Annotated in this window: 46 protein-coding genes (2 of these 46 running past the window's edge); 29 read left to right on the plus strand and 17 right to left on the minus strand. The window is 67.1% G+C overall.

What is annotated here, in order from left to right; genetic code table 11:
* A protein-coding gene (locus ACCQ01_RS01195; protein WP_228434000.1) for a two-partner secretion domain-containing protein crosses the window boundary here: on the plus strand, window positions 1-1,241 show its final stretch. 7,336 nt of this gene lie to the left of the window's left edge; the window shows 1,241 of its 8,577 coding nt (coding positions 7,337-8,577); the start codon falls outside the window, past its left edge; it ends in the stop codon at window positions 1,239-1,241.
* A 48-nt stretch (window positions 1,242-1,289) separates the two neighbouring features.
* The gene (gene tssA, locus ACCQ01_RS01200) at window positions 1,290-2,330 is read left to right on the plus strand and encodes a type VI secretion system protein TssA (protein ID WP_228434001.1); all 1,041 of its coding nucleotides are present in this window, start codon (window positions 1,290-1,292) and stop codon (window positions 2,328-2,330) included.
* A gap of 258 nt (window positions 2,331-2,588) precedes the next feature.
* Here tssA and ACCQ01_RS01205 read toward each other — a convergent pair whose 3' ends face one another.
* Window positions 2,589-2,870: a DUF2782 domain-containing protein gene (locus tag ACCQ01_RS01205; RefSeq protein ID WP_011039092.1), complete on the minus strand. Its 282-nt coding sequence runs from the start codon at window positions 2,868-2,870 to the stop codon at window positions 2,589-2,591.
* Window positions 2,871-2,947: 77 nt separating this feature from the next.
* Here ACCQ01_RS01205 and polA point away from each other — a divergent pair, with 77 nt between their 5' ends.
* Window positions 2,948-5,731: a DNA polymerase I gene (gene polA / locus ACCQ01_RS01210; RefSeq protein ID WP_228434002.1), complete on the plus strand. Its 2,784-nt coding sequence runs from the start codon at window positions 2,948-2,950 to the stop codon at window positions 5,729-5,731.
* 551 nt (window positions 5,732-6,282) lie between these two features.
* Here the strand turns inward: polA and hemF are convergent.
* The 4 genes from hemF to ACCQ01_RS01230 all read right to left on the minus strand — a co-directional run bounded on the left by hemF (window position 6,283) and on the right by ACCQ01_RS01230 (window position 11,673).
* Entirely contained in the window at window positions 6,283-7,182 is a 900-nt protein-coding gene (hemF, locus tag ACCQ01_RS01215; protein WP_011039090.1) for an oxygen-dependent coproporphyrinogen oxidase, read from the minus strand.
* A 301-nt stretch (window positions 7,183-7,483) separates the two neighbouring features.
* Window positions 7,484-8,053: a hypothetical protein gene (locus ACCQ01_RS01220; RefSeq protein WP_228434003.1), complete on the minus strand. Its 570-nt coding sequence runs from the start codon at window positions 8,051-8,053 to the stop codon at window positions 7,484-7,486.
* Window positions 8,050-8,760: a hypothetical protein gene (locus ACCQ01_RS01225; protein WP_014506145.1), complete on the minus strand. Its 711-nt coding sequence runs from the start codon at window positions 8,758-8,760 to the stop codon at window positions 8,050-8,052. Before ACCQ01_RS01225 ends, ACCQ01_RS01220 begins: the two co-directional genes overlap by 4 nt.
* A 543-nt stretch (window positions 8,761-9,303) precedes the next feature.
* Entirely contained in the window at window positions 9,304-11,673 is a 2,370-nt protein-coding gene (locus ACCQ01_RS01230; protein ID WP_228434004.1) for a S9 family peptidase, read from the minus strand.
* A gap of 553 nt (window positions 11,674-12,226) precedes the next feature.
* Here ACCQ01_RS01230 and xanA2 point away from each other — a divergent pair.
* Window positions 12,227-13,567, plus strand: coding sequence for a xanthomonadin biosynthesis 3-hydroxybenozate--AMP ligase XanA2 (gene xanA2 / locus ACCQ01_RS01235; RefSeq protein ID WP_228419834.1), 1,341 nt, complete (start codon window positions 12,227-12,229; stop codon window positions 13,565-13,567).
* 57 nt (window positions 13,568-13,624) lie between these two features.
* Here the strand turns inward: xanA2 and ACCQ01_RS01240 are convergent, their stop codons facing one another.
* Together ACCQ01_RS01240 and ACCQ01_RS01245 are read right to left on the minus strand one after the other, a co-directional pair.
* On the minus strand, window positions 13,625-14,632 hold the full coding sequence (locus ACCQ01_RS01240; RefSeq protein WP_228434005.1) for a chorismate transformation FkbO/Hyg5 family protein: 1,008 nt from the start codon (window positions 14,630-14,632) through the stop codon (window positions 13,625-13,627).
* Window positions 14,629-15,996, minus strand: coding sequence for an NAD(P)/FAD-dependent oxidoreductase (locus ACCQ01_RS01245; protein WP_228434006.1), 1,368 nt, complete (start codon window positions 15,994-15,996; stop codon window positions 14,629-14,631). Before ACCQ01_RS01245 ends, ACCQ01_RS01240 begins: the two co-directional genes overlap by 4 nt.
* A gap of 129 nt (window positions 15,997-16,125) precedes the next feature.
* Here ACCQ01_RS01245 and xanC point away from each other — a divergent pair, with 129 nt between their 5' ends.
* The 10 genes from xanC to fabG all read left to right on the plus strand — a co-directional run bounded on the left by xanC (window position 16,126) and on the right by fabG (window position 23,760).
* A complete protein-coding gene (gene xanC / locus ACCQ01_RS01250) occupies window positions 16,126-16,395 on the plus strand; it encodes a xanthomonadin biosynthesis acyl carrier protein XanC (RefSeq protein ID WP_011039083.1) in 270 nt (89 codons plus the stop codon).
* A 37-nt stretch (window positions 16,396-16,432) separates the two neighbouring features.
* Entirely contained in the window at window positions 16,433-17,116 is a 684-nt protein-coding gene (locus ACCQ01_RS01255) for a ketosynthase (RefSeq protein WP_016944514.1), read from the plus strand.
* 53 nt (window positions 17,117-17,169) lie between these two features.
* Complete coding sequence (locus ACCQ01_RS01260; protein ID WP_228434007.1) at window positions 17,170-17,919, plus strand: lysophospholipid acyltransferase family protein; 750 nt, start codon at window positions 17,170-17,172, stop codon at window positions 17,917-17,919.
* An 11-nt stretch (window positions 17,920-17,930) separates the two neighbouring features.
* Window positions 17,931-18,218, plus strand: coding sequence for an ApeI family dehydratase (locus ACCQ01_RS01265; protein WP_011039080.1), 288 nt, complete (start codon window positions 17,931-17,933; stop codon window positions 18,216-18,218).
* The gene (locus ACCQ01_RS01270; protein ID WP_011270080.1) at window positions 18,215-19,189 is read left to right on the plus strand and encodes a lysophospholipid acyltransferase family protein; all 975 of its coding nucleotides are present in this window, start codon (window positions 18,215-18,217) and stop codon (window positions 19,187-19,189) included. The genes ACCQ01_RS01265 and ACCQ01_RS01270 overlap by 4 nt, the downstream gene beginning before the upstream one ends.
* Window positions 19,113-19,760 carry a LolA-related protein gene (locus tag ACCQ01_RS01275; protein ID WP_323370341.1) on the plus strand — a complete coding sequence of 216 codons (648 nt, stop codon included), beginning with the start codon at window positions 19,113-19,115 and terminating at the stop codon, window positions 19,758-19,760. The genes ACCQ01_RS01270 and ACCQ01_RS01275 overlap by 77 nt, the downstream gene beginning before the upstream one ends.
* Window positions 19,761-19,847: 87 nt before the next feature.
* A complete protein-coding gene (locus ACCQ01_RS01280; RefSeq protein WP_228434008.1) occupies window positions 19,848-20,072 on the plus strand; it encodes a hypothetical protein in 225 nt (74 codons plus the stop codon).
* Window positions 20,062-22,428, plus strand: coding sequence for an MMPL family transporter (locus ACCQ01_RS01285; RefSeq protein WP_228434009.1), 2,367 nt, complete (start codon window positions 20,062-20,064; stop codon window positions 22,426-22,428). Before ACCQ01_RS01280 ends, ACCQ01_RS01285 begins: the two co-directional genes overlap by 11 nt.
* Window positions 22,415-22,852, plus strand: coding sequence for a hotdog family protein (locus ACCQ01_RS01290; RefSeq protein ID WP_228434010.1), 438 nt, complete (start codon window positions 22,415-22,417; stop codon window positions 22,850-22,852). The genes ACCQ01_RS01285 and ACCQ01_RS01290 overlap by 14 nt, the downstream gene beginning before the upstream one ends.
* Window positions 22,853-23,022: 170 nt before the next feature.
* On the plus strand, window positions 23,023-23,760 hold the full coding sequence (gene fabG / locus ACCQ01_RS01295) for a 3-oxoacyl-ACP reductase FabG (RefSeq protein WP_116890275.1): 738 nt from the start codon (window positions 23,023-23,025) through the stop codon (window positions 23,758-23,760).
* A gap of 156 nt (window positions 23,761-23,916) precedes the next feature.
* On the opposite strand, the gene ACCQ01_RS01300 is transcribed toward fabG, so the two are convergent.
* The 4 genes from ACCQ01_RS01300 to ACCQ01_RS01315 are packed head-to-tail and all read right to left on the minus strand — an operon-like array spanning window position 23,917 to window position 28,326.
* On the minus strand, window positions 23,917-25,542 hold the full coding sequence (locus ACCQ01_RS01300; protein ID WP_228424327.1) for an NAD(P)/FAD-dependent oxidoreductase: 1,626 nt from the start codon (window positions 25,540-25,542) through the stop codon (window positions 23,917-23,919).
* Window positions 25,539-26,360 carry a glycosyltransferase family 2 protein gene (locus ACCQ01_RS01305; RefSeq protein ID WP_011270074.1) on the minus strand — a complete coding sequence of 274 codons (822 nt, stop codon included), beginning with the start codon at window positions 26,358-26,360 and terminating at the stop codon, window positions 25,539-25,541. The genes ACCQ01_RS01300 and ACCQ01_RS01305 overlap by 4 nt, the downstream gene beginning before the upstream one ends.
* Window positions 26,357-27,130: a beta-ketoacyl synthase chain length factor gene (locus ACCQ01_RS01310; RefSeq protein ID WP_228434011.1), complete on the minus strand. Its 774-nt coding sequence runs from the start codon at window positions 27,128-27,130 to the stop codon at window positions 26,357-26,359. The genes ACCQ01_RS01305 and ACCQ01_RS01310 overlap by 4 nt, the downstream gene beginning before the upstream one ends.
* A complete protein-coding gene (locus ACCQ01_RS01315; RefSeq protein WP_228434012.1) occupies window positions 27,130-28,326 on the minus strand; it encodes a beta-ketoacyl-[acyl-carrier-protein] synthase family protein in 1,197 nt (398 codons plus the stop codon). Before ACCQ01_RS01315 ends, ACCQ01_RS01310 begins: the two co-directional genes overlap by 1 nt.
* Window positions 28,327-28,543: 217 nt before the next feature.
* Between ACCQ01_RS01315 and ACCQ01_RS01320 the strand changes: the two genes are divergently transcribed.
* From ACCQ01_RS01320 to zwf, 5 genes are all read left to right on the plus strand, one after another.
* Complete coding sequence (locus tag ACCQ01_RS01320; protein ID WP_011270071.1) at window positions 28,544-28,804, plus strand: YcgL domain-containing protein; 261 nt, start codon at window positions 28,544-28,546, stop codon at window positions 28,802-28,804.
* The gene (locus ACCQ01_RS01325) at window positions 28,797-32,120 is read left to right on the plus strand and encodes an ankyrin repeat domain-containing protein (protein ID WP_228434013.1); all 3,324 of its coding nucleotides are present in this window, start codon (window positions 28,797-28,799) and stop codon (window positions 32,118-32,120) included. The genes ACCQ01_RS01320 and ACCQ01_RS01325 overlap by 8 nt, the downstream gene beginning before the upstream one ends.
* 26 nt (window positions 32,121-32,146) lie before the next feature.
* Complete coding sequence (locus ACCQ01_RS01330; RefSeq protein WP_076035777.1) at window positions 32,147-32,476, plus strand: low molecular weight protein tyrosine phosphatase family protein; 330 nt, start codon at window positions 32,147-32,149, stop codon at window positions 32,474-32,476.
* Between the two features lie 63 nt (window positions 32,477-32,539).
* Window positions 32,540-34,339 carry a glycoside hydrolase family 15 protein gene (locus ACCQ01_RS01335; RefSeq protein ID WP_228434014.1) on the plus strand — a complete coding sequence of 600 codons (1,800 nt, stop codon included), beginning with the start codon at window positions 32,540-32,542 and terminating at the stop codon, window positions 34,337-34,339.
* On the plus strand, window positions 34,336-36,111 hold the full coding sequence (gene zwf, locus ACCQ01_RS01340; RefSeq protein WP_228434015.1) for a glucose-6-phosphate dehydrogenase: 1,776 nt from the start codon (window positions 34,336-34,338) through the stop codon (window positions 36,109-36,111). The genes ACCQ01_RS01335 and zwf overlap by 4 nt, the downstream gene beginning before the upstream one ends.
* Before the next feature lie 285 nt (window positions 36,112-36,396).
* On the opposite strand, the gene ACCQ01_RS01345 is transcribed toward zwf, so the two are convergent.
* Both ACCQ01_RS01345 and ACCQ01_RS01350 read right to left on the minus strand, forming a co-directional pair.
* Entirely contained in the window at window positions 36,397-38,208 is a 1,812-nt protein-coding gene (locus tag ACCQ01_RS01345) for a monovalent cation:proton antiporter-2 (CPA2) family protein (RefSeq protein ID WP_228434016.1), read from the minus strand.
* A 374-nt stretch (window positions 38,209-38,582) separates the two neighbouring features.
* Window positions 38,583-39,410 (minus strand): carbonic anhydrase, encoded by an 828-nt coding sequence (locus ACCQ01_RS01350; RefSeq protein ID WP_228434017.1) that lies wholly within the window; start codon window positions 39,408-39,410, stop codon window positions 38,583-38,585.
* Between the two features lie 579 nt (window positions 39,411-39,989).
* Here ACCQ01_RS01350 and mgtE point away from each other — a divergent pair.
* The 10 genes from mgtE (at window position 39,990) to ACCQ01_RS01400 (ending at window position 53,695) form a co-directional block, all read left to right on the plus strand.
* The gene (gene mgtE, locus ACCQ01_RS01355; protein ID WP_228434018.1) at window positions 39,990-41,357 is read left to right on the plus strand and encodes a magnesium transporter; all 1,368 of its coding nucleotides are present in this window, start codon (window positions 39,990-39,992) and stop codon (window positions 41,355-41,357) included.
* Between the two features lie 71 nt (window positions 41,358-41,428).
* Window positions 41,429-42,043 (plus strand): hypothetical protein, encoded by a 615-nt coding sequence (locus ACCQ01_RS01360; RefSeq protein WP_228434019.1) that lies wholly within the window; start codon window positions 41,429-41,431, stop codon window positions 42,041-42,043.
* Between the two features lie 290 nt (window positions 42,044-42,333).
* Window positions 42,334-45,042, plus strand: coding sequence for a bifunctional acetate--CoA ligase family protein/GNAT family N-acetyltransferase (locus ACCQ01_RS01365; protein WP_228434020.1), 2,709 nt, complete (start codon window positions 42,334-42,336; stop codon window positions 45,040-45,042).
* A gap of 106 nt (window positions 45,043-45,148) precedes the next feature.
* Complete coding sequence (locus tag ACCQ01_RS01370; RefSeq protein WP_011039058.1) at window positions 45,149-46,192, plus strand: DUF475 domain-containing protein; 1,044 nt, start codon at window positions 45,149-45,151, stop codon at window positions 46,190-46,192.
* A gap of 1,287 nt (window positions 46,193-47,479) precedes the next feature.
* Window positions 47,480-49,963: a ribonucleoside-diphosphate reductase subunit alpha gene (locus tag ACCQ01_RS01375; RefSeq protein WP_011039057.1), complete on the plus strand. Its 2,484-nt coding sequence runs from the start codon at window positions 47,480-47,482 to the stop codon at window positions 49,961-49,963.
* Window positions 49,964-50,144: 181 nt separating this feature from the next.
* Entirely contained in the window at window positions 50,145-51,188 is a 1,044-nt protein-coding gene (locus ACCQ01_RS01380) for a ribonucleotide-diphosphate reductase subunit beta (protein ID WP_011270067.1), read from the plus strand.
* A gap of 98 nt (window positions 51,189-51,286) precedes the next feature.
* Window positions 51,287-51,772 carry a flavodoxin gene (locus ACCQ01_RS01385; RefSeq protein ID WP_011039055.1) on the plus strand — a complete coding sequence of 162 codons (486 nt, stop codon included), beginning with the start codon at window positions 51,287-51,289 and terminating at the stop codon, window positions 51,770-51,772.
* The gene (locus ACCQ01_RS01390) at window positions 51,744-52,070 is read left to right on the plus strand and encodes a thioredoxin family protein (RefSeq protein WP_228433184.1); all 327 of its coding nucleotides are present in this window, start codon (window positions 51,744-51,746) and stop codon (window positions 52,068-52,070) included. Before ACCQ01_RS01385 ends, ACCQ01_RS01390 begins: the two co-directional genes overlap by 29 nt.
* Window positions 52,071-52,513: 443 nt before the next feature.
* A complete protein-coding gene (locus ACCQ01_RS01395) occupies window positions 52,514-52,915 on the plus strand; it encodes an acyl-CoA thioesterase (protein WP_129589242.1) in 402 nt (133 codons plus the stop codon).
* Between the two features lie 69 nt (window positions 52,916-52,984).
* Entirely contained in the window at window positions 52,985-53,695 is a 711-nt protein-coding gene (locus tag ACCQ01_RS01400; protein ID WP_228433183.1) for a single stranded DNA-binding domain-containing protein, read from the plus strand.
* A gap of 176 nt (window positions 53,696-53,871) precedes the next feature.
* Here the strand turns inward: ACCQ01_RS01400 and ACCQ01_RS01405 are convergent, their stop codons facing one another.
* The 4 genes from ACCQ01_RS01405 to ACCQ01_RS01420 all read right to left on the minus strand — a co-directional run.
* Window positions 53,872-54,387: a hypothetical protein gene (locus ACCQ01_RS01405; RefSeq protein ID WP_014506181.1), complete on the minus strand. Its 516-nt coding sequence runs from the start codon at window positions 54,385-54,387 to the stop codon at window positions 53,872-53,874.
* A gap of 232 nt (window positions 54,388-54,619) precedes the next feature.
* Window positions 54,620-55,558: a 2-dehydropantoate 2-reductase gene (gene panE / locus ACCQ01_RS01410; protein WP_228433182.1), complete on the minus strand. Its 939-nt coding sequence runs from the start codon at window positions 55,556-55,558 to the stop codon at window positions 54,620-54,622.
* A gap of 115 nt (window positions 55,559-55,673) precedes the next feature.
* A complete protein-coding gene (locus ACCQ01_RS01415) occupies window positions 55,674-56,426 on the minus strand; it encodes a DUF3800 domain-containing protein (protein WP_019238092.1) in 753 nt (250 codons plus the stop codon).
* On the minus strand, window positions 56,426-57,202 hold the 3' portion of the coding sequence (locus tag ACCQ01_RS01420) for an ABC transporter permease (protein WP_170873844.1). 36 nt of this gene lie beyond the right edge of the window; only the last 777 of its 813 coding nucleotides appear in the window; its start codon lies beyond the right edge, outside the window; the stop codon is at window positions 56,426-56,428. Before ACCQ01_RS01420 ends, ACCQ01_RS01415 begins: the two co-directional genes overlap by 1 nt.

Below are 57,202 nucleotides of genomic sequence, written 5' to 3' on the forward strand. Positions count from 1 at the left end.
TCACGCCGTTGGCGACCGGTGGCGCCATCACCCAACAAGGCGCATTGACCGTAGCCGGCACCAGCGTGCTGGACGCCGGCAGCGGCGCCATCGTGCTGACCGACGCCAACAACGACTTCCAGGGCAACGTGCAGGCCACCGGCGGCAGCATCGCCATTGTTGATCGTGACGTGCTGGCGGTCAGCGCCCAGGCCACCGACGCACTGAACCTGCAGGCCGGTACCCAGCTCGCCAGCACCGGCACACTCAGCGGTGGGAGCATCGCCTTGAGCGGCGGCAGCGGCGTCGTGCTCGGGCACGACATCAACAGTGCCGGCAACGTCGCGTTGCGCAGCGGCGGGGCCATCATCCAGACCGGCGGTAGCCTCACGGCTGGCCGTCTGAGCGGTAGCGCTGCGGGGCCGGTCACGCTGACCGGCGCCAACAACGCCATCGCCGTGCTGGGTGACTTCAGCGCGCAGGGCCTGGATGTGGTCAGCAACCGCACGTTGCTGGTGAATGGCCGCGTCGATGGCGGTGCCTCGCTGCGCCTGCGCAGTGGCGGCGAACTGCTGCTGGAGGGGCAGCTCAGCGGCGCCAGCAGCTGGCTGCAGGCGGTGGCTGGCATCCGTCAGCGTGCCGGCAGCTGGATCGAGGCGGGCCTGCTCAGTGGCAGCGCCGGTGGCGCGGTGGTGCTGGGCGATGCCGCCAGCTTCATCGACAACCGCATCGGCCGCCTGGGCAACTTCACCGCCGGCAGCGGCTTCAGCCTGACCAACGCCGGCAACCTGCTGCTGGTGCTGGCGAACGGCAGCAGCTACAGCGTGGATGCCGGCAACAGCCCGTTGTTCCTGTCGGTACGCGGCGACCTGCTGCAGGACGGCCGCGCAACGCTCCGCAACGGCACCGGCACCTATGCGGCCACCGGCCGGATCGGCACCCAGGACAACCCGCTGTACGTGATCGGCAGCGGCACCCAGACCATCAGCGCGGTCGGCGCGCCGCCGGCCTACTTCAACGCCACCACCGCCGATGGCGGGCTGCTCGACCTGGCCGGTACCTCCGGCTTCAACGTGCCGACTTCGGCCTTCGCGGCGCGGGCACAGAGTTCGGCCAGCCGCGTGGTGGCCTTTGTCGATCTCTCCGCCAGCGGCACGCCATACCGCGCGTTCGGCCTGGTGCGCCCGGGCCTGCGTTTGCCCGACGACCAGCAACCGGCTTGCGATGCCGGCGACCCGGACGCGGTCTGCAGCCCCCCGTGATGTTCCGCCGCCGCCCGTGCGCGGCGGCTCTTCGATGGAGCCTGTGCCATGCAAGACGACAGTGCGCTGGACCCCCTGCTGGCACCGCTTGGCGATGACGCGCCAGCCGGCCCGGACCTGGAGTACGACCCGGATTTCCTGCGCCTGGAGCGCGAATCGGCCATCCGCCCGGAACGCACGCTCGGCGACAGCGTGATCGCCGCCGAGGAGCCGGATTGGGAAAAAGTGCAGACGCTGGCGCTGGAGTTGAGCCGGCGCAGCCGCGACCTTCGCATCGCCAGCAAGCTCGGCGCCGCCTGGCTGCGGCTGCGCGGTCTGCCCGGCTGGGCAGACGCCCTGGCGATGATCCACGGCCTGCTCGGCCAGCACTGGGACAGCGTGCACCCGCAACTGGATGCCGACGACGACAACGACCCCACCGCACGGGTCAACGCGCTGGTGGGCCTGAGCGACCCGATGGGCCTGCTTGGCGCATTGCGCACCACCGCGTTCGTGCAGTCGCCGCGGCTGGGCCGCTTCAGCCTGCGTGACCTGCGCGCCGCCAACGGCAGCCTCAAGCTGGCCGAAGGGCAGGCCGTGCCCAGCCTGGCCGAGATCGAAGCCTGCTGCCTGGATTGCCCGCTCGACACGCTGGCGGCCTCGGCCAAGGCGATCACCGACGCCGCTGCCACCGCACGGGCGATCGATGCCTTGCTCACCGAACAGCTCGGCACCGCCGCGCCGGACCTGCGTCCGCTGCTGGCCGACCTGCGCGATCTGGAGCGCTTCGTGCTGCCGCACTGGCAGGCACGCCAGGGCAGCCCGGAAGAGGCCGCCGGCGCCACCGAGCATTCAGGCGATGACACTGCCACCGCTGCGGGCAGCCCGACGCGTCGCACTGGGGAAATCGCCGGCCCGGACGATGTCATGCGGCGGCTGGAGGAGATCTGCGTCTATTACGCCCGCAACGAGCCGTCCAGCCCGGTGCCGATGTTGCTGCGGCGCGCGCAGCGACTGGTTGGCTGCGACTTCCTGGCACTGATGAAGGAACTGGCGCCAGGCGGTATCGATGAACTGCAACGCGTCACCGGCCCGCTGGAGAACAGCTGAGCAACGCGCCCACCACTGTCGGCTGCCGCAGGGCACAGCAGCGGCGCTACCAGCCGCTCGCCGGGCGCTGCAGGATTGTCGGATCCGCTCGCCCAACACGCCTTCCGTCGCACCGAAACCTGCGGGCCCATTTGGCCCGCAGCATCTACACCTCGCACGACGCCTTCAGGACGCACCAAACAAGCGCCGGGCGACGCAATCGCTAAGCGCTTCGCCTAGCGAATCCCCAATCCCGAATTCCCAATCACCGCTCCCCAATCACCAGCTATACAACTGCCAATACGTCTTGTTGACCTTGTCACGCTCGGCGTCGGTATGGCCGTCATGGTCACGGTCGTAGAGGAAGTACGGCGCGCCACGTGCGGGGGTCACGCGCACCATTTCCAGTTGCCCGTTGACGCGGTATTCGTCGACCTTGTCGCCGTTGCCCATGGTCTTGCTGGTGACATCCGCATTGGCCGGCACATCGCCGCCGCCACCGGTGGTGGCGCAGCCGCCGAGCAGCAGCAGCGGCAACAGCAAAAGACTTGCTCTCTTCATCGTGATGGTCCGTGTGAGGTCGTCGCCGAGTATGCGCTGGCCGGGTGTGGCGTGGGCGTGCAGCGTAGAATTACGGCATGAGCAGATTAGTCCTGATCGACGGGTCCAGTTACCTGTATCGCGCGTTCCACGCGCTTCCGCCGCTGACCAATGCCCAGGGCGAGCCCACCGGTGCGTTGTTCGGCGTGGTCAACATGCTGCGTGCGACCTTGAAGGAACGCCCGGCCTATGTGGCGTTCGTGGTGGATGCGCCCGGCAAGACATTTCGTGATGACTTGTATGCCGACTACAAGGCCAACCGCCCGTCGATGCCCGACGACTTGCGTGCGCAGGTGCAGCCGATGTGCGACATCGTGCATGCGCTGGGCATCGACATCCTGCGCATCGACGGCGTGGAAGCGGATGACGTGATCGGCACGCTCGCGCTGCAAGGCGCCAGCGACGGCCTGGCCGTCACCATCTCCACCGGCGACAAGGACTTCGCGCAGCTGGTGCGCCCGGGCGTGGAACTGGTCAACACCATGAGCGGCAGCCGCATGGATTCAGACGAAGCGGTGATCGCCAAATTCGGCGTGCGCCCGAACCAGATCGTCGACCTGCTGGCGCTGATGGGCGACACCGTCGACAACGTGCCCGGCGTGGAAAAGTGCGGCCCCAAGACCGCCGCCAAATGGCTGGCCGAATACGACTCGCTCGACGGCGTGATCGCCAATGCCGACAAGATCAAGGGCAAGATCGGCGAGAACCTGCGCGCCGCCTTGCCGCGGCTGCCGCTCAATCGCGAGCTGGTCACCATCAAGACCGACGTGGTGCTGGCCAGTGGCCCGCGCGCGCTGGACCTGCGCGAGCCCAACGCCGAAGCGCTGGCGGTGCTGTACGCGCGCTACGGCTTCACCCAGGCGCTGCGCGAACTCGGTGGCGCCGCCGCCGAGGCCGGCGCGCTGACCGCACCGATGGCGGTGGCGCGCACCGAGCCTGGCCGTGCACGCGGCACCGGCTTCGTGTCGGCGCCGGCTGCCGCTCCGGTGGAGCTGGACCCGGCGCTGTCGGCGCCCGGCCAGTACGAGACCATCCTCACCCAGGCGCAGCTCGACAGCTGGATCGCGCGGCTGCGCGCGGCCGGGCAGTTCGCCTTCGATACCGAAACCGACAGCCTGGACGCGCTGCAGGCCAACCTGATCGGCCTCAGCGTCGCCGCCGAGCCCGGCCAGGCCGCCTACCTGCCATTCGGCCATGACTTCCCCGGCGCACCAGCCCAGCTCGACCGCACGCAGGCGCTGGCGCAGCTGGCGCCGCTGCTGACCGACCCGGCGCTGCGCAAGCTCGGCCAGCACGGCAAGTACGACCTGCACGTCATGCGCCGCCACGGCATCGCCCTGGCCGGCTACGCCGACGACACCCTGCTGGAGAGCTTCGTGCTCAACTCCGGCAGTGCCCGCCACGACATGGACAGCCTGGCCAAGCGTTACCTGGGCTACGACACCGTCAAGTACGAAGACATCTGCGGCAAGGGCGCCAAGCAGATCAAGTTCGCCCAGGTCAGCCTGGAAGACGCCACCCGCTACGCCGCCGAAGACGCCGACATCACCCTGCGCCTGCACCAGGTGTTGGGCAAGCGCCTGGCCGCCGAGCCGGCGCTGGAGAGTGTCTACCGCGACATCGAAATGCCGCTGGTGGGCGTGCTGGAGCGCATCGAGGCCAACGGCGTGTGCGTGGACGCAGCCGAGCTGCGCCGCCAGAGCGCGGACCTGTCCAAGCGCATGCTCGCCGCCCAGCAGAAGGCCACCGAACTGGCCGGGCGCACCTTCAACCTGGACTCGCCCAAGCAGCTGCAGGCACTGCTGTTCGACGAGCTCAAGCTGCCCGCCGTGGTCAAGACGCCCAAGGGCCAGCCCTCGACCAACGAAGAGGCGCTGGAAGCCATCGCCGACCAGCACGAACTGCCGCGGGTGATCCTGGACTACCGCAGCCTGGCCAAACTGCGCAGCACCTACACCGACAAGCTGCCGGAGATGATCCACCCGCAGTCCGGGCGCGTGCACACCAGCTACCACCAGGCCGGCGCGGCCACCGGGCGGTTGTCTTCGTCCGACCCCAACCTGCAGAACATCCCGATCCGCACCGAAGACGGCCGCCGCATCCGCCGCGCCTTCGTCGCCCCGGCCGGACGCAAGCTGATCGCCTGCGACTACTCGCAGATCGAGCTGCGCATCATGGCCCACCTGTCCGGCGACCCCGGCCTGGTCGGCGCATTCGAATCCGGCGCCGACGTGCACCGTGCCACCGCCGCCGAAGTGTTCGGACGCACCATCGACACGGTCAGCGGGGATGAGCGCCGCGCCGCCAAGGCGATCAACTTCGGCCTGATGTATGGCATGAGTGCGTTCGGCCTGGCCCGCCAGCTCGGCATCGGCCGTGGCGAGGCGCAGGACTACATCGCGCTGTACTTCAGCCGTTACCCGGGCGTGCGCGACTTCATGGAAACCACCCGCCAGCAGGCCCGCGACAAGGGCTACGTGGAAACCGTGTTCGGCCGCCGGCTGTATCTGGACTTCATCAACGCCGGCAGCCAGGGCCAACGTGCCGGCGCCGAGCGCGCGGCCATCAACGCGCCGATGCAGGGCACCGCCGCCGACATCATCAAGCGCGCCATGGCCAGCGTGGATGGCTGGATCGCTGACCATGCCTCCCGTGCCCTGATGATCCTGCAGGTGCACGACGAACTGGTGTTCGAGGCCGACGCCGACTTCGTCGACACGCTGCTGGCCGAGGTCACCGCGCGCATGTCTGCGGCCGCCAGCCTGCGCGTGCCACTGGTGGTCGATTCGGGCGTGGGCGATAACTGGGACGAGGCGCATTGATGCTGCGGTGCATGCCTCGTATGCTGAATACGCAGATCAGAATATTCAGAAACTCGCACCGCGCCGCAGCACTGAATAACCGCTAAATTCTACAAATTCTTAACGGCGATCTTCACGATCCATCAATGTAGAAAATGGTGTTATATCCCTCGACGGGCGCAACGCCTGTTGGCAGATCTCTCCCATCCCCTGGAGCAGATCTCGGAGCGGAAACTCCTCCCCAAGTTTCCGTTCCCTGGCCCCGCCGACCTCCCCCTGGTCTGCGGGGCTTTTTATTGCCTGCGATTTCTCACGCAGGCCATGTATGCCGCAGTGCTACAGCGGTGAATCGGGCTCAGCGCCTACAGCGTAGCGGCAGTGGCGGACGGCACTCTTCGGCGCTTTTACTGAGCGTGCTGAGAGCCACAATGCACGCGGCACTGCGCGCAGCGCAACATAACCAGTTCATCGAATGACGGGGCGACGTGGTTTCGTCCGCAATCACAAATTTAAATAGGGACGATTTAATCGGTGAATCAACACTGTGTTTCATCGATGACGCGTTTGGACATTCAGCCGAGCCAGTCGCGTGGAATCAAATAATCGGCCAGACGTGCCTCGGCGCTTCCCGGTTGCGGCTGGAATCCATATTCCCAGCGCACCTGCGGCGGCAGGCTCATCAGGATGCTCTCGGCGCGGCCACCGCTCTGCAGCCCGAACAGGGTGCCGCGGTCGTAGACCAGGTTGAACTCCACGTAGCGGCCACGCCTGTACAGCTGGAAGGCGCGCTCAGCCTCGCCGTAGGGCGTGTCCTTGCGGCGTTCGACGATCGGCAGATAGGCGTCCAGGAAGCCGTCCCCGACCGCGCGCTGGTAGGCAAAGTCGCGTTCGAAGTCCTGGCCCAGGTCGTCGAAGAACAACCCGCCCACGCCACGGGTCTCGTTGCGGTGGCGCAGGAAGAAGTACTCGTCGCACCAGCGCTTGTGCGCGGCGTAACGCTCCTCGCCGAACGGCGCGCATAGCGCCTGTGCGGTGCGGTGCCAGTGCATGACGTCTTCGTCGACCGGGTAGAACGGGGTCAGGTCGAAGCCGCCGCCGAACCAGGCCGCCACCATCTCGCCATCGCGCTCGGCGCGGAAGTAGCGCACGTTGGCGTGCGTGGTCGGGATGTGCGGATTGTGTGGGTGGAACACCAGCGACACCCCGCAGGCACGCCAGGTGGCGCCCGCCAGCTCGGGCCGATGCGCGCTGGCCGAGGGCGGCAGCCGCGCGCCGGACACGTCGGAGAAGCCGATGCCGGCCTGTTCGAACACGGCACCGTCGCGCAGGATGCGGGTGCGCCCACCGCCGCCTTCCGCGCGCTGCCACAAGTCCTCGGCAAACCGCGCCTTGCCATCGATGGCTTCCACGGCGGCGCAGATGCGGTCCTGCAGATCGGTCAGATAGTCACGTACACGGTCGAATTCGTTCATGCTTCGATTCTAAGCGGTGCACCGCGCTGCGTGCATTTCGCACACGCGCCAAGGTGTCGCGGTGCGACGCGGTGGGTCGTCTGGTCGTTCGCATGCAGGGCAGCCAGGTCGTCGCCACAACGCCCGATCCACCGTGGAGGTGCAGTGCCAACTGCGCGCAGGGGCTTGGGCGGCAGGGCGGTCGCGAAAGGCTTTTTCCGGGCTGGATCGACAGCGTGCCTCGCAGGCGGCGCGGGCGCCACGCACGCGAGGTCTCTTCGATTGAAGACAACCGCTCCCAGCCGTGATTCCAGGCGAACGATCAGCCCCGTGGCGAGGCCGCAAACTCCGCGCGTACCGCAGGCGCGCACAGCCGCCACGCCAGGGCGCACTGAAACAGCGCGATCACCAGCGCACCGAGGCCGGTGAGCAGCAGCGCCATCAGCCGCGTGGTCTGCAGGCGCGCCTGCATCTGCGGCCACTCCGGGCTGTGCAGGATGTCTGCCGGCAGCATCGACTGCAGGCCATCGAACAACGGCCCGATCAGGGCCAAGCCCCCGAAATTGAGCAGCCCGGTGATCACCAGCACCAGCACGAAGCCGATCCGCGCCCACTCACGCCGCTGCAGCAAGGCCCAGCTCATCCAGGCGAAGGCCACCGACAGCACCACGCCCAGCACCGACAGGCTCATCGCATGGTCGATCAGCCATTGCCAGGAGGCGGGCATGCGCATTCCCGGCGGCAGTGGCAGCGCGGTGGAGCCGGGCACCAGCACGATCAGCAGGATTTGCAGCAGGTTGGTCAGCGCGCTGGCCACGCCCAGCAGCAGCGACACCCACGCCATTGGCGTGACGAACCCACCGCGCGTTGCCGGTGCCGGCGTGCGGTTCATTGCAGCGAGGCGACGTGCGCGGCCACTGCCGCCTGGCCCGGTGCATCCAGCGCCGGCTGCATCTGCAGATACCAGTCGGCCAGCGCATCGGCGGGCAGGCAGACGCGCAACAGTGGCGTGCTGCGCTCCAGAAACGTTTCGAAGAACGGCAGCCCGCGGACGAACAGGAAATGCCCATCGGTGATCGACATGCCGGCATAGGCTTCGCGCAGCCATTCCAGGTGCGGCAATGCATGCTCGCCGTGGCCGGCCTGGGTCAGCGCGCTGAGGAAATTGGTACGTGCGGTGGCCGGCGAGGTGGCGCGTTCCTGCTCGTTCAACTGGTCGAACTTCATCAGCCAGGCTTCGCCACGATCGATCTCGTTGCACATCACCGAGGTGGTGGCCAGTTGCAGCGCGTTGTGCGCGCTCTGCTCCACCTCGAACAACGCCAGCCAATGCGGAAACGCTTCGTGGTACCGGCCCAGGGCGCTCAGCGAGATCGCGCACAGGCGGTGCGCATCGGCACCGACGTCCAGATGCGCCACTGCGGCGTTGTACGCACCGACGTGATCGCCCTGCTGGAACAGCGCCAGCGCGGGCTGCAGCTGTGGATCGATGTCGGCAGCGGCGTCTACATCCGCGGCAGCGGCGGGCGCGGCTTGCGCTGCAGCGGGCGGCGGTGTCGCCGGGGTCTTGCGTCCAAACAAACGGTCCCACAGGCCCATCGCGATCCCTTCTACGCGCCGATTGAGGAGTGGATGGCGCCGCACGGCCGGTGGCGCACCGGTCAGGCAGCGGACCGGCGCACGAGGCGCATACACGCACGCCTGCTGCCGGTCCTGCACCAAGCTTAATGCGTGACACGTAGGGTGGGGTGAGTGCGTTGCAGCGTCACTGCCGTGCGCGCACGCGTGGTCTGCATACGCTGCTCCGATCATCGGTCGACGCAGCGCTGGCAGCCGATCTCGCGTGTTCCTCCTAGCCGCAGCATCCCATCGTAGGAGCGCACTTGGGCGCGATGAGGCATTACCGGGAAGTCCCATCGCGCCCAGGTGCGCTCCTACCTGCGATCGCGTCGCTCGGACACTCTGGCAAGCACGCTGATGCCCCCACGCACGCGGTTATCTGCGAATCAACGCACTGGCGATTGCACTGTGTAACCGCACCAGCGTAGAGGGCGGCAAACGCAATGCCGGCATTCGCATGTCGGCATTGCCGCCCCACCAGGAGGCGATACACGACGCATCGCCATGACAAGACCGCTGCCGTTACGGCTTCACCTGTTCGTTGAACAGCTTGAGGATGCGCTTGTACTCATCCAGCCACGAATCAGCCCGCGTGAAGCCATGGCGCTCCAGCGGATACGGCGCCACCTGCCAGTTGTCCTTGTGCAGCTCGACCAGCTTCTGGGTCATGTCGACCGAGTCCTTGAAGAACACGTTGTCGTCGATCATGCCGTGCGCAATCAACAGATGGTCGCGCAAGCCCTCGGCATAGTTGATCGGCGAGGAGGTCTTGTAGGCCTGCGGGTCGAGGTCGGGCGTGTTGAGGATGTTGGAGGTGTACTCGTGGTTGTACTGCATCCAGTCGCCGACCGGCCGTAGCGCGGCGCCGGCCTTGAACGTGCCCGGGCTACGGAACAGCGCCATGTAGGTCATGAAACCGCCGTAGGAGCCTCCGTAGATGCCGGCACGCGTGCGATCGCCCTGCTTGGTGTCGACCAGCCACTGCAGGCCGTCCAGATAGTCTTCCAGTTCCGGATGGCCCATGTTGCGGTAGATCGCGGTGCGCCAGTCGCGGCCGTAGCCTTCGGAGGCGCGGTAGTCCAGATCCAGCACGATGTAGCCCTGCTGCACCAGCAGGTTATGGAACATCTGCTCGCGGAAATACGGCGTGTAGCGCGCCGACACGTTCTGCAGGTAGCCGGCGCCGTGCACGAACATCACGATCGGGTACTGCTTGCCGGGCTCGGGATGCTGCGGGCCGTAGTACTTGCCCCACACCGTTCCGGCGCCGTGCGTTGAGGGCACCTGCACGTACTGCGGCGCAATCCACGGCTGCGCCTTGAAGGCAGGGGTCCGCGTGTCGGTGAGCACCGTGGCCTGGCCGCCAGCGGCCGGCACCACCGCCAACTGCGGGGGCAGGTAGCTGCCGGAATAACGCACCAGCACCTGCTGGCCGTTCGGCGACAGGCTGAAATCTTCCACGCCGTCGAGCGCGGTGACTTCGCTGAGCTGATCGGTGCGCAGATCCAGCTTGCACACCTCGTAATCGCCCGGCCATTTCCGGTTGCACAGGAAGAACATTCCGCTGCCATCGGCGCTGGGCACCGGTGCGGACACTTCGAACGTGCCGCGGGTGCGCTGGCGTGGCTTGCCGTTGCCTTCCACCGTGTACAGCTGCGAATAGCCGGATTCTTCCGACAGCAGCCAAAGCGTGCGGTTGTCTGGCAGCCAGCCGAATTCGTTGAAGCCCCAGTTGATCCAGGCGCTGTCGCTCAGGCGATGGCGCGGCTGCAGCTTGGCATCGTCCAGATCCACGCTGGCGATCCAGCGGTCCTTGTTGTCCACGGCACGGATTTCCACCGCCACGTTGCGGCCGTCATCGCTCCAGTGCACGGCCGGGCCGCTGCCATCGCCGTCGCTTTCCACGCGCACGGCACGGTTGCCCTTGAGCGGATCTTTCTTGGCCGCCTTGCGCAGCGCGGCCAGCGGGTCGGTGGCGATGCCGGGCAATGGGTCGAACGACAGCGCTCTGGCGCTGCCGGCAGCCACGTCCACCAGCCACAGCGCGTGCGCCACCGGGGCGTTGCGGCCAACGCGGGTGCGGACTTCCTGGAATTCCTCGTAGCCGGATTCGGTGACGTACTTGGGCATCTTGCCGTCCTGGCCCTCGTCGGCGCCCTTGGCCTGGGTGACCACCAGCAGATGGCGTCCATCCGGCGACAGCGCGCTGTCGACGATCTCCACCTCATCGCCCAGATACACCGGTGCCGGTGCGCGGGTGCTGTCGGCGCGGCGCCAGGCATCGTCCTGGGTGCGCAACGCCTCGCGTTGTTCGCGGTCGCGGCGCAAGGTGGCCAGGGTGGCCAGTTGCTGCTCGCGCAGCACATCGGCCTTGGGCGCGGCGTTGGGATCGCGCTCGGCCTTCACCACTGCCACCTGCGCGGTACCGCCATCGGCACGCCAGTGGTACCAGTTGTTGCCCGCGCGCCAGATCGCACCGCCATCGCTGGCAAATTGCGGGCGCGATTCGACCTCGTTGCTGCGGGTCAGCTGGGTCAGCGCCCCGGAGCGCAGATCGCGCAGGAAGATGTCACCGTTGCGCGCAAACAGCATGCGTTGCCGGCCGGCGTCGTAGCTCGGGTTGGCGGCATCCAGCCCCGCACGCGCGGTGTCGGCCACACGCTCGGCGGCGGCGCCCGCTGCGGGCTGGCGATAGGTATCGCGCACCGGGCTGCCTCCGCGCTTGAGCTGGTACTGCACCTGCTTGCCGTCCCATTGCCACCAGGCCTGCTCGACCGACGGCCCGATCCAGTCCGGGTCGGCCATCACCTGTTCGATGGTGAGCGGTGCGGTGGACTGCGCCTGCGCAGTGGCGGCCAGCAACAGGAGGGACAACGGCAACAATCTGGGCATCGGGCAGGATCGAAACGCAAGAAGAGCGGGCAAGCCTAGCAGTTCGTTTCCGCACGGGGCTGGGCCACAGGTCATGCGTGATGGCGTCTGTGTGCGCGTCATCGGTGGTGATTGCTGTGATTGAAGCAGGCTGGACTAGAGCCGCACTGCGGACTGCGTTGTCGTGCGAGGCGGCCGCGATTGAGGCGAGCGCGTGTGCCGGGGAGTGTGGCGATCAACGGCGTTTCACCATCGCAGCGTGTTTCGGTGGGCCAGCGGCAGAGCGCTTGCATTGACGCTCATCCGGCGACGAGCGCGGGATTGCTGCACGAATCAGGCGTCGGCGATGCGTGCATATTTATGCGGCGCATATTAGGGCGTGTGCCAAGCGCTCCATGCTTCCAATCAGCGCTTTCCCGCGCCAAGCCGCGCTGCACACAGCAGCGAAGTTGCGGCATTGCCGCGAACACGCGCCGTCACGAGCGCCGACTATCAGCCAATGCCAGGAATGCCCCGACTTGCCAGCAGCGCAGGGGGCCGCCAAGCTAGCGCGCTTTTGCGATCCCCGGTGCCCATGCCCAGTCCGTCCACTCCGCTGTCCCATCCGTTGGCCGTTGGCGAACCCGGCCGGCCGTTGGCGTGGCGCGACGGGCAGGCGGTGGACCTGGCCACCTTCATCGCACACGTGCATGGCCTGGCGCAGTTGCTGCCCGACGGCCGCCACGCAGTGAACCTGTGCGAGGACCGCTATCGCTTCATGGTGGCGTTTTATGCCTGCGCGGTGCGTGGCCAGGTGTCGCTGCTGCCGTCTTCGCGCGCGCCGGCGGTGGTGGGCGAAGTGCAGGCGCGCCACGCCGATGCGTACTGCCTGGGTGATCTGGCGCTGGAACTGGCGCCCCCGCGCTATTGGCAATTGCCGGCGGACTTGCCGCGTTCGGAAGGCCCGGTACCGGTGCTGGCCGACGACGCCCTGGTGGCGATCGGCTTCACCTCCGGCAGCACCGGCGCGCCGCAACCCAATCCCAAGACCTGGGGCAGTTTCCTGACCAGCACACGGCAGGATCTGGTGGCGCTGCAAAGCCTGTGGGCGCACACCGACGCGGTGCCGCACGTGGTGGCCACGGTGCCGCCGCAGCACATGTACGGCATGGAGCTGTCGGTGCTGCTGCCGATGGTGACCGCACTGGCCGTGCATGCCGGCCGGCCGTTCTTCCCCGACGATGTGGCGCGTGCGCTTGCGGAGATTCCCGAGCCGCGCGTGCTGGTGACCACGCCGGTGCATCTGCGTGCACTGGTCGAATCGGGCGTGCACCTGCCGCCGCTGGTAGGCATCGTCTCGGCCACCGCACCGCTGGCGCAGGAGGTGGCGGCCGCCGCCGAAGCGCGCTTTGGCGGGGAAGTACGCGAGATGTTCGGCTCCACCGAAACCTGCGTGTTTGCGGTGCGCCGTACCGCCGTGGAAGCTGCCTGGACGCCGCTGCCCGGCGTGCGCCTGGAATCGCAGGCCGCCGGCACCTTGGTGCACGCGCCCCATCTGGCCAGCCCGGTGCTGCTGGCCGACATGATGGACGTGGCCGCCGATGGCCGTTTCCAGGTGCGTGGCCGCCAGGCCGATCTGCTGGAAATCGCCGGCAAACGCGCCTCGCTCGCAGATCTCACCCGCCGCTTGCTCGCCGTGCCGGGCGTGGTCGACGGCACCATCGTGCAACTCGCGCCGGAACACGGCCAATCGGTGGGCCGCATCGCCGCGCTGGTGGTGGCCCCGAGCCTGGACGAGGCACAAATCCTCACCGCCTTGCGCGGCAGCTTCGACCCGGTATTCCTGCCGCGCCGCCTGCGCAAGCTCGCCGCCCTGCCACGCAATGAAACCGGCAAGCTGCCGCGCGATCTGGTGTTGGGGTTGCTCAGTAGCTGAGGCGTCTGCGCGTGCTGCCGCGGGCCACCACGTGCATCAGCCAGTGCGCGCCATGACTCAGCCGTGCACGCCGTCGATTTCCACTGCCAGTTCGTCGCGGCAGATCACCGCGTGCAGCAGCAGGCGCGGGACCGCGTCGCCGAAGCGGGCGTCCAGGGCCTGGGCCACCTTGGGTAGATCGTCGCGTTCGCGCACGTAGACCTTCAGGCGGGTGCCGGCGCCGAACTGGGCCGGCAGGCCGGGTGCGTGCTGGCGCGCGGCGCCGAGCAGGGCGTCGAAATTGGCGAAGGTTTCTTCCAGCTGCGCGAGCAGCTGCCCGGTGTGCATGGAGGCGTGGCCAACCACTGCAGCGGTGCCGGAGAGCAGCAGCGGCATGTCGCCGCCGGCCGGTGGCAGCATCGCGCGGGCAAAACTTGGCGGCTGCGGGCCGTACTGGCGCGGGTAGTTGTAAGCGCTGACCTGGCGTGGATTTTCCAGTGGCGTGCCGGCATCGGCCGCGGCCAGCCAGTAGATCTGGATGATGCGCTCGGCATCGCAGCGGCCCACGGCAGTGGCGGCGGGCAACTGCGCAACATCGAAGGCGCCCAGGCCGCGCGCACGGCCCACGCAGAACTGCCGATAGCGTTCGCGGTCGCCGCTGCCCAGCGTGATCGCATCCAGGTAATTCCAGATGCGCAACAGGCGCGGGGTCTGGCTGCCGGAGACGAACGCGGTGATCTCCGCATACGCCTTGGCGGCGGCTTCTTCCATCTCGACATCCTGCTCATCGATCTCGATCACGCCGAACTGCAGGCGGCCGTCGCTGGACCAGGCAATGTTGCCGTCGCGACCGCTGCGCACCGGTGCATCGGTGCGCCAGACTTCCAGCACATCGGCCGCGTACGGCTGCAGTGGCACGCGCAAATAGCGTGGGTCGTCCAGCCGCGGCGCGGCATCGCCGAAACCGAACACCGCCAGCACCTGCGCATCCTGCAGCAGCGTGGAGGGATCGGTCTGCGCGACATAGTCGACCTGCAGGCGCGGATGCCGCACGGTCTGGTTGGGCTGGAGCGTTGGCGCGGTCATGGAGCGTCTCTGTGCAAGGTGTCGCCGTCGAAGCCGAGCCGGGCCTGGCGCCGGCGATGCCGCCAGGCATGCCAGGCGCGCGGCAGCATCGACAGCGCGGTCACGGAATAGATGGCGCGGAACACGCGCAGGCGGCGGCGCACCTTGGGGCTGTCGAACACGTCGCCGGCAAGCATCGCCACCACCGCCTGTTCCACCTGCCACACGTTCTGCGGCTGCGCGAACAGTGCGCGCATGGTGGGCGAGGTGAAGCGGTAGATGAACCACTTGAACTCGCTCAGGCCGCGCGCCAGCTCGCGCGCCAACGCGCGCTGCAGGCTGGCTTCGCGCTGCGGCGCGCGCAGCACCGCATCCACCATGGCCGCGCCGCGTTCGGCGCTGTGCATGGCCAGGAACACGCCGGAGGAAAACATCGGGTCGACAAATGTGTAGGCATCGCCGAGCAGCAGCCAGCGCGGGCCACTCATGCGCGTGCATTCGTAGGCGTAGTTGCCGGTGGCGTGCACCGGCGCCACGCGCTCGGCATCGGCCATGCGCGCGGCCACCTCCGGATTCAACGCCAGCGTGCGCAGCAAAAAGCCTTCGCTGTCGCCCTTGCGCGTCTTCATGTAGTCGGGGTAGCAGACCGCGCCCACGCTCATCACATCGTCCGGGAGCGGAATCAGCCACATCCAGCCGTGCGCATGGCGGTAGATGCTGATGTTGCCGGCATCCTCGCCCGGGCGCCGGGTCACCCCACGGAAATGGCTGAACACCGCTGCCGACTGGTGCTTCGCATTGGCGCGCTTGAGCTTGAGGCGGTTGCCCATAAACGTGTCGCGGCCGCTGGCGTCGAGCAGATAACGCGGGCGGAACTGCTGCACGCCGCCCACGCTGCGTGCCTGCAGTACCGGCTGCTCGCCATCGAACGCCACGCTCTCCACCTTGACCTGTTCGCGCGCATCCACGCCAACTTCGCGCGCCCGCGCGAACAGCACCTGATCGAACTGCGCACGCGGCACCTGGAAGGCGTAGTCGGCCTTGGCATCGAGCGCATGCGAAAAGCGGAAGGTGTTGTAGCCGCCGGCATCATTGGGAAAGTCGGCGCCACGCTTGAGCACGCCAATGGCGCGCACCTGCTCGAGCACGCCCAGGCGTTCGAGGATCGGGATGTTCATCGGCAGCAGCGACTCGCCAATGTGGAAGCGCGGGTGCTGCTCTTTTTCCAGCAGCGTCACGGCCCAGCCCTGCTGCGCGAGCACGATGGCGGCGGCGCAACCGGCGGGGCCACCGCCGATGATCAATACATCCGGACACTCCGGCCCGGGAGCCTGCCCGGCTGCCGGCGTGGCGGACGGGGTGGGGCGAACAACAGTGGAAGTCATCCTGGAACGAACCTGCAGCGGGCGAGCGTCATTGAGTCATGATAGCCTGCCCGGCGGCCCGGGGCAGTTATGCCCTGGCGCCGATCACCGCAATCGTTACCTGCACCCCTCAGCCTGGAAGCTCCCTGGATGTCCTCGCAAACCGCTGCCGAACGTGAACTGGCCGAACTCCTGGTCGAAAGCCTGAACCTGGAAGACGTCCAGCCCGCCGACATCGATCCGGAAGCGCCGCTGTTCAATACCGGCCTGGGGCTGGATTCGATCGACGCGCTGGAACTGGCGCTGGCGATCAGCAAGCGCTACGGCTTCCAGCTGCGTTCGGACAACGACGAGAACCGTCGCATCTTCGCGTCGCTGCGCGCATTGTCGGCGCATGTCGAAGCCAACAAGACCACCTGAAGTCCCGGCCACGCCGCCTGCGCAGGCGGCGCCGTGGGTGTTGGGGCTGGGCGTGCTGCTGGCGGTGGCGTATTCGCCGCTGGCGCACTGGGCCAACGCCACGCATCGCTCGGACTTAGCCGTCATCGCAGGCGGCCTGCTGCTGGCCATGGTGTTGATCGAGCCGCTAGCCAGCCGCCGTTTGTGGGCGTGGGCGCTGGCGGCGCTGATCCTGGTGGGGCTTGGCGCGCTGTGGCATTCGCCCTACGCCATGCTGCTGCTGGCCGCGCCGCCGGTGGTGTTCACCGGCTGGATCGCCTGGTTCTTCGGCCGCAGCCTGCGCCGCGGGCGCACACCGCTGATCACCCGCATCGTCGAAGGGCTGTACCGCCAGGCGGGCATGCCGATCACCCCGGCCCAATACACCTACACGCGCCGGCTCACGCTGGGCTGGGCGGTGCTGTTGTCGCTGCTGACCCTGGTCAATCTGGTGCTGGGGCTGTGCGCCGAACCCAGTGGTGTGCTGGCGCAGCTGGGCTACGCCTCACCGCTGCCGATCAGCGACGCGCGCGCCTCGTTGTTCGCCAATCTGCTGGCCTATGGCGTGGTCGGCGGGTTCTTCGTTGGCGAATATCTATTGCGCGGCCGCTGGTTTCCGCAGCGCCCCTATCGTAATCTGCCCGACTTCTTGCGCCAGATGGCGCAGCTCGGGCCGGAATTCTGGCGCGATTTGCTACGCTGACGGTGTAGCCAGGGGCACCGACGTACGTGCACATTTTCGGGGACAAGACAAAAATGCCGTTGGCAAGGATGCCGTCGCGCTTGGCGTGGGCTGTGTTCAACCTGCTGCAATTCGCATTCACGCTGGCGTTTACCGCTGGCGGGATCGTGTATGCGCTGGTGCTGCTGGCGATCACGCGCGATGCGGACCGGCTGCTGCGCATGGGCGCCTGGATGTGGGCGCCGGTGCTGTTTCGCGGCGCCGGTGCCAGGGTGATCGTGGAAGGCCGCGAGCGCGTGGACTGGTCCAAGAACTATCTGTTCGTCAGCAACCACCAGTCGATCATCGACATCTGCGCGTTGTTCTACGCCTTGCCGGTGCCGCTGCGCTTCCTGCTCAAGGAAGAAATGCTCAAGGTGCCGTTCGTGAACTGGTATGCGCGCGCCACTGGCATGCTGTTCCTGGACCGCGACAGCCGCCGCGCCGGTGCGATGGTGCGCCGGCAGGCAGCTGCCTTGCTGCGCAATGGCCAACAGTTGTGTCTGTTTCCCGAAGGCACGCGCAGCCGCACAGGCGCACTATTGCCATTCAAGGCCGGGCTACTGCAGGCCGCTATCGATGCTGGTGTGCAGGTGGTGCCGGTGGCCGTGGATGGATGCGGCAAGGTGTTGCCGGTAGACGGGCTGTTCCGGGTCAGGCCCGGTGTGATCCGCGTGCGCATCGGCGCCCCCATCCCGGTCACCGGGCCGGACGCACCGGACCGCCAACAATTGACCGAGCAGGCACACCGTATGGTGGCTGCAATGCTTCAACCCAGGATCTGAGTTCCACGCTTATGGATTTCGTCGTACCGCATGATCATCCCTCCCTGCCTGGGCACTTTCCCGGCCGCCCGGTGGTGCCTGGCGTGGTGGTGCTCGACCACGTGCTGCAGGCCGTGGAAGCGGTGCACGGTGCGCGTGCGCCCGCACGCTTGCCGCAGGTGAAGTTCGTGCAACCGTTGTTGCCTGGCCAGACGGCCTCGGTGACGCTGGAAGGCGATGGCCCGCGCTGGCGCTTCCGCGTGCAGCGCGACGGCCAGTTGCTGGTCAGTGGCGAGCTGGTGGCGGAGGCGGCGGCATGAGCAATCACTGGAAACAACGCCCCGAGGGCGGCGGCCGTTTCGCGCTGTGGCTGATCCGTGGCATTGCCCGGCACGCCGGGCGTTCGGTCGGGCGCGCGCTGCTGTATCCGATCACGCTGTACTTCCTGCTGGTGCGCGGGCCTGAGCGCACCGCCTCGCGCGCCTACCTGGCGCGTGTGCTCGGCCGGCCGGCCACGGTGCGCGATGTGGCGCGCCATATTCATACCTTTGCCTCCACCATCCTGGACCGCGTGTACATGCTGTGCGGCCAGATGCAGCGCTTCCAGGTCGATATCACCGGGCTGGATCAACTGCACACGCAGATGGACCGCGGCCGCGGTGTGCTGATCTTCGGCTCGCACCTGGGCAGTTTCGATGCGTTGCGTGTGCTGGCCACCGAACGCCCGGACGTGCAGGTCAAGGTGGTGCTGGACAAGGCACATAACCGCGCCATGACCGATCTGCTGGGCGCGCTCAATCCGCAACTGGCCGCCAACATCATCGATGCCGGGATGGATGCGACCTCGATCGTCATGGCGATCAAGGACGCCACCGACGCCGGCGCGCTGGTGGCGCTGCTGATCGATCGCCCGCGTGAGGGCGACCCGGCCTTGCCGGCGATGTTCCTCGGCCGTAATGCGATGTTCCCGACCTCGCCGTGGCTGATCGCCGCTGCACTCAAGGTGCCGGTGGTGCTGGCCTTCGGCCTGTACCGCGGCGGCAACCATTACGAGCTGGCGTTCGAGACCTTCAGCGAAGGGTTGGACGTGCCGCGTCGGCAGCGTGCGCCGGTGCTGGCCGTGCTCATGCGCGATTACGCCGCCAGGCTGGAACATTACACACGCTACGCGCCGTACAACTGGTTCAACTTCTACGATTTCTGGAACACCCATCATGCCGATGCGCCGCACCCTGCCGTGGATGCTGATACTGCTGTTCAGCGCCGCACCGCTATGCGCCGCACCGCCTGAGACGCTGGACGTCGGCCAGGTGCTGCAGCGCCTCGCACGCCCGGCCCCGGTCAGCACCGAGTTCGTGGAGTTGCGCGGCTCGGCGCTGCTGAAGTCGCCGCTGCGCGTGCAGGGCCGTTACCGCCGCCCGGACGCGCAAACCCTGGTGCGCGAAGTCAGCGTGCCGTATCGCGAGACGACCACCTTGCGCGGCGACGAAGGCGTGCTGGAACGCGAAGGCAAATCGCCGCGTCGTTTTTCCTTGAGCCGCGTCCCCGAACTGGCCGGTTTGAAGTCCGGCTTCGGTGCGCTGCTGTCCGGCGACCGCGCCTTGCTGGAACAGCAGTACCGCGTCAGCGGGCAGGGCCGGCCGCAGGCCTGGCAGCTGCAGTTGCAGCCCAAGGATGCGGCCGTGGCCAAGCAGGTGCGCGAGTTGCGCCTGTACGGGCGTGGCGATGAGCTGCGCTGCATCGAAAGTGTGCCGGTCAAGGGCGATGTGCAACGCACCTTGCTGGCCGGTGCGGCACGCGATGCGGCGGCCGTGACCGACGCGGCGGCGCTCACCACCCTGTGCCACGGCCCGGCGGCGTGATCGCGACCATCGGCAGCGCACAGCGCCAGCACCTCTTGATGTCGCTCTCGGCCGGTGCACGTGGTGCCATGACATTGGAGTTGGCACATGGCGTTTGAGTTGAATGCCAACCGGCGCATCAGGTTGGCGTTGCTGTGGTTGGCGCTGCTGGCGGTGGCCGGTTTCTGGTTGAGCGAAACGCTCAAGGTGTCGGGCGATTTAAGGAAGTTCATGCCCGCTCTCAGCAAACTGAAAGCACTGTTGCTGCCCGATGCCGCGCGTGCGGCCGGTGCACGTTCGGCCACGCAGCGGGAGCTGGCACATGGCGTTTGAGTTGAATGCCAACCGGCGCTTCGGCTTGGCGCTGCTGTGGTTGGCGCTGCTGGCGGTGGCTGGTTTCTGGTTGAGCGAAACGCTCAAGGTCTCCGGTGACCTGCGTAAATTCATGCCCGCTCCGCGTACGCCGGCGCAGAAGCTGTTGATCGAGGAACTCGGCGAAGGCCCTGGTTCGCGGCTGTTGTTGATGTCGCTGTCCAACAGCGACCCGGCGACCTTGGCGGCGCAGTCGCGCGCGCTGTATCGCACACTGGCCGCGCAGCCGGCCCTGTTCGAGCTGGTCGGCAATGGCGGTAGCGCTGGCCTGGAGGCGATTCCGCAGCGCCTGCTGCCGTACCGCTACCTGCTCAGCGACAGCTTCGATGCCGCACCCCTGGATGCCGCTGCGCTGGAGACGGCGCTGCAGGCGCGCGTGCAGGATCTGGGTTCGCCCGCCGGCGCGATGGTGGAACCGCTGCTGCCGCGTGACCCCACGCTGGAAGTGCTGCATCTGGCCGAAACCTTGCAGCCAGCCGCAGCGCCGCAGACACGCGATGAGGTGTGGTTCGACCGTGCCGGCACCTCGGCGTTGCTGGTGGTACAGACGCGCGCCGCCGGCTTCGACCCAACCGGCCAGCAACTGGCCTACGACGCCGTGCAGGCGGCCTTTGCCAAGGTCAGCGCGGGCACCGCCACGCGGATGACGCTGACCGGCCCGGGTGCGTTCGCGGTGGAAATTACCGCGCGCACGCAGGGCGAGGCGCAGTGGATCGGCACGCTGGACACGGTGGGTCTGGTGCTGTTGCTGCTGGTGGCCTACCGCAGCTGGAAGATTCCGGTGCTCGGCGTGCTGCCGCTAGCCAGCGCCGGGCTGGCAGGCCTGGGCGCAGTGGCGCTGCTGTTCGAAGGCGTGCACGGCATCACCGTGGCCTTTGGTTTTACCTTGATCGGCGTGGTGCAGGACTACCCGATTCACCTGTTCAGTCATCAGCGCCCGGGCCTGGATCCACGCGCCAATGCGCGGCATCTGTGGCCCACCCTGGCCACCGGCGTGGTGTCCACCTGCATTGCCTATGTGACCTTCCTGTTTTCCGGTGTGGACGGCCTGCGCCAGTTGGCGGTGTTCACCATCGCCGGCCTGGCCACTGCGGCGGTCACCACGCGCTGGCTGCTGCCGTGGTTGATCGATCCGGCGCCGCGCGACTATGCCGATTCGCGCCTGCTGGCCACGCTGTGGCGCGCGATTGCGCGGCTGCCACGCCCGCGCATCAGCCTGGCGGTGATTGCGGTGGTGGGCATCGCGGTGATTGCCTTCGCGCCCGGGCAGTTCTGGCAGAACGACTTGTCCAAACTCACTCCCGTGCCGCCCAAGGCGCTGGCGCAGGACACCCATTTGCGCCAGGAACTGGGCGCACCGGATGTGCGGTATGTGCTGGCGCTGTCCGCGCCATCGGATGAAGCCGCGCTGCAGGCCAGCGAGCGTTTGCGCCCGCGTCTGGATGCGTTGGTGCGTGAGGGTGACTTGGTCGGTTACGACATGGCGGCGCGGTACTTGCCCAGTGCCAAGACCCAGCAGATACGCCAGGCCGCGTTGCCCGATGCAGTCCAGGCCAGCGCGCTGCTGCAACAAGCGGTGGCAGCCACGCCGTTTCGCAGCGATGTGTTTGCGCCATTTTTGCAGGATCTGCAGACCGCCAAGCAGGCCGCGCCGCTGACGCCGAAGGATCTGGCTGGCTCGCCGCTGGCGACGTCGGTCGGCGGGCTGTTGCTGGGGCGCAGCGATCGCAGCACTGCGCTGGTATCGCTCACCGGCCTGCGCGACCCGGCCGTCATCGCCAGCGCCGTGCAAGGCAGCGGCGCGCAGCTGCTCGATCTGAAGGAGGCGTCCGAATCGCTGGTCGCCGCCTACCGTGGGCGCGTACTCGGTGCGCTGCTGCTGGCCGCGTTGTTGCTGGCGGCAACGGTGGCGATTGCGCTGCGCAGCCCGCGTCGTATCGTGCGCGTATTGCTGCCGATGGCGCTGACCACCGTGCTGATTCTGGCGATCCTGCGCGGCATGGGCGTGGAGCTCAACCTGTTCCACCTGATCGCGCTGATCCTTGCCGCGGGGCTGGGCCTGGATTACGCGCTGTTCTTCGACCATGCCGGCGATGATCACGCCGATCAATTGCGCACCTTGCACGCGCTGATCGTCTGCAGCCTGATGACGCTGCTGGTGTTCGCGTTGCTGGCGGCCTCCAGCATCCCGGTGCTGCGCGCCATCGGCAGCACGGTCGCCCTGGGCGTGCTGTTCAATTTCATCCTGGCGTTGCTGGTGTCGCGTGAGCCGGCGCTGGAACGCACCGCAGGCGAGGTGACCGATGCTCGGACGTGAGGCGATTGCGGCGCTGATTCCGCACCAGGGCGCCATGTGCCTGTGGGAAGCGGTGCTGGACTGGGACGCGCAGCGCATCGTGGTGCAGAGCCGCGCGCATCACGGTGCCGAGCACCCGTTGCGTGCCGATGGCCGCCTGCGCGCGCTGCATCTATGCGAATACGGCGCGCAGGCGATGGCGGTGCACGGTGGGTTGCTGGGGCAGGCATCGGGCAAACCGGTGCGCCCGGGCATGCTGGTGGCGTTGCGCGGTGTGGAGTTGCACGTGGCCTATCTCGATGACCTGCCCGATGCGATCAGCTGCCAAGCGCAGGTGTTGCTGCAGGGCGAGGACAGCCAGCAGTACAGTTTCCGGCTCACCCACGGCGAGCAGTTGCTGGCCGAAGGGCGCGCCACGGTGATGTTGGGCGCCGCGCAGGCCTAATCGATCGTTCTGACTTCGCGTAGGAGCGCGCTCGCGCGCGATAGGCATTCCCGGGGAAGCATCATCGCGCGCAAGCGCGCTCCTACGTGGGGGCGGCGGTTCCGGCGACGCGCGTGAATCGCTAGGATGGTGCGCTTGCTGCTGCCAATTGCGGCCCTGACGAGGTTTCCATGAGCACATCTGTTCCACAGCGCCGTGCGCTGGTCACCGGCGGTAGCGGCGATCTTGGCGGTGCGATCTGCCGTCAGCTAGCGGCGCAGGGCCGGCACGTCATTGTGCATGCCAATCGCAATCTCGCCCGGGCCGAAGAGGTGGTGGCGTCCATCGTGGCCGCGGGCGGCAGTGCCGAAGCGGTCGCCTTCGATGTGGCCGATGCGCAGGCCAGCGCAGATGCGTTAGCGGCGTTGCTGGAGGCCGGGCCGATCCACATCGTGGTCAACAACGCCGGCATCCACGACGATGCGCCGATGGCCGGCATGAACGCGCAACAGTGGCATCGGGTCATCGATGTATCGCTGCACGGCTTCTTCAATGTCACCCAACCGCTGCTGCTGCCGATGGCGCGCGCGCGCTGGGGCCGCATCGTCAGCGTGTCGTCGGTGGCGGCGGTGCTGGGCAATCGCGGCCAGACCAATTACGCCGCCGCCAAGGCTGCGCTGCATGGCGCCAGTAAATCGCTCGCGCGCGAGATGGCCAGCCGCGGCATCGCCGTCAACGTGGTCGCACCGGGCGTGATCGAAAGCGAGATGGTCGGCGACAGCTTCGCGCCGGAACTAATCAAGCAGATGGTGCCGGCTGGCCGCGTTGGCAAACCCGACGAAGTTGCCGCGCTGGTGGCGTTCCTGTGCTCGGACGTAGCTGGTTACATCAACGGCCAGGTGATTGGCATCAACGGCGGCATGGGCTGAATTCAAGCCGTCGGGAACAAGTGAGCGGTCGCCCATACCTGCGTGCATTCGCATGCGTGACGCAACGGGCTGCGACCACGCTGGCAAATCATGGCCCAGCGCTAGGCTGCGGCCGCACCTGCAAAAAACGCGCCGGTTAGGCGCGTTCTGTGCACTTTACGCCGCGTCGGCATACCACGCGGCGGTGAGGATCGGGTCGCCGACGGCGTTGGCGGTGAGTGCGGCCAGGCCGTGGTCGGGCAGGGCGGGGTGGCGTTGGCGGGCCTGTTCCAGGATTTCGCGAGCCAGCACTGCCATGCGCGCGATGTTGGCGTGGATGCGCGCGGCAAATGCCTCGTCGTCCAGGGTGTCGTGCAGTGCGCCGTTGAGTTCATTGAACCAGCCGATCAGGTATTGATCGAGCAGGCGGCCGTCACCGGTAACCGTGCCCAGCGCGGTGTTGTGCTGGCCCCAGTCATGCAGCACGCGCTGCATGGCCAGATTCATGTCGCGCGCATAGAAGAAGTCCGCCTTCATGCGCGCCAGCAGGCCCAGGTCGGCGATGCGCCCGCTGCAGAACAGCGGCGCCAGCAACGACCAGTAATAGGTGTAGTCCCAGATCACCTTGACCGGCATCACCTGTGCATCGCCGAACAAGGCGTACTGGTCCTGATACAGGCTCAAGGTGTTTTCGTAGAACGAGAAGTACAGCTGCTCGTAAAGCTCCACGTAGGGACTGAGCGAGCGGCCGGCGCGGTCGCGGCCGATCAGTTCGCAGATGTAGGTGTTGGAGATGGCGATGAAGTCGCTGCCGGGCGAATAGAACGGGTCCAGGAACACGCCCGCCTCGCCGGTCAGAGCCCAGCGCTGGGTGGAAAACACCTGCTTGCAGCCGTACGAGAAGTTGCGCAGGAACAGGAAGTCCTGCAGCCGGTAATCGGTCTGGTCTAGGGTGGCGGCAACCTGCGGCTGATGCGTGCGCAGCCAGGCCATCGCCTTGTCATGGGTGTTCATGGTTTCCAGCGGATGCATCGCCGCATCGCAGACGATGCCCAGCGAATGCGCACCGGACGACAGCGGAATCAGCCAGAACCAGTAACCCGGCCCGCACATGTGATTGGTCGAACGCCAGCGGTCCGGCGGCGTGCAGCGCTGCAGCCAGCTGCTGTCCTGCGACCAGGCATTGGGGTCGATCAGCCCTTCCACTCGCCACCACACCGCGTTGGCGTCGTGCGCGTTGTCCTGCGCCAGGCCCAACTTGCGCTTGAGCAATCCGGCGCGGCCGCTGGCATCCACCACCCAGCGTGCGTTGAGCGTGCCGGCTTCGCCGCCGCGTTCGTAGCGCACGCGGTGGTCGCTGGCATCGTCATCGCTCAGGTCCACGCCCTTGACGCTGCAGCTGTCCAGAAACGCGATGCCTTGCGCGCGGGCGCGTTCGCCGAGGAAGTTCTCGAAGCGGCCACGGTCGATCTGCCATGACGGCGTCGGCAGGATCTTGCTGACGCCCAGTTCGGTGCAACGGTCGATGTCGTCGCGCTTGTCGGAGAAGAAGAAGCGGAAACCGAACTTGCGGATCTGCTCCGCTTCCAGATGTTCGCGCAGGCCGAGCACATCGGCGAAGTAATGCGCGCCAATCTCCACGGTCGATTCGCCGACCTTGAAGGCCGCCTCGCGCACCGGGTGCGCGCGGCGTTCCAGCACGGTGATGGCCAGTGCCGGATCGCGTTGGCGCAACTGCAGCGCCAGGCTCAGGCCGGCCAGGCCACCGCCGGTGATCACGACATCTGCGCGTTGTGCACTCATGTGGATGGATTGCTCTTGGTGACCGCGGGCACAGTAGCAAATTCGCCGTCCGGGTCGTCAATCAGCACCGGGTGGGCGCGCACGCGGCGGTATTCGCGCCAGACGTGGCCGTAGGCCCACACCTGTTTGACCACATGCGATGTGATGTTCCACAGATCGCGAACCAGCCGGAAATGGCTCTTGCGGAAGGTGCCGGGCGAGGTGCCCGCGTACCGGGTTTCGATCGGCACCGCGACCACGCGTGCACCGGCTTGGCGCGCGGCGGAGATCAGCAGTTGTGCTTCGAACACGAAGCCTTCGCCGGGCACGTTGGGCAGGGTGAACACCGAGGCCGGATACAGGCGTTGGCCGCTCTGGCTGTCGACCAGCCGGAAGCCGCAGGCCCAGGCGATGCCCCAGTCGCCGAAGTCGTTGCCGATGCGGCGGATGGTGGGCTGGGTGGCCCGCTTGCGCATGCGCGCGCCCACGATCACTGCGCCCGGGTGGCGGTTCGCCGCAGCCAGCAGGCGCGGGAAATCGGCGGCCTTGTGCTGGCCGTCGCCGTCCATGGTCATCACCGCGCGCATGCCTTGCCGCTGGGCTTCGGCAAAGCCGCTGCGCAGTGCGGCGCCCTTACCCATGCGCTGCGGGTGGCGGATCAGGGTGACCGGCAAATCGGCGATGCAATCGGCGGTGCCGTCATCGGAGCCGTCGTCGATCACGATCACCTGCGAGCAATAGGTCAGCGCGTCGTTGACCACTTCGCGGATGCGCAGCGACTCGTTCAAGGCCGGCACCAGGATCGCGGTGTCGTCGCGGCTCAGCGGGATGCGGCTCATGGCTGCACCTCCACCTGCAGCACGCGCCCCGGGCCGGCGTACAGCGCGGTGTGGGTGCCGCCTGCGGCCAGCGCGTCGAACAGCGGCAGCATCGGCGCCATGGCGTTGGCGGCCATGTGGCGCGCCAGCGGGCCATCGCCCGGCGTGGGCACGCCGTCGTCGAAGCGAAGTGCCAGCTGCGGCTTGCCGGCCTGGCCGGGCGCACCCAGCACCAGTGCGGCGCCAAGCAGGCCTTCGCTGGGCGACACCCGCCCCAGCGGCCCGATCGAGCGCGCGTCGTAGCCCACCAGCAACACTGCCTCGGCGCCGGCGCCCAGCTGCATCAGCGCCTCCACCAGGCCCTGCGCGAAGCTGCCGGCGCCGGCGCTGAGCGCGGTGGTCGGGGTCATCGCGCCGGCACCGATGGTCCAGTAACCGGCAGCGGCGTTATGCACCGAGTTGTGGAACTTGGTTGGCGAAATGGCCGTTGGGTCGCTGGCCAGGGTGGTGCACATGTAGTCGGTGATCGCCAGATCGCCGTGGGTGGAGGTGAACACCGATGGCAGCATGGTGGGGTCGCGGCCAGCGGCGTGGCAGGCGGCCAGCGCGGCGTCCAGCGACACCGCCACGGTGTCGGGCGCGCGCCGGCGCTCGTTGGGGGCGAGCAACTGGGGGGACGGACGGGCCGGGGTGTCCTGCAGGTCAGCGCCATGCGCGAACGCGACCGCGGCATCCCAGGTGGGCAGGCCCTGGGTCCAGAAACCGATGCCTTCGATGGTGGCCGTCAACATCAGCGTGCCTGCCCGAACAGCAGCGAGCAGTTGTTGCCGCCAAAGCCAAAGGAGTTGTTCATTGCGTACTGAATCCGGGAACGGGCGTTATCGAAGCGGATCTGCGGGCCGCAGGCGGGGTCGGGCACCGCACTGTTGAGCGTGCCCGGCAGCAGGCCGTCGCGCAGCGCGAGCAGCGCAATCACCGACTCCACGATGCCGGCCGCGCCCAGCGTGTGGCCCATCCAGGCCTTGGTCGAACTGGCATGCAAGGTGTCGGGGAAGATCGCCGCCACTGCGGCCGCCTCGACGCTGTCGTTGGCCGGCGTGGCAGTGCCATGCAGGTTGAGATAGCCCACCGCCGCGGCATCCAGCCCGGCGGTGTCCAGCGCGCCACGCATCGCCAGCTGCGCGCCCAGGCCCTGCGGGTGCGGGGCGGACATGTGGTGGGCATCGCTGGATTCGCCATAGCCGAACAGCCACTGCGCCGCGTCCGGCGCGGCGGCGGGGCGTTCGAGCAGGGCAAACCCGCCGGCCTCGCCCAGGCTCAGGCCGACCCGGCGTGCGTCGAACGGCTGGCACAGCTGCGGTGCCACCACCTGCAACGAGTTGAAGCCGAACAACACGCTGCCGCACAAGGTATCCACGCCGCCGACCAGGGCCGCATCGACCACGCCGGCCGCCATCAACCGCGCCGCCTGGGCGAACACTTTTGCGCTGGACGAACACGCCGTGGCCACGGTGATCGCCGGCCCGCGCAGGCCGGTGGCGTGCTGCACGAAATCGCCCAGCGAATGCGGGGTGTGCACGATCGGGCGCTGCAGGTCGTCCGGGAAGCGCAGGCCGTGGGCGTCTTCGACCAGGCGCGTGTAGGCCTCTTCGCTGGCGCCCACGCTGGAGGTGGACGTGCCCATCACCACGGCTACGCGCTCGGCGCCATAGCGCTGCGCGGCGGCCTGCACGGCGGCGGCCATGCCGTCCTGTTGCAGGGCCAGCCAGGCCAGCTGGTTGTTGCGGCAGTCCCAGCCTTGCAGCGCGTCTGGCAGCACCACGTCTTCCACGCCGGCAACCCGGCCGATCCAGCATTCCAGCGGCTGCGGGCCGAAGTCGTTGCGGCGCATGCCGCTGCGGCGTTCGCGCAGCGCGCTGGCCTGGGCGTCCAGTCCGGCGCCGAGCGCGGTGGTGGCGGTGAAGGCAGTGATGGCGACCGGGGCCATCTGGGACGAACGATGCGCTTGGCTCACGGTGGTCTGGCTGGCAAAAAGTGACCGCAGTATATCGGTGGCGGGTAGACCACCCGTTGATGGCGCAACTGAACGTGACGGTCATGTGGCTGACGCGACTGGGATTTTCCGCGCGTGCCGCGCTTTCGCCATGGCCGCAATTGGGACACAATCCTGCGACCCACATCACCTAGAGCGCGACCACGCGCGCATGCACGCCTACGTCTATAAAAGCCAACGCAAGCAGGACACGTTCGTCTATCTCGCCACGCGTGACGATTTCTCCGTGATTCCCGCCGACGTGCAGGCGCGATTGGCGCCGTTCGCGTTCGTGCTGGACGTGGCGTTGACGCCGGAGCGCCGCCTGGCGCAGGCCGACGCGGACACCGTGCGCGCGGCGCTGGCCAGCCACGGCTTCTATTTGCAATTGCCGAAGACGGTGGTGCTGGCGGGCGAGTGCGACTATGACTGAGCCGCAGCGAGCCGCGCGGCTGCGCGCTGCGGGGCTGGCCGGTGCGGCCGGCGTGATGCTCACCCTGCTCGGCGGCGTGGGCGGCGTTGTTGCCGCGCTGGCACTATGGCTGGCGCAACCGGCCTTCGCGCTGGCGGTGTCCTGGCTGCGCGGCACCCGCGCGTTGCCGTCCCACCCCCGCGCACTGCTGCCAGGCCTGCCGCCTTTGCTGACGCTGTGGGGCGTTGGGCTGCTCGCCCTGGGCGCGCTGATTACCTGGCCGCTGACCGCCCTGCGCGACAGCGGCAGCCTGGCCGCCGCGCTGGCGCTCAGTGTGGCGGTGAGCGCCGCGTTGCTCGGGCTGTGGCGTACCTGGCCGCTGTGGGGCGAGGTGGAACGCGACGGCGGCCCGCTGACGCCACGCTGGCATGCATTGGCCACGCAGGAACTGCATGCCTGGCGGGGCCTGCTGGTCGCGGCCCTGGTGCTGGCGGTGTGCGGGCTGGGCGTGGCGCTGGCATGGCCGGGCGGTCTGTCCGGCGGGCTGCGTTGGGGCCTGGCGGTCGCCGCGAGCGTGTTGCTGCCGGCTGCCCACCTGCTGCTGCAGCGCACCGTGCCGCCGGCGCGCACCGAGACACTGGCGCCCCGCCAGGCCGCAGATTTCTTCTCCGAAGCCGCGGCCGAACCCGGCCCGCTGGAACCGGTGGCCCAGCATCAGCTGGTGCCGGAGCTGTATGAAGCCGCCCGCGGCGGGCGCGTGGATCGGGCGCTGCAACTGCTCGAGGCCGGCGCCGACCCGCAGGCGCTGCCGCTGCCGGAATGGCGCGATCAACGCAGCCTGCCGGCGCTGGCTGCAGTGCTGCCGGACCTGCGCCTGTTGCGCGAACTGATCACCCGGCGCGTAGATGTGAACCAGCCGCACCGCGGCATGACCCCGCTGCTGGCGGCCACCCGCGACAGCTGGCATGGCCGCCCGGATGCGGTGATGACGCTGCTGGCCAACGGCGCCGACCCGCGCGCCACCGACAACGATGGCAACACGCCGCTGCACCACGCGGTGCGCAGTTCCGACCCCGGCGTGGCCGCGCTGCTGCGCGATGCCGCCGCCGAACTGGATGCGCTGAATAACGAAGGCCACTCGCCGCTGGCAATGGCCTGCCAGGTCGGCAATTGGCGCCTGGCCAAGTTCCTGCTGGAACGCGGCGCGCAGTCCGAGCCGGCCGGTGGTGCGCCGGTGTTGCTGGCGGCCGCAGGGACCGAGGAAGACGACCCGGCCGGCGTCCAACTGCTGCTCAAGCACAAGGCGCGCGTGGATGCGCGCGACCGCCAGCGCCGCAGTGCGCTGCACGAAGCCGCGTTGGCCGGGCACGGCGACATCGTCGAGGCGTTGCTGGCGGCCGGCGCGAACCTGGAAGCGCGCGACCTGCTCGGCCGCACGCCGTGGCTGGATGCCGCCCGCCAGGCCCGCAGCGCGGTGCTGGAGCGGCTGGTGGCGCGCAAGACCGACGTGCTGGCGATCGATGGCGACGGCCGCAATGCGGTGATGCTGGCGTGCGCCGCCGACACCGTGTCGCCGGCGCTGATCCGGCGCCTGCTGGAGCTGGACGTCCCCGCCGATGCGCAGGACATGCACGGCCGCCGCGCCGTGGATGTGGCCGCCGAAGCGGGCCGTTGGGCGATCGTGCGCCTGCTCGATCCGGCCTATCCGCTGCCCTCGGCGGTCAGCGACGCGCACGGCGACGGCGTTAGTCCCACCACGCAACTACCGGACCGCCCGCCGCTGGTGCTGTTGCGCGAAGGCCTGCAGCTGGGCCAGCGCGATGGCCTGGTTGCACTGGCGCGGCTGTGCGGCCCGGAAGAACTGGGCGGCCTGCTGCACGACGCGCACCTGGCCCTGAATGCCGACGCGGTCGACTGGCTGCTGCGCCACGGGGCCGATGCCGAGGTGCGCGATGCCTGCGGTGACGTGCCGATGTTCGCGTTGCTCTCGCGTGGCGTCGAAGCGGTACCGGCGCTGCAGGTGCTGCTGCGCCACGGCGTTTCGCCGGCCGGTGCGGGCGGGCTGACCCGCCTGCTCAGCGCCTGCGTGCAGCACGACGCGGCCTCGCGCGGGCTGGAGCAGTTCGCACTGGAATTGCTCGAACGTGGCGCCGACCCCTTCGCGCCGTCGGCCGCTGGCGACCCGCCGCTGTCGCTGGCGGTGCGCCTGGGCTGGTTGCGCCTGCAGCAGTGGCTGCTCGAACACGGCGTGGACCGCGAAGCGCGCGACAGCCACGGCATGACCGCGCTGCATCTGGCCACCGCGCTGGGCCGCGAGGCCTCGCTCAAATTGCTGGTCAAGCAGGGTGCCTCGCCGGAAGCGCGCGCCGCCGACGGGCAGACCCCGCTGGGCGTGGCGTTGTCGATCGGCCGGCGCGATCTGGCCGATTGGCTGGACTGGCGTATCTGGTCGCTGCCACGCCGCACGCTGCGCGAGGCCGATGTGCCGGCCGCGGCGATGACCGGCGATACCGATGCGGTGCGTCGCCTGATCGACCTCGGCCTGCCGGTGGATGCGGTGGACGCGCAGGGCTGCACCGCACTGCTGCGTGCAGCCGGCAGCGGCCATCTGGCCGTGGTGACCCATCTGCTCGGCCGTGGCGCGGACCCGCAGCGTGCCGCCAACAGCGGCGCCACGCCATTGTCGGCGGCGGTGAGCATGCGCCAGACCGAGATCGTGGCGGCGCTGCTGGCGGCCGGCGCGCAGATCGAACACCGCCTGCCCGGTGGCGTCACCGTGCTGATGCTGGCCTGTGCGCTGGGCCTGCCGGACATCGTGGCGCGCCTGCTCGCCGCTGGCGCCGACGTGCATGCCAACGACGACCAGGGCCTGGCGGCGCTGCATTGCGCCGCACTGTACGGCTTCACCGCGCGCGACAAGATCCGCCTGCTCGCGCTGCTGGACACCTTGCTGCTGGCCGGCGCCGACCCGGATTACCTGGCCGGCGGGCGGGTCAGCCCGCTGCTGATGTTGCTGGGCGCACGCGCCGAACCTGGCACCGCCTGCGACGAGCAGGTCGTACTGGCCGGTGTGGAGCGCCTGCTCGACGAAGACGTGGCGCTGGACGTGGCCGATCAACGCGGCTTCGGCCCGCTGCATCTGGCAGCCCTGCATGGGCTGCCCTTGCTGGTGCAGCGCCTGTTGCGTGCCGGTGCCGATTCGGACCGCCGCGACGCGCTCAACCGCACCCCGCGCGAGATTGCGATCATGCGCGGCTTCATCGACGTGGCGGGCCAGTTCGAACCGGCGTTGCCGGGGGTGTCGTCGATGGCGCGCTTCCTGCGCGAAGGCCGCTGAGCCAGCGCGCCTCCGCGCCGCTGCGGGTGCTGTTCGTGTGCAGCCGCAACCGGCTGCGCAGCCCCACCGCCGAGCACGTCTTCGCGCAGTGGCCGAATGTGCTCACGCAATCGGCCGGACTGGCGCCCGATGCAGAGCAACCGGTCACGCCCGAGCTGCTGCACGACAGCGATTTGGTACTGGTGATGGAGCGCCGCCATCTGCAGCTGTTGCGCCGGCGCTTCGCTGCGCACCTGCGGCACTGCCGTGTGGCCTGCCTGCAGATTCCCGACGACTACACCTACATGCAGCCGGAACTGATCCGCCGGCTGGAACACACGGTGCCACCACTGCTGCGTTTGCCGGTGCATTCGTAACCCGATCCCGACACCTCGCGTGCAACACTGGGGTTTGACTCGCACGAAGGAAGCGCCCACCCGATGAGCGTCCGTATCGAGGACCACGCCATGCTGGGCAATTGCCACAGCGCGGCCCTGGTCGACCACTGCGGCACCATCGACTGGCTGTGCCTGCCACGCTTCGATTCCGATGCAGTCTTCGCCTCCCTGCTGGGCACGCCGGAACACGGCCAATGGGCGCTGGCGCCGGCCGCCGATTTCCGCAGCGAGCGCGCCTACGAAGACGACAGCCTGGTGCTGCGCACCCGGCTCATCACCGACACCGGCACGGTGGAACTGGTCGACTTCATGGTGGCCAGCGACGACGGCGAGGTGCATCAGCATCTGGTGCGCATGGTGCGTTGCGTGCAGGGCGAAGTGCCCATGCACATGCGCCTGACTTTCCGCTTCAATTACGGCCGCACGGTGCCGTGGGTGACCAGCATCGATGGCGGCATTCGCGCCATTGCCGGTCCGGATCAGCTGGCACTGCGCACGCCGCAGACGCTGCAAGGCAAGGACCTGGGCACCGAAACCGACTTCACCCTGCGCGAGGGCGAAAGCACCTGGTTTCTGCTCAGTCACGGCCTGTCGCACCAGACCGTGCCGCCGGCCATCGACCCGGATGAAGCCCTGCAGCGCACCACCGCGTTCTGGCACGGCTGGGCGCGGCGGTGCACCGATGTGGGGCCGTGGACGCAGCAGGTGAAGCGATCGCTGGTGGTGCTGAAAGGGCTGAGTTATCTGCCCACCGGCGGCATTGTCGCCGCGCCCACTGCCTCGCTGCCCGAACACCTGGGCGGCACGCGGAATTGGGATTACCGCTATTGCTGGCTGCGCGATTCGGTGTTCACCCTGATCGCGTTGTTGCAGGCCGGCTACCGCGATGAAGCCTCGGCATTTCGCGATTGGGTGCAACGGGCCATCGCCGGTTCGCCGGATCAGCTGCAGGCGCTGTACGGCATCGCTGGCGAGCGTCGCTTGCAGGAATGGGAAGCGCATTGGCTGCCCGGCTACGAAGGCTCGGCCCCGGTGCGGATCGGCAACGGCGCGGTGGACCAGTTTCAGCTCGACGTCTACGGCGAACTGATCGGCGCGTTTCACTACGCGCGCGAAAAAGGCGTCCCGCCGCCGGCCGATGACGACGGTTCTTCGGCCTCGCTGCTGGAGCACTTCCTGGAGATGCTCGAAGACCTGTGGCGCACACCCGACGAAGGCATCTGGGAAGTGCGCGACGAACGCCGCCACTTCGTGCACTCCAAGGTCATGGCGTGGCTGGCCTTCGATTGCGGCTGCCGCGACGGCATCACCAATGCCAGCGCCGAAAAACGCGCGCATTGGGGCCGCATCGCCGAGGAGATCCGCACCGAGGTGCTGGAAAAAGGCGTGCACCCGGATGGGCATTTCGTGCAGAGCTACGGCTCGGATCGGCTGGATGCCTCGTTATTGCTGATTCCCATCGTCGGCTTCCTGCCACCGGACGATCCGCGCATTGCCGCCACCGCCGACGCCATCGCGCGCGACCTCACCATCGATGGGTTGGTCGAACGTTATCGCGCCGACGACAGTGCCGACGGCCTGCCGGCCGGCGAGGGCACCTTCATCGCCTGCAGTTTCTGGCTGGTGGAAAACTACGCCTTGCTCGGCCGCACCGAGCAGGCGCGCGCATTGCTCGAGCGCCTGCTCGGGCTGTGCAACGACGTGGGCCTGCTCGCTGAAGAGTACGACCCGCGCGGCAAACGCATGCTTGGCAACTTCCCGCAAGGGTATTCCCACGTGGCCCTGGTCAATGCGGCATTGCGCCTGCATGGACGCATGGGCGAGAAGGAGATGCATCCATGAGTGAGCAAGTGACCACCCCGCCGTGCATCATCGTGGTGTTCGGTGCGCGCGGTGATCTGACCCGGCGCCTGGTGATGCCGGCGCTGTACAACCTGCGCCGCGCCGGTGCGCTGGGCGAGGAATTCGCCATTGTCGGCATGGACCACGGCGACATCACCGAGCGCGCCTGGCGCACCAACATGGGCAAGGCGATGACCGAGCTGCTGAGCAGCCGCGATGCCGAGTTCCAGGCCGATGGATTCGATACCGATACCTGGGACTGGTTGCGCGAGCGCATGCATTACGTGCGCGGCGACTTCACCGACCTGCGTGCCTATCAGTCGCTGGACGGCGTGCTGGAAAAACTGCACAAGCGCTATGGCACCCGCGGCAATGTGCTGTTCTATCTGGCCACCGCTGCACGCTTCTTCGAGCCGGTGCTGCTGAATCTGGGCGAGGCCGGGCTGGTCAAGCAGCGCGAGGGCGCCGGCTGGCGCCGGGTGATCGTGGAAAAGCCGTTCGGCCACGACCTGCCCAGTGCCAAGCATCTCAATGCCACCGTTGCGCGCGTGCTGCACGAAGACCAGGTGTTCCGCATCGACCATTTCCTGGGCAAGGAAACCGTGCAGAACATCCTGGCGTTCCGATTCGCCAATGGCCTGTTCGAGCCGGTGTGGAACCGCGACCGGATCGACCATGTGCAGATCACCGCCGCCGAAACCATCGGTGTGGAAGGGCGCGGGCGTTTCTACGATCCCACCGGCTGCCTGCGCGACATGGTGCCCAACCATCTGTTCCAGCTGCTGGCGATGATTGCGATGGAGCCGCCGGCCGCGTTCACCACCGAGGCGATGCATCGCCGCCGCGCCGAAGTGATCGAAGCGGTGCGCCCGATCAAACCCGAAGACGTGGTGCGCGGGCAGTACGCGTCCGGTGCGGTCAATCGCAGCGCTGTGCCGGGATACCGCGAAGAAGACACGGTACCGGACGAGTCGGAAACCGAAACCTTCGTGGCGATGAAGTTGCAGGTCGACACCTGGCGCTGGGCCGGCGTGCCGTTCTATCTGCGCACCGGCAAGCGCCTGCGCGAACGCACCACCGAGATTGCGATCCGCTTCAAGCCCGCACCGCTGGCGCCATTTCGTAGCACCGAAGTGGGCGGCTACGGCCCCGACTGGCTGGTGCTGCATATCCAGCCCGACGAAGGCATTTCGCTGCAGTTCGACGTCAAGCGCCCGGGTGCGCAAGTGGCGTTGGCGCCGGTGCGGATGGACTTCCGCTACCGCGACTGGTTCCCGAAGGAATACACCGTTGGCTACGAGCGTCTGCTGCAGGACTGCATGAATGGCGAGGCTGGCCTGTTCCAGGACGCGGCGATGGTGGAAGGCGCGTGGCGCATCGTGCAGCCGATCCTGGATGCGTGGAAACAACCGCCCAGTGACTTTCCCAATTACGCGGCCGGCAGCGCCGGCCCGTCGGCGGCCGATGCGTTGCTGGCGATGAACGGCGGGCATGCCTGGCGTGCGCTCACGCCGGGCCGCAAACCGCCGCCGCGTCGCCCGCCTGAGGCACGTGCGGGTGCTGCGGCACCGGCGAAGAAGAGCGCCAAGAAGGCGGTCAAAAAGGCTGCGAAAAAAGTCGCCAAGGCGCCTGCCAAGCGCAGCGCTGCGGCGGCCGGGAAATCTGCAGCAGCGGCGTCGCCGAGCAAGGCGGCAAGCAAGGCGGTCACCAAGCGCGCCACCAAAAAAGCGACGAAGTCGGCAACCAAAGCCGTCAAAAAGAGCGCTTCTTAGAGACGCGGAAAGATTGCGTAGGAGCGCGCTTGCGCGCGATGAGGCTTGATCGGGAATGCCCCATCGCGCGCAAGCGTGCTCCTACGTTGATGTGACTATCAACAGGCGTTGTGGGACCGCTGAGGCTTTGATGTTTTCTTTGAAGGTGCTCTGGAACAGAGGGATCATCTTTCGTGCGTATGGACCGACAGATATCCGGTAATGCCGCATCGCGCGCGAGCGCGTTCCTACGGGCTTCTCTCAACTGCGACTAAGTGCGCGTGATCGCATGTGCCGATGCGTGTCTTACCGCTCGGGCGTAACCGGTGCAGGTTCCGGATCCACTTCGGCCTTGACGTCGGCTTCGAACAGATGCATCAGGTCTTCGCGTGCATCGCGCGAGGTCTGGATCACCTTGGCCTCGTCGTCGTAGACCAGATGCTGGCGGCGCAGCAGGTCTTCGTCGTGGTGGCGGAAGCGTGTGACGTGCTCCTGCGCGTCGGCCTCGCCAAGCCCCAGCGAGGTCAATACGCGCCCGCCCAACTCCAGGCTGGAGGCGAACACCTCGCGGAACGGCTCGGCGCCCAGGTCCATCAGTTTCCAGGCGTGCTGACGGTTGCGCGCACGCGCCAGCACCGTGGCGTTCGGGTACAGGCGGCGGATCAGCCGCACCGTCTTGATGTTGGTGTCCGGGTCGTCCACTGCGATCACAAAGACCTTGATGCGCTCGGCACCGGCGGCGCGCAGCAGCTCCGGGCGGGTCGGGTCGCCGTAATACAACTGGCTGCCGAAGCGGCGTAGATCCTCCACCGTGTCCGGGTTGTGTTCCAGCGCCACGAACGGCACGTGCCGCGCGGTGAGCAGGCGCGCGATCACCTGGCCGAAGCGGCCCATGCCGGCGATCAGCACCTTGGGCGTCTGCGTATCGATGGTGTCGTAGGGGCGCTCGGATTGGGGCACCTTGATACGCAGCGGGCCATTGAGCACGCGCTGGATGCCGAGCAGCAACAGCGGCGTCAGCGCCATCGACACACCCACGATGGCGACCAGGCGGTCGTGGTTGGCGGCATCCAGCAGGCCGACGCGATCTGCCTCGTTGAAGACTACAAACGCAAATTCGCCGCCCAGCCACAACACGCCACCCAGCATCAGGCTGCTGCGCAGTGGCAGCTTCGCCACCGTGCCGATCCCCACCAGCAGCGCGAACTTGACCAGCAGCAAGATGCCCACACCGGCGGCGATCAGCCACGGTTCGGACACCACCCGGTCCAGATCAATGCCCATGCCTACCGAGATGAAGAACAGCCCCAACAGCAAGCCTTCGAACGGCTCGATCTGCGATTCGAGCTCGTGGCGGAATTCCGAATCGGCCAGCAGCACGCCGGCGATGAAGGCGCCCAGGCTGGCGCTCAGGCCGGCCTCCTGCATGATCCAGGCAGTGCCCAGCACCACCAGCAAGGCGCTGGCGGTGAACACCTCGGGCATGCGCGTGCGCGCCACCACATTGAACAGATGCCGCAGCACGAAGCGGCCGCACAGGATGACCAGCGTCAACGCCACCAGCGCCTTGGCCACGTCCTGCCAGTCCAGCGTGGCGTTCTTGCTGCCGCCCAGCAGCGGAATGGCGGCCAGCAGCGGGATGGCGATCAAGTCCTGAAACAGCAGGATGGCGAAGGCCAGCCGGCCGTAATCGCTGCCCAGCGCCTTGCGTTCGGCCAGCAGCTGCAGGCCCACCGCCGTGGACGACAGCGCCAGCGCCACGCCGACGATGAGCGAGGTTTTCCAGCCCAGTTGCCCGGCCATCAGCAGGCCGCCCAGGATCAGCGCGGTCATCACCACCTGGGTGGTGCCGGCGCCGAACACCGAATGGCGCATCACCTTCAGCCGCGCCGGGGAGAGCTCCAGCCCGATCACGAACAGCAGCATCACCACACCGATCTCGGCCGCACCGCTGATGCGTTCGGCATCCTGCACCACGCCCACGCCATCGGGCCCGAGCACCACGCCGGCAACCAGGTACGCCAGCACCGCACCCAGGCCGAAGCGCTTGAACACCGGCACGGCCACGATCGCCGCCAGCATCAGGACCAAGGCCAGTTCGAGGCCGCCGCTATGCATGTTGCACTCTCCGTTGAGGTGCGCATTATGCCGCGCAAGGCAGGCAGCCGGCTTGCATGCCTGTGCCGGGGCCGCTGGGGGCGGCCGTCACGAATGAGCCTCCGACCCGGCCCTCAGACAATGGCGGCCGAGTGCTCTTGTTACGTGCGGTGGAAGCGGAGTGTGCCCGTCCCCCAAACCCCGGCACGATGACGCAAGCCGCCGCGCGCCATCCGCACCCGTGCAACGCGCTGAGCTCCGCTGCGCATGGCGCCAGCCAACCCGACAGCCAACACACAACGGACGTCGGCTGTCGGTTTAGCGAGCAGACGCGGAGCTAGGAGCAAACACAGTGTTCAGCGCGCTGCGATGGAGGCGACACGCTTGGGCCAGGCTCAGTGGCTCTTGAGCAGGAAGCGACGATCCAGCGGCTGCAGCGGGCGCGCGTTGAACGGGTACACGCGCTCGAACGCGTTGATCTGTTCCCTGGACACCTGCACCGGCTGACTCAGGACCACCCAGTCCACCGTTTCGCTGCAGGGCGGGGTGGTCAGCGAGCCTTCGTAGCGGTAGAAGCTGCGTTGATTGGCGGGCGGCAGAAAATCGCTGCCGCGCACGAGTGCATCGGCCACCTGCCGGGTCTGATTCTTGTCGTTCGGCATGGCGTCGAGCACGCGCTGGAAGGCCGGATTGGCCTTGCCGGTCTCGAAGAAGATCGCCAGCACGCCGAGCGTTCCGTCCGGGCCCTGGTGCACGATGTGCGCCTCCATCGGGAAGCGCCGGCCATTCAACAGGTGCTCGCTGGGATGATGGAAATGTAGCTGCAGGGCGTCGTACTGCTTGCCGCCGACCCGCATCGTGCCGCCGGCGTGCAGATCCAGCTGGATGGAGTGGCCGGTGTTGCGCACCACCAGCGGCACTGCGCCGTAGTCCAGTTGCAGCTTGCCCAGCGTGGCGTCGATCGCGTCCTTCAGATCGATGGGGCTGTTCTGCTGCCCATTGCCGCACAGCGCATTTTCCTTGGCCAGTTCGGCCCAGTGCTCGGCGCCTTCCGGGCCGGTGTAGCCCCACTCGTGCCCGTCATGCTGGGTGGTTTCGTGCGCGTGCACCGGCGTGGCGTCGGGCAACACGGTCTGCGCCATCGCCACCGTGCCCCAACCAGCGGCAACGCATAGGCAGACCGGGCTGACGCGGTGTAACAAAAACGACTTGAAAGACGGCATGAAAGGTTCCTGGCAAAGCAGCGAAGTGGCGTGGATGCGATGGCCGGTGCGGCTCCCGCAAACGCTGTGCGGGAACGGCAATGCCGGGAAGCGAACTGTACCGACTGCCGTGCCGCACAGCACAGGTTTGCGACAGCCGGTTCACTGCGGCTGATCGGCGCATGCGCATCTACGTGCAGGATGCAACGGCAACCGATGGCAACACTGCGCCTTGCCGCTGCGTCTGCCCCGTGCCTGCGTGCGCGCCGTAGCAGGATCTGTGCGTGTCGCAATTTTGTTGCAGGCGAAACGCCGCTGCCAATCGTCGCGACGCGTGACAACGCTGGCTGCGTGCAGCACGCGATTGCCCTGCCAAACGCCCACCTAAGCGCGCCGCACGCGAGGCATTGACCAGGCGGACACATGCGCGCAGACTGCGCCGCGCACCGACCGGGGCATCCGCTCGGCCGCACTTACGGAGCTCACTCTCATGTCCAGCGACAGTCACCCTAGACCCGGGTCGATGACCCAGCTGACGAGCGCCTGAGGCTTCAGGTTCGCCGGCTGTCATCGACGACGGTCGTCACCAGGCGAACCCCCATGTACAACGAAACCCTGCGCCTTGCCCAAGGCGTCGATGCATTGACCGCACCCCTGGCCGAGCTCAACACGGCCGATGCGGTGGAATATCTCAACACCCTCGACCGTGACGCCGCCGCGCATCTGCTGGCGGTGTTGCCGCAGCCGCGTGCGGTGAAGCTGCTCGAACAACCCGAGCTGCGCGATGCCAGTGCGCTGGTTGCACAGCTGCCGGCCGAGCATGCCGCCGTGCTGCTCGGGCAGATGGCCGACGACCGCGCCACCGACATCTTCCACGGCCTGGACGCCGATCAACGCGAGCCGCTGTTGTGGCGGCTCAGCGCCGAAGCGCGGCTGTCGATCCAGGCCTTGATGCGCTACCCGCCCAACACCGCCGGTGCGCTGATGACCACCGAGTTCGTGGCGGTGCCGTCGGACTGGACGGTGGGGCGCACCTTGCAGCACATCCGCGATGTGGAGCGCAGCCGCGAGACCGTGTATGCGATCTATCTGCTGGATCCACACACGCGTGTGCTGCAGCAGGTGGTGACCATGCGCCGGTTGATCACCGGCGCGGCCGAGGCGCCGATCCTGGAGGTGGCGCAGGTCAATCCGCCGGTCACCGTGGACCCGGCCCTGGATCAGGAAGAAGTGGCGCGGCTGATCCGCCGCCATGACCTGCTGGCGATCCCGGTGGTGGATGCCTGCGGCCACGTGCTGGGCATCGTCACCGTGGACGATGTGCTGGATGCGTTGATCGCCGAATCCACCGAAGACGTGCACAAGTTCGGCGGCATGGAAGCGCTGGACAAGCCGTACATGCAGATCGGCTTCGGGCAGATGATCAAGAAGCGGGCCGGCTGGCTGAGCGTGTTGTTTCTCGGCGAAATGCTCACCGCCAGCGCCATGCAGCACTTCGAGGACGAGCTGTCCAAGGCGGTGGTGCTGACCTTGTTCATCCCGTTGATCATGAGCTCGGGCGGCAACTCCGGTTCGCAGGCCACCTCGCTGCTGATCCGCTCGCTGGCATTGCGCGAAATCCGCCTGCGCGACTGGTGGAAGGTGGCGCTGCGCGAGTTGCCCACCGGGCTCACGCTGGGCGCGATTCTGGGCGTGCTGGCGATCGTGCGCATCGCCATCTGGCAGAACGCCGGCCTGTACGACTACGGCCCGCACTGGCAGATGGTGGCGCTCACCATCGGCGCGGCGCTGGTGGGCATCGTCACCTTCGGCTCGTTGTCCGGCTCGATGCTGCCGTTCGTGTTGCAACGCTTCGGCTTCGATCCCGCCAGTGCCTCGGCGCCGTTCGTGGCCACCTTGGTGGATGTCACCGGCTTGGTGATCTATTTCAGCATTGCCGCGGCGATCCTGAGTGGGGCGCTGTTGTAGAGTCCGATTTCCTCCCGGGAAAGGTGCTGGCGATGCGAGGCAGTGCGCTGTGGTGCGTTGTGTGGACAGGGATGTTGTCGATCGCCATAACCCAGCCAGGCTGGGCCGAACCGGCCCAGGCCGCAGGGTGCACCTACGATCGTGCGGCGATGCTGGCACTGGATGAAGACGCCTTCGATCAGGACCTGCAGGGCGGTTGGCGCACGATTGCCAACCGCCCCGGTTGCGCCGTCGCAGCCGCCGATCTGCTGCGCGACTACCGCCAGGCCCACGTGATCACTGGCGGCATCGTGGTGTGGCACGAAGGTCAGATGCGTGCAGAGGCCGGTCAAACGGCGCAGGCGATCGCCCTATTCGAAAAGTCGTACACGCCAGCCGCCGAGGATCTTGCCGGCTGGAATCCTTATGTGGATGCGACGATCGCGTTCCTCAAACGCGACCGCACTGGTCTGGATGCCGCGCGTGCACGGATTGCGGCGGTCCCGTATCCGAACGACAAGGACATGCCGCCGTTGCAAGATGGCTATATGGTGTTTCCTGCCCAGAAGGGTCGACCTGAAATGAAGGTGCGCTGGCCACCAAACCTGGATGTCGTCGATGGCCTGATCAAATGCTACGACGAATCCTATTCGGTGGCTTACGGTGCCCAGCGTTGCCGTACATCGACCTCGACACTTTCAAAGTAGGCTGGCGTCGACAGGCCGGGCACCGCGGTGCGCTCCGGCAGGCATGACGACGGTGCAGCCAGTGGTGCACTGACCAGCCAAAAAAATCACCAACCCGAACGGTCTTCGGCGAAAACGATCGACGATTGTCGACGACGGCCATGCCGCGAGACGGGTGCGCCAAGTCCCTGCCCGCGGGGGGGACGCACACCGGTCGGCCGCCCCGCCATCTCGTGTTCGCCAACCTTGCCGCATGCCCTCGCACGCCAGTGCGTGTACCGTAGCGCGATGGTTTCTGCATCTTCTGCACGATGAGTACGTATCACCTGCAACAGGTGTTTCGCCCCACCACCGTCGCGGTGGTGGGCGGCAGCCCGCGCGAGCGCTCGGCCGGGCGCGCGGTGGTGCGCAATCTGCGTGCGGCCGGGTTTCCCGGGCAGGTCGGTTGGGTCAGCCCGCGCTACACCGAAATCGACGGCGTGCGCACGGTCGCGCGGTTGACCGACCTGCCCTGGGTGCCGGACCTGGTGGTGATCACCGCGCCGGCGCGCATCGTGCCGCGCATCGTCTCCATCGCCGCGCGGCGTGGTGTGGCAGCGGCCATCATTCTCACTGCCGGCCTGGGCAGTGGTGCCGGCTCGCCGGCCGCGCGCGTTGAGGCGGCGGCGCGGGCCAAGGGCATGCGCATCCTCGGCCCGCACTGTTTGGGCGTGATCGCCCCGCATGCGCGGCTCAATGCCAGCATCGCCGCGCATTGCCCGCAGGCCGGCGACCTGGCGCTGATTTCCGAATCCAGCGCCATTGCCGCGGCGCTGGTGGAGTGGGGCGTGGCGCGTTCGGTCGGGTTTTCGGCGGTGGTCTCGCTGGGCGACACGCTGGACGTGGATTTGGGCGATCTGCTGGATTACTTCGCCACCGACTACCGCACCCGCGCGATCCTGCTGTATGTCGAACGCATCGGCGATGCGCGCAAGTTCATGTCGGCGGCACGCGCCGCCGCGCGCGCCAAGCCGGTGGTGGTGGTCAAGTCCGGGCGGCAGTTCCGCATTGATCCCAATGCCGACACCCACGCGCAGGCGCTGGCTGGCTCGGATGCGGTGTATGGCGCCGCGTTCGCGCGGGCCGGGCTGTTGCGGGTGGGGGCGCTGGACGAACTGTTCGCCGCGGCCGAAACGCTGGGCCGCCTGGGCAGTTTCCCCGGCCGCCGGCTGGCGATCTTGAGCAATGGCGGCGGGGTGGGGCAGTTGGCAATGGACCAGCTGTTGCTGCGCGGCGGCACCCTGGCCGAGTTGTCGGCCAAGACGCTGGAGCGGCTGGATCAATCGCTTCCTGAAGGCTGGTCGCGCAGCAATCCGGTGGACATCATTGTCGACGCCGATGGCGAGCGCTATGCGGCCGCGATCGAAGCATTACTGGACGATCCGGAGAACGACGCGCTGCTGGTGGTCAACGTGCCCACCGCCTTCACCTCCTCGGCCGATGCGGCCAAGGCACTGACCCGCGCGCTGGAACAGCGCAGCCGCTACCAGCGCGAGAAACCGGTGTTTGCGGTGTGGCTGGGCCAGGACGACGCGGCGATCGCCGCGCTCAACGCCGCACGCGTGCCCACCTACGCCACCGAGTCGGACGCGGTGCGCGGCTTCACCCACCTGGTGCGCTACCGCGAGGCGCAGGCCGCCTTGATGGAGACCCCGCCCAGCCTGCCGGAAGATTTCGTGGTCGATGCCGGCATCGGCCGAGCGGTGGTCAACGAAGCGCTGGCCGCCGGCCGGCGCTGGCTGGATCCGGTTGCTACCAACCGTCTGCTGGCCGCCTACGGCATCCCGATCGTGCCGGTGCAGGTGGCCGCCACCGCCAACGAGGCCGCGCTGCTGGCCGACCCGTTGCTGGCAATGGGGCGCACGGTCACCTTGAAGGTGCTCTCCAGCGAGATTGCACACAAGTCGGATGTGGACGGCGTGCGCCTGAACCTGTCCAGCGTGGCGGCGGTGCGCGAGGCGGCGGCCGGCATCCTGGCGCGTGCCCGCGCCGCCCACCCCAATGCGCTGATCGAGGGCGTGATCGTGCAGCCCACCGTGCTGCGGCCCAAGGCGCGCGAGCTGATCGCCGGCATTGCCGACGACCCGGTGTTCGGCCCGGCCATCGTGTTCGGCCGTGGCGGCACCGCGGTGGAGGTGATCAACGACCGCGAGCTGGCGCTGCCGCCGCTGGACCTGCGCCTGGCCCACGAACTGATCGGCCGCACCCGCGTTTCGCGCATCCTCAAGGCCTACCGCGACGTGCCGGCCGCCGACGAGCGCGCGGTGGCGCTGGTGCTGGTCAAGCTGGCGCAGCTGGCCGCCGACATCCCCGAAATCACCGCGCTGGACATCAACCCGCTACTGGCCGACCGCGAAGGCGTGATTGCGCTGGACGCGCGCGTGGCGGTGGCGCCGGTGCGCAAGCTGCACAAGGGCCGCGGCCATCCGCGGTTTGCGATCTTTCCGTACCCCAAAGAATGGGAGCGCCGCATCGCGCTGGGCGATGGCGCGCACGCGCTGGTGCGCCCGGTGCGGCCCGAGGACGACGCCCTGTTCCGCGCGTTCTTCGCCCGGGTCACCGACGAAGACCTGCGGCTGCGCTTCTTCCAGTCGGTCAAGCATTTCAGCCACGAATTCATCGCGCGGCTGACCCAGCTCGACTACGCACGCTCCATCGCGTTGGTGGCCATCGACCCCAAGACCGGCGACATGCTCGGCGCGGTGCGCCTGCATGCTGACGCCGATTACGCGCGTGGCGAATACGGCATCCTGATCCGCTCCGACCTCAAGGGCCACGGCATCGGCTGGCAGCTGATGCGCATCATGATCGAGTACGCGCGCTGGCTGGGCCTGAAACTGATCGAAGGCCAGGTGCTGCGCGAGAACCGCACCATGCTGGCGATGTGCCAGAGCCTGGGCTTCGGCGTGCGCCCGGATCCGGACGACCCGACCCTGATGGCGGTGACACTCCCTATAATGGGCGAGCCACGCCCGGCCTGACTCCCCGTCACGTCGCGGTCCCCCATCCTCCACCGCATGCCGGACCAGCTAGGCCTTGCCCTGGTGTTGCCGTCCGGCTGTCGTCTCGGCCCGCCTGGGAGTGTCAATGTTTCGCGATTTCAGAATGTCGTTTTTGGTCACTGCGATCTGCCTGGGCCTGGCGGCCTGGTGGGGTCACACCTCGTCGATGGGCATCTGGCAGGCGTTATGGCTGTGCCTGGTGCTGAGCGTGCTGGAGGTGTCGCTGTCGTTCGACAACGCGGTGGTCAACGCCGGTGTGCTCAAGCACATGAACGAGTTCTGGCGGAAGCTGTTCCTCACCGTGGGCATCCTGATCGCCGTGTTCGGCATGCGCCTGGTGTTCCCGATCGTGATCGTGTCGGTGGCCACCGGCATGGGCCTGGTGCCGGTGATGCAGATGGCGCTGAAGGAGCCGGACCGCTACAGCCAGGTGCTGACCGACCACTACCCGTCCATCGCTGCCTTCGGTGGCATGTTCCTGCTGCTGGTGTTTTTGAACTTCCTGTTCGACCAGGACCGCAAGCTGCACTGGCTCGGGCCGGTGGAGCGGCTGGTCGGCAAGCTGGGCAAGGCCGATGCGATGTCGGTGATCGTGGCGGTCTCGGTGCTGCTGGGCACCAAGCTGTTCCTGCCCGATGCGGTGTTCCAGAGCGTGCTCTTCGCCGGGCTGGGCGGCATCCTGCTGTATCTGCTGGTGGGTAGCGTGGATGCCTTGTTCGAGGCCGAAGAGAGCGAAGACGGCAGCATGGGCCCGGCCAAGCGCTCGGGCATTGCCGCCTTCCTGTACCTGGAAGTGCTGGACGCCTCGTTCTCGTTCGATGGCGTGATCGGCGCCTTCGCCATCACCCGCGACGTGGTGATCATCATGCTGGGCCTGGCGATCGGGGCGATGTTCGTACGCTCGATGACCGTCTACCTGGTGCACAAGGGCACCCTGGACGAGTTCGTGTTCCTGGAGCACGGCGCGCATTACGCCATCGGCGTGCTGGCGATCATCATGCTGGTGGGTACCGTCTACCACGTGCCGGAAGTGCTGACCGGCCTGATCGGCGTGGCCTTCATCGCCGCCTCGGTGTGGTCGTCGATCCGCTACCGCAAGCGCCACCACATCGGCCCGACCGAGATCTGATCCCGCCCACGGGCCGCGCTCTGCTTAAGAGCGGCTACGGAGCGCCTTCGTGGCTGTCAGATGGGTGCTGCTGACGGACCGGCGCCGCTCCTTCTGTGGCTTGGCTGCAGGGTCCTTGCCCGCCCACCATCGCGGGACACGCTGCAAGTACGTCCTTGTAAGCTCTTACGCGGCATCCATGCCGCGTAAGGTCCCGCGACGGTGGGCGGGCAAGGACCAGTCGAGCTGGCCGGTGTGCGCGGTTTTCGATAAAGCATCCGACTAATTTCTGGTGCAGTGTCCTTGCCGTGCCCTCGACGCCGTGAGTTTGCTGCAGGCCCCTTGCCCGCCGCCCACCATCGCAGGACACGTCGCAAGTACGTTCTTGTAGGCGCTTACGCGGCATCCATGCCGCGTAAGGTCCCGCGGCGGTGGGCGGGCAAGGACCAGTCGAGAACGTAAGTGTGCATGGCTTTCATAAAAGAAGCGACCGACCAACCCTCTGGTGCGGTGTCCTCGCCGCTTGCGGGACCGTGTGGCGGCATGGATGCCGCCACCGAGCCCCCAGGGACGGGTTCACGGCGTGTCCCGCGAGCGGCGAGGGCATCGCGCCCTCGACCGCAACGCCCGGGAGAAGTCCGCTTCCCACCATGGATGCAGCAGTGGCTGCCGGGGCCAGAGCAGTCGCGCCAAGCCTGCGGTGACGCCTGACACAGCCGCACCCAACTGTGACCAGCTTCAGCATCGGCCTGTGCCGCAGCTGACCTAACCGAACCCAACCAGTCGGCAAAAACGCCGCTCCAGGCCTTGACTGCGCACTCGGATTGGGCAGTTGGGCGCGCCGAAACGACCGTTCGTCAGACGACGCTTTGCGCCACAAGGGTTTGCGGGTTTTTCCCACATTATGTGTTGACCCCTCGGGAGCACCCCACTATCTTGGGGGAGTCGGTGGTTGGCCGCCCCAAGCGGCCGGACCTGAAAGAGCACAATCAGCGGGCATCCCGCGATTGATGAGCCTCCTCGCCGCAGCCGCAATCGGTTTCATTCAGTCATCCAGGGCAGTGCCGTGGAGCGAACTGCGTGGGGCCGGTGCGCTGCGGTTGTTTCGCCACCGACCACCACGCGACAGCACACCGCGCGGTGGCGGCCGTGGAATCTCCGGTGAGGAGATGGCGGGTGAGGGCGATGTCGCCGCGGACCACAGGTCTTGCGTGCTGCGCGCCTTACACCGCCATCGCTGTCCAGGGACTCCGGATCCGGCCGCACCCCGTCCCCAGGCGGGTCCGTGTGCCTACGCATGGAGGACGCATGACCACCAACGACACCCTTGCCGCGATCGCCGCCGGTACCCTTGCACCCACCAGCGCTCCCGCCAGTGTGACCGTGCCCAGCCCCGCACACCCGGAGCTGAGTGACCCGTCGGACGTCGTGCCGCCCCCTCGCCAAGCCATTGCAATGCACGCACAGACCATCGAAGAACAAACCGTCTCCACCTGGATCACCAAGGAAGCCGGCAACCGCAAGATCCCGTTCGAGCCGGCGCGCCTGGAGCGCGCCATCGACCAGATCCATGCCGAATTCCCGCAGCTGGACGTGGGCGACTACAAGCGCTCGGTGTTCGGCTTCGTCGAGCGCAAGGACAGTGTCAACGCCGACGACCTGGTCGACCACCTGATCCGCGAGGCCGAGGCCCGCGTCGATCTGACCACCCCGGAGTGGGAGCACTTCGCTGCGCGTCTGTACCTGCGCCGCCTGTACAAGCGCGCCAGCCGCAACCGCTTCTACGACGCCGGCCAGAAGTACGGCTCGTTCGTGGGCCTGCAGGAAAGCCTGGCCGACCGTAACGTCTATTCCAACGACATCCTCAAGAGCTATTCCAAGGAAGAGCTCATCGAAGCGGGCAAGATGATCGCGCCCGAGCGCGACACGCTGTTCGCCTACAACGGCCTGTACCTGCTGGCCACCCGCTACCTGGCCACCGACAACTCGCGCGGCGTGTTCGAGCTGCCGCAGGAGCGCTGGCTGACCATCGCCCTGTACCTGATGCAGGACGAGAAGCCGCGCGAGCGCCGCATGCAGCTGGTGGGCGAGGCCTACTGGGCGCTGTCCAACCTGTACATGACCGTGGCAACCCCGACGCTGGCCAATGCCGGCAAGGTCGGCGGGCAGCTGTCGAGCTGCTTCATCGACACCGTCGACGACAGCCTGCAGGGCATCTACGACTCCAACACCGATGTGGCGCGCGTGTCCAAGCACGGCGGCGGCGTCGGCGCGTACCTGGGCTATGTGCGTTCGTCGGGCTCGGCGATCCGCGGTGTGTCCAACTCCTCCGGCGGCGTGGTGCCGTGGATCAAGCAGCTCAACAACACCGCCGTGTCGGTGGATCAGCTGGGCCAGCGCAAGGGCGCCATCGCCGTCTACCTGGACATCTTCCACCGCGACATCGAATCGTTCCTGGATCTGCGCCTGAACAACGGCGACCAGCGTCTGCGCGCGCACGACGTGTTCACCTCGGTGTGCATCCCGGACCTGTTCATGGAAGCGGTCGAGCGCCGCGGTGACTGGTACCTGTTCGATCCGCATGAAGTCAAGCGCATCAAGGGCTGGTACCTGCAGGACTTCTACGACGAGAAAAAGGGCGACGCCAACAGCAGCTTCCGCAAGAAGTACGAGGAAGTGGTTGCCGACGAGCGCATCACCCGCAAGACCGTCAAGGCGATCGAGATCTTCAAGCGGATCATGGTCAGCCAGCTGGAAACCGGCAACCCGTTCATGTTCTACCGCGATGAAGTCAATCGCAAGAATCCGAACAAGCACGAGGGCATGGTCTATTCGTCCAACCTGTGCACCGAGATCCTGCAGAACATGAGCCCCACGCGGATGATGCAGGAAATCATCAGCGGCAATCAGATCGTCACCACCAAGAAGGCCGGCGACTTCGTCGTGTGCAACCTGTCCTCGATCAACCTGGGCCGCGCGATCACCGTGCAGGCCGACCAGGCCGATCTGCTGGGTGCCGACGTGCTGGAGCGGTTGATTCCGATCCAGGTGCGCATGCTCGACAACGTGATCGATCTGAACCAGTTGCCGGTGCCGCAGGCCACCATCACCAACCAGAAGTACCGCGCCATCGGCCTGGGCACCTTCGGCTGGCATCACCTGCTCGCGCAGAAGGCGATCCACTGGAATGCCAAGGAAGCCGAGGACTACAGCGACGAGTTGTACGAGCGCATCAACTACCTGACCGTCCAGGCGAGCATGGAGTTGGCCAAGGAAAAGGGCACCTACAGCGTGTTCCGCGGCAGCGATTGGCACACCGGCGAGTACTTCCGTGCGCGTGATTACAACAGCCCGCAGTGGCTGGAGCTGTCCGCGCAGGTGGCGGTCAACGGCGTGCGTAACGCCTGGATGCTGGCCGTGGCGCCGAACATGAGCACCGCGCAGATCGCCGGCTCCACCGCGTCGATCGACCCGATCTACAGCGCGTTCTACTACGAAGAAAAGAAGGACTTCCGTCGCCCGGTGGCCGCGCCCGGCCTGTCGCTGGACACCTGGCCGTACTACGAAAAGGGCGCCTACAAGGTCGACCAGTTCGCCAGCGTGCGCCAGAACGCACGTCGCCAGCGCCACATCGATCAGTCGATCAGCTTCAACTTCTATGTGCCCAGCACCATCCGTGCGAGCACGTTGCTGGATCTGCACATGACCGCTTGGCGTGAAGGCTTGAAGACCACGTACTACGTGCGTTCCAACGATATCGATATCAGTGAATGTGAGTGGTGCAGTAGCTAAAGCGCATTCGCGCTTTCGCTTCCACAGTTCGCGTTGCGAACCGTGGACCCTGCTTCACCAGCTCCCACACCCCGCGCCTTTGGCGCGCCCCCTGACTCAGGGGGCTTTCCTCCAGAACGATTGCTGCCGCCGTCCCCGCGTCACACGCGGGTGACTGCCCGGAACACGAGTAGAGACCCACATGTCCGCAACACCGCTTGAGCGCATCAAGATCCTGGAGCCGCGTCACCCCAATCGCTCCACTGCCATCATCAATGGCTCCACGTCCGGCATCCTCAACTGGAACGACATTCCGTACCCGTCCTTTTATCGGGCGTACAAGGAGCTGTCGACCAACTTCTGGATCCCCGACGAAGTGGACATGAAGGGCGACGCGCGCCAGTACAACGAGCTCTCGGCGCGCGAGAAGAATGCCTATGACTCGATCATCGGCTTGCTGGCCACGCTGGATTCGCCGCAGACGCGCTTCATCTACAACGTCGCCGAATACATCACCGACCCGGCCGCGCATGCCAATGCCGCGATCATCGGCCAGCAGGAAGTGATCCATAACGAGAGCTACAGCTACGTGCTGGCCTCGATCACCGGCCTGGCCGACCAGAACCGCGTGTTCGAGATCGCGCGCACGCACCCGACCATCATCAAGCGCAATGCGCCGATCATGGGCGCCTACGACGACTTCATGCGCGACAAGACGGCCGAAACGCTGATCCGTGCGCTCATCCAGTCCTCGATCCTGGAAGGCATCAACTTCTATTCCGGTTTTGCGTATTTCTACAATCTGGTCCGCCAGAACCGCATGACCGGCACCGGCAAGATCATCAGCTTCATCAACCGCGACGAGCTGGCCCACTCCAAGTTCATCAGCGAATTGATCCGCGCCATCATCGGCGAGAACCAGGCGCTGCAGGGCGACCAGCTCACCGATTACGTGCACAAGGCCTTCGAGCACGCGATCGACCTGGAAACGGTGTGGACGGCCGAAGTGCTGGACGGCATCGACGGTATCGACGTCGACGAGATGATCCGCTACGTGAAGTACCGCGCCAACAAGATGGCCGGCATGCTCGGTATCGAGAAGTTGTACGAAGGCGCCAACGACAACGTAATGCCGTGGATCAAGGCCTACGCCGACAACTTCACCGAGACCAAGACCGACTTCTTCGAGATGCGCAATGCCTCGTACAAGAAGACCAATTCGGATAACGGCTTCGACGATCTGTGATTGATCGGGAGTGGTGAATCGGGAATCGGGAATGGTAAAAGCAACCGTACCCCGCTCTTCCGATTCACGACTCTCGATTCCCCATTCCCGGCCTCACCATGAACATCCTGCTCGCATTGGCTTCGTTGAGCGGTAACACGCGTGATGTGGCGCGCAGTGTGGCGCTGCAGTGCGAGGCGGCGGGGCATGTGGTGACCTGGGTGGAAACAGATCTGCAGCGCCTGGCGCAGGTGCCGCATGCGCCGGGGCAGTACGATCTGTTCCTGCTCGGGAGCTGGACCGACAACGGCGGGCGCACGCCCACAGAGATGAAACGCTTCATCGTCGAACTGGTCGAAACGCTGGGCAAGCCACCGCAGGTGGCGGTGTTCGGTACCGGCGAGACGCAGTGGGGCGAGGACTATTTCTGCGGAGCCGTGCATCGCATCGCACGTTTCTTCGACAGCCCGTTTCCTCGCCTGACCATCGAACAGATGCCCCACGGCGTGCGTGATGCGCACGCCATCGCCGCCTGGACCGACGAGGTTCTGGCCCAATGCAAGAACGATCCCCATGATGCAGACCATTACCGTCACGTCGCCTGAGCACTACACCGAAGTCCTCGCCGCGCATCCGCGCGCGCTGGTGGATTTCTACAAGGACAATTGCCCGGGCTGCAAGATGCTCGATATGTCGCTGGACAAGTTCTCCGCCAGCGACGCCGCCGCCGGCTTGGCCTTGTTGAAGGTCAAGCTGGAAGTGGTGGGCGAGGAATTCTTCCGCGATCTGGGCCTGCGCCAGACGCCGACCCTGGCGCTGTACCGCGACGGCAGCGAGGTGGCGCGCCTGCCCGGCTTCCAGTCGCCGGCGCAGGTGGAAACCGCGGTCAAGACCAGCCTTTGAGCGAGGTCTGGTGCGGCGCGTGCTTGTGCATGCAATACGCGACCCGGCGCTAGTGGGAAATCCGCGCTTGTAGGAGCGGACCCGGCCGCGACAGCCGCGACGGGTGCTCGTCCCGCGTACGCTCTTGCTGCATTCGCTGCATTCGCTGCATTCGCTGCATTCGCTGCACCTTTGCACCGACACCCCGGCTTTGCATGTGGTGACACGCAGCGCGTGTGGCTGTTCGTGCTCCAGCCGCAGCCGCCAGCCGCAGCGCAGCCGTGACGAACGCCAGACAGCACGAATGCCTCGCATTGCGCAGCACCATCGCCTGCACGTCGCGCGGATCAGGCTATCGTTGTGTTTCGACACGCAAGGCATGTCGAACGCGTGCATGCCACACAGCGGCCGCGGCCGCATCGCCTGCGCGCGCCGTTTGTTCCACCTTCTTCCTGGATCCCACGATGTCCGACAGCCCGCAGACCCTTCCACCGATCGAAGCGCGCATGGCCGAGATCGTGTTCCCCAATCACACCAACCACATGGGCACGCTGTTCGGTGGCCAGGCGCTGGCGTGGATGGACAAGGCCGCGTTCCTGGCCGCCTCGCGCTATGCGCGTCGCACCGTGGTGACCGCGCGCTCGGACCAGGTGGATTTCAAGTTGCCGATCCGCCAGGGGCAGATGGTGGAGACCATCGCGCGCGTGGTCTCGGTGGGGCGCAGTTCGATCAAGGTGGAGGTGGAGTTGATCGCCGAAGATCTGCTCAGCGGCGCACGCGAACTGTGCACCCGCGGCCACTTCGTGATGATCGCGCTCGGCGACGACGGCAAGCCGACCTCGGTGCCGGCGCTGCCGGCAGCCTAGCGTCGAACCACGCGCCGTTGGCGATGCAGCCAACGGCGCGCTGCAGTGTCTCCACAAGGATGTCGAGTGATGCAACACCGCCACCGCGTGCGCTGGGGAGCACCCTTGCTGGTGCTCACTTTGTTGAGTGCGTGCCGCTTGCCGCTGCCGGGCGAGAGTGACCAGACCGTCGTGCCGATGGACGCGGACCGTGTGCTGATCGGTCGCGTGCAAGGTGCGGGTGCCATCAGCCCGCTGCTGGGGCAGGAAGTCCGCATCGAAGGCATCGTGACCCGCAGCCTGGCCGGCGATGAGGACGATCTTGCGCAGGAAGTCATCGAGACGGTGGGCGAGGGCACGCGCAACAGGCCGATCGGTTGGTTCGTGCAGGACGAAGGCGATGGCGTGGACGCCACCTCCGACGCGCTGTTCGTGCTCGACCAGGGCTACGACACCGGCATCGGGATGCCCGGCGAGGGCGAGTTCACCCTGCGCATGGGCACCCGTGTGCGCAGCGGCGACCGCGTGCAGGTCTGGGGTGTGGTAGCCGAGGTTGCGCAGGCCATTGCTGCCGACCAGCCCCGCAGCAGTGGCCACCCGGTGGGCCGTGGCGATGCGGCAGGCAGCATCACCACGCTCAAGGCGGGATCGATCAGATTGCTGTCGCCGCGCGAGCGCCGCCCGCCGATCGTGCTGAGGCAGACGCCCCTGGCGCGCGGCGGCGATGAATCCAGCGAGGGAATGCGGCTGCTGATGCCCGCAAAGGCCACCGCTGCATTAAACACCAGCGGGGTGCGGTGATGCCTTGCGATGCTGTCGCGTTGTTGCACCGAACGCCCGGAGTGACGAACACCACGTCGCACGGTGTCGCAAAACACGTGTGGAACGCCGGCAAGCACCGCACTGACCCGCGGCCGATCTAGACGCCTAGCAGCCGTGCCGATCTGGCGAATGCATCGTCGCGGTAATCGCCGTGCTTACTCCTGCACTTCGTTGTCTTCGCGCTTGGTTTCGGCCATCGCTTCGGGTTCCAGCTCTTCGGCGCTGCGATTGAGTTTGACGAACACGCCCCAGGCAATCAGCAACAGGCCGGCACAGAAGCCCACCGAGGCGGCATACGGCAACTTGGCGGGGTCGTCGTGCATCAGCTCGAAGATCGACACCAGCGTTTCGATGGCCAGCGCGATCACGATCACCACGAAGAAGCGCGACAGGTAACGACGTACGCGCGTGGGGCCGCTCACTTTGACGTCGCGCAGGATCTCTTCTTCGAAGATGGTCTGGCCCAGTTCCAGCGTCACCAAGGCCACGGTGAGCAGGCCGATGGCTTCCAGCACCACGTTGAAGCGGTCGCGGACCACCATGTCGCCGCCCGGGGTGAAGCCATGCCACAGCTCCAGCGCGGCCATGCCCACCAGCCCGCAGGCGCACAGCACGAAGAACGCCAGGATCACGAAGTGACCGGCACGGAACAGGTGGCTGAGCAGCTTCATGGCGGGCACGACGGGGGGTGGGACGCAGAGCATCGTGTGCACCGCGTCGCGGCGGCGCGAAGGCGCCCGGACCGCCGAATCGTGCACGCGCTGCGCGCTGGCAGGGCGCGCGACGGGGCAGCTACACGGGCGAGGACGAGGCACGCCGACTCCTTGCCCTACCTGGAGAAGCAGCCCAAAAGACCGATTGGGGGCCGGTCTACAGGTGACTCAGCGCCCCACCTTCATCCACTCAGCTATGCCGCAGCACCTGATACGCCTGCAGATGCACGTTGGCCGCCATCAACAGCGGCGCGTTGCGCCCGGTCTCGCGCACACGCTTGAGCATGTCGCCGACAATCTGCGCCGCTTCCACATCCTGCCCGGCCTCCAGGTCGCGCAGCATCGAGGCCTTCAGCGGCGAGTCCACCTGCAGCAGCGTCTGCAGCGCCTTGGCGCGTGCGGGTTCGGGAATCGGCTGGCCGGCGGCATCGGCGGCCCACAGGCATTCGTTGTACAGGCCGTTGATCAAGGCGCGGCCGTCATCGGTGGCCACAATCGCGCCCACCGGCGCACGCATCAGGCAGGTCGCCGCCGCCAGCGCAGTGAGGAAGCTGTACTTGATCCACTGCTCCTGCGCGATCTGGGTGCTGGCCACATGGTCGATGCCGGCCTGCGCGCAGGCGGCGGCAAACGCCTGCACGCGTGCAGAGGCCGCCTCGCCGCTGCGCTCGCCAAAGGTCAGCGAGGCCGGCTTGCCCAGGTGCAGGATCTCGCCATCGGCGCCCTTGGAGGCGCTGATGAAGCACAGCCCGCCAAGCACGCGGGCCGCACCGAAGCGTTCGTCCAGCGCCGCGTAATGGCGCAGTCCATTGAGGATTGGCAGCACCGTGGTGTGCTCGCCGACCGCCGGCGCAATCGCCTCCAGCGCGCTGTCCAGGTCGTAGGCCTTGCAGCTGAGGATCACCAGATCGAATGGCCGCTGCGCCACCAGCGCGGGCAGCGCCTGCGCGGTGACCGTGGCCACCGGCAGATCGGCATCGCCGAGGGGGCTGCGAATGCGCAGGCCCTGCGCCTGCAGCTGCGCCGCACGGGCGTCGCGCACCAGGAAGGTGACATCCACGCCAGCCTGCGCCAGCCGCCCGCCAAAGTAGCCGCCAGTGCCGCCGGCACCGAGGATCAGAATGCGCATAGGATCTCCGTTCAGTGTGATGTTTGGTACATGCCGGACACGGTGCTAAGCTTTCAGCCGGATCGGGGATTCTCGGTCGGCATCAGGCTCTGGCGGACTCGCCGGGGCCTTTTGTTTATGGGAAACACTTCAGGCCATAGCCCAGGTAACGACCTGCCGGATTCTTGTCGAGTTTCTGCTCAATCACCTGCCAGGCGCGATTTGGCTGCTCCGGTCGCAGCTGCCGCACGCCAATGGGGCGCGCGATCAGATCCGCAAGTTGTAGCCCGATCGCATTGCTCTTCTTGTCGCAGATCACCGGATCGAATGGCAACTCTATGCCAGAGAAATTGTCTCCCCCACAGATCCGGCGAAACGCCAATTCCAGATCCTGGTCTTCGCTGCGCCCACGTGCCTCGCACAGCACGTGCGTGGTCAACGGCTCTCCCGCTTGCGCCACCTGTCCCTGCTTGCTGAGTTTGTAATACATCCGCTCAAGGCAGAAGCGCATCGAGATTTCATACGGGTTTTCACCGCGCTGGCGATCCTGAAGGCGGCGCTTGTCGATCACAGCGGCAAAGATCGTCATCGGCGCCAACGCCAATGCATCTGTCAGCGCATCGAGAAATGCCTGTTTCTTGTCGCGATCACGCAACACGGCGAACGGCCCGATATCTCTGCGGATCTCGCGCTCATGCAGCACGACGGCGTCATGGCCAAACGTCGCGAACTTGATCCGCTGGATCGCAGGCACAACGGTTGCCATGTAATCGCGCTTGCTGATCAGGCAGCACGACAGCACAAACAATGGGAAGGCAGGATCAATACTCGCCATCCCGTGATCGCCACTCTCATCGACAAAGACGATGTAGTCGCTGAATTGCGCCATCAGCTCCGCAGTCCAACGCCACGGCGTAGCAGCCATAGCGCCAACGCGCTCAGCACCGCGACAAAGCCGAGCATCAGCGCGTAGGCCACCCAGATCGGCACGTCGGAGCTGCCGAGCAGGCCGTAGCGGAACGCGTTGACCATGTAGAAGATCGGGTTGGCGTGGGTGGCGGCTTCGGCCCAGCCGGGCAGCAACTTCACCGAATAGAACACGCCGCCCAGATAGGTCAGCGGGGTCAGGATGAAGGTGGGCACGATGGCCACGTCGTCGAACTTCTTGGCGTACACCGCGTTGACAAAGCCGGCCAGCGAGAAGATCGTCGCGCCCAGCAGCACTGTGGTCAGCGTCACCAGCGGGTGCGGGATGCGCACCGGGGTGAAGAACATGGCGATGATCAGCACCAACGCGCCCACCATCACCCCGCGCAGCACCGCGCCGGCCACGTAGCCCCACAGGATCACCCAGTTGGGCATCGGGCTCACCAGCAGTTCTTCCACGTGGCGGCCGAACTTGGCGCCGAAAAAGCTCGAGGAAATGTTGCCGTAGCTGTTCTGGATCACGCTCATCATCACCAGGCCCGGCACGATGAACTGCATGTAGGTGTAGCCGCCCATGTCGCCCACGCGCGAGCCGATCAGCCCGCCGAAGATCAAAAAGTACAGCGTCATGGTGATGGCCGGCGGCACCAGGGTCTGGCCCCAGATGCGCAGGATGCGCTGCACTTCGCGGCGCACGATAGTGCCCAGTGCAACCCAGTTGCGCTGGCGGGAGGTGGC

Source organism: Xanthomonas sp. NCPPB 4037 (assembly GCF_041475695.2).
Taxonomy (GTDB): Bacteria; Pseudomonadota; Gammaproteobacteria; order Xanthomonadales; family Xanthomonadaceae; genus Xanthomonas; species Xanthomonas campestris.

Excerpts from the sequence above, each read along its gene's own strand:
- tssA (WP_228434001.1), top strand. The coding sequence starts at position 1,290 with ATGCAAGACGACAGTGCGCTGGACCCCCTGCTGGCACCGCTTGGCGAT.
- ACCQ01_RS01205 (WP_011039092.1), bottom strand. The coding sequence starts at position 2,870 with ATGAAGAGAGCAAGTCTTTTGCTGTTGCCGCTGCTGCTGCTCGGCGGC.
- polA (WP_228434002.1), top strand. The coding sequence starts at position 2,948 with ATGAGCAGATTAGTCCTGATCGACGGGTCCAGTTACCTGTATCGCGCG.
- hemF (WP_011039090.1), bottom strand. The coding sequence starts at position 7,182 with ATGAACGAATTCGACCGTGTACGTGACTATCTGACCGATCTGCAGGAC.
- ACCQ01_RS01220 (WP_228434003.1), bottom strand. The coding sequence starts at position 8,053 with ATGAACCGCACGCCGGCACCGGCAACGCGCGGTGGGTTCGTCACGCCA.
- ACCQ01_RS01225 (WP_014506145.1), bottom strand. The coding sequence starts at position 8,760 with ATGGGCCTGTGGGACCGTTTGTTTGGACGCAAGACCCCGGCGACACCG.
- ACCQ01_RS01230 (WP_228434004.1), bottom strand. The coding sequence starts at position 11,673 with ATGCCCAGATTGTTGCCGTTGTCCCTCCTGTTGCTGGCCGCCACTGCG.
- xanA2 (WP_228419834.1), top strand. The coding sequence starts at position 12,227 with ATGCCCAGTCCGTCCACTCCGCTGTCCCATCCGTTGGCCGTTGGCGAA.
- ACCQ01_RS01240 (WP_228434005.1), bottom strand. The coding sequence starts at position 14,632 with ATGACCGCGCCAACGCTCCAGCCCAACCAGACCGTGCGGCATCCGCGC.
- ACCQ01_RS01245 (WP_228434006.1), bottom strand. The coding sequence starts at position 15,996 with ATGACTTCCACTGTTGTTCGCCCCACCCCGTCCGCCACGCCGGCAGCC.
- xanC (WP_011039083.1), top strand. The coding sequence starts at position 16,126 with ATGTCCTCGCAAACCGCTGCCGAACGTGAACTGGCCGAACTCCTGGTC.
- ACCQ01_RS01260 (WP_228434007.1), top strand. The coding sequence starts at position 17,170 with ATGCCGTTGGCAAGGATGCCGTCGCGCTTGGCGTGGGCTGTGTTCAAC.
- ACCQ01_RS01265 (WP_011039080.1), top strand. The coding sequence starts at position 17,931 with ATGGATTTCGTCGTACCGCATGATCATCCCTCCCTGCCTGGGCACTTT.
- ACCQ01_RS01270 (WP_011270080.1), top strand. The coding sequence starts at position 18,215 with ATGAGCAATCACTGGAAACAACGCCCCGAGGGCGGCGGCCGTTTCGCG.
- ACCQ01_RS01275 (WP_323370341.1), top strand. The coding sequence starts at position 19,113 with ATGCCGATGCGCCGCACCCTGCCGTGGATGCTGATACTGCTGTTCAGC.
- ACCQ01_RS01280 (WP_228434008.1), top strand. The coding sequence starts at position 19,848 with ATGGCGTTTGAGTTGAATGCCAACCGGCGCATCAGGTTGGCGTTGCTG.
- ACCQ01_RS01285 (WP_228434009.1), top strand. The coding sequence starts at position 20,062 with ATGGCGTTTGAGTTGAATGCCAACCGGCGCTTCGGCTTGGCGCTGCTG.
- ACCQ01_RS01290 (WP_228434010.1), top strand. The coding sequence starts at position 22,415 with ATGCTCGGACGTGAGGCGATTGCGGCGCTGATTCCGCACCAGGGCGCC.
- fabG (WP_116890275.1), top strand. The coding sequence starts at position 23,023 with ATGAGCACATCTGTTCCACAGCGCCGTGCGCTGGTCACCGGCGGTAGC.
- ACCQ01_RS01300 (WP_228424327.1), bottom strand. The coding sequence starts at position 25,542 with ATGAGTGCACAACGCGCAGATGTCGTGATCACCGGCGGTGGCCTGGCC.
- ACCQ01_RS01305 (WP_011270074.1), bottom strand. The coding sequence starts at position 26,360 with ATGAGCCGCATCCCGCTGAGCCGCGACGACACCGCGATCCTGGTGCCG.
- ACCQ01_RS01310 (WP_228434011.1), bottom strand. The coding sequence starts at position 27,130 with ATGTTGACGGCCACCATCGAAGGCATCGGTTTCTGGACCCAGGGCCTG.
- ACCQ01_RS01315 (WP_228434012.1), bottom strand. The coding sequence starts at position 28,326 with ATGGCCCCGGTCGCCATCACTGCCTTCACCGCCACCACCGCGCTCGGC.
- ACCQ01_RS01320 (WP_011270071.1), top strand. The coding sequence starts at position 28,544 with ATGCACGCCTACGTCTATAAAAGCCAACGCAAGCAGGACACGTTCGTC.
- ACCQ01_RS01325 (WP_228434013.1), top strand. The coding sequence starts at position 28,797 with ATGACTGAGCCGCAGCGAGCCGCGCGGCTGCGCGCTGCGGGGCTGGCC.
- ACCQ01_RS01335 (WP_228434014.1), top strand. The coding sequence starts at position 32,540 with ATGAGCGTCCGTATCGAGGACCACGCCATGCTGGGCAATTGCCACAGC.
- zwf (WP_228434015.1), top strand. The coding sequence starts at position 34,336 with ATGAGTGAGCAAGTGACCACCCCGCCGTGCATCATCGTGGTGTTCGGT.
- ACCQ01_RS01345 (WP_228434016.1), bottom strand. The coding sequence starts at position 38,208 with ATGCATAGCGGCGGCCTCGAACTGGCCTTGGTCCTGATGCTGGCGGCG.
- ACCQ01_RS01350 (WP_228434017.1), bottom strand. The coding sequence starts at position 39,410 with ATGCCGTCTTTCAAGTCGTTTTTGTTACACCGCGTCAGCCCGGTCTGC.
- mgtE (WP_228434018.1), top strand. The coding sequence starts at position 39,990 with ATGTACAACGAAACCCTGCGCCTTGCCCAAGGCGTCGATGCATTGACC.
- ACCQ01_RS01360 (WP_228434019.1), top strand. The coding sequence starts at position 41,429 with ATGTTGTCGATCGCCATAACCCAGCCAGGCTGGGCCGAACCGGCCCAG.
- ACCQ01_RS01365 (WP_228434020.1), top strand. The coding sequence starts at position 42,334 with ATGAGTACGTATCACCTGCAACAGGTGTTTCGCCCCACCACCGTCGCG.
- ACCQ01_RS01370 (WP_011039058.1), top strand. The coding sequence starts at position 45,149 with ATGTTTCGCGATTTCAGAATGTCGTTTTTGGTCACTGCGATCTGCCTG.
- ACCQ01_RS01375 (WP_011039057.1), top strand. The coding sequence starts at position 47,480 with ATGACCACCAACGACACCCTTGCCGCGATCGCCGCCGGTACCCTTGCA.
- ACCQ01_RS01380 (WP_011270067.1), top strand. The coding sequence starts at position 50,145 with ATGTCCGCAACACCGCTTGAGCGCATCAAGATCCTGGAGCCGCGTCAC.
- ACCQ01_RS01385 (WP_011039055.1), top strand. The coding sequence starts at position 51,287 with ATGAACATCCTGCTCGCATTGGCTTCGTTGAGCGGTAACACGCGTGAT.
- ACCQ01_RS01390 (WP_228433184.1), top strand. The coding sequence starts at position 51,744 with ATGCAGACCATTACCGTCACGTCGCCTGAGCACTACACCGAAGTCCTC.
- ACCQ01_RS01395 (WP_129589242.1), top strand. The coding sequence starts at position 52,514 with ATGTCCGACAGCCCGCAGACCCTTCCACCGATCGAAGCGCGCATGGCC.
- ACCQ01_RS01400 (WP_228433183.1), top strand. The coding sequence starts at position 52,985 with ATGCAACACCGCCACCGCGTGCGCTGGGGAGCACCCTTGCTGGTGCTC.
- ACCQ01_RS01405 (WP_014506181.1), bottom strand. The coding sequence starts at position 54,387 with ATGAAGCTGCTCAGCCACCTGTTCCGTGCCGGTCACTTCGTGATCCTG.
- panE (WP_228433182.1), bottom strand. The coding sequence starts at position 55,558 with ATGCGCATTCTGATCCTCGGTGCCGGCGGCACTGGCGGCTACTTTGGC.
- ACCQ01_RS01415 (WP_019238092.1), bottom strand. The coding sequence starts at position 56,426 with ATGGCGCAATTCAGCGACTACATCGTCTTTGTCGATGAGAGTGGCGAT.